This window comes from Microtetraspora sp. AC03309 (genome assembly GCF_020826795.1).
GTDB classification, from domain to species: Bacteria; Actinomycetota; Actinomycetes; order Streptosporangiales; family Streptosporangiaceae; genus Microtetraspora; species Microtetraspora glauca.
Genome location: NZ_JADDIL010000060.1, coordinates 1 through 57671 on the forward strand (window position 1 = coordinate 1; position 57671 = coordinate 57671).

General features: G+C 70.8%; 48 protein-coding genes, 1 other RNA gene and 1 pseudogene (1 of these 50 running past the window's edge). 36 read left to right on the top strand and 14 right to left on the bottom strand.

Annotation, left to right across the window (positions count from 1 at the left end; translation table 11 throughout):
- From IMZ11_RS29735 to IMZ11_RS29750, 4 genes are all read left to right on the top strand, one after another.
- Positions 1-813: ComF family protein (locus IMZ11_RS29735; RefSeq protein WP_228645748.1), on the top strand; the 813-nt coding region annotated here is incomplete at its 5' end.
- A 36-nt stretch (positions 814-849) separates the two neighbouring features.
- Entirely contained in the window at positions 850-1026 is a 177-nt protein-coding gene (locus IMZ11_RS29740; protein WP_228645749.1) for a hypothetical protein, read from the top strand.
- 370 nt (positions 1027-1396) lie between these two features.
- On the top strand, positions 1397-2047 hold the full coding sequence (gene hpf, locus IMZ11_RS29745) for a ribosome hibernation-promoting factor, HPF/YfiA family (protein WP_061253456.1): 651 nt from the start codon (positions 1397-1399) through the stop codon (positions 2045-2047).
- Positions 2048-2180: 133 nt separating this feature from the next.
- On the top strand, positions 2181-2870 hold the full coding sequence (locus IMZ11_RS29750) for a response regulator transcription factor (protein WP_061253457.1): 690 nt from the start codon (positions 2181-2183) through the stop codon (positions 2868-2870).
- A gap of 6 nt (positions 2871-2876) precedes the next feature.
- Here the strand turns inward: IMZ11_RS29750 and IMZ11_RS29755 are convergent, their stop codons facing one another.
- A complete protein-coding gene (locus IMZ11_RS29755) occupies positions 2877-4109 on the bottom strand; it encodes a winged helix-turn-helix domain-containing protein (RefSeq protein WP_228645750.1) in 1233 nt (410 codons plus the stop codon).
- Between the two features lie 56 nt (positions 4110-4165).
- Complete coding sequence (locus IMZ11_RS29760) at positions 4166-4441, bottom strand: HGxxPAAW family protein (RefSeq protein ID WP_061253459.1); 276 nt, start codon at positions 4439-4441, stop codon at positions 4166-4168.
- Between the two features lie 207 nt (positions 4442-4648).
- Between IMZ11_RS29760 and secA the strand changes: the two genes are divergently transcribed.
- Positions 4649-7447 (top strand): preprotein translocase subunit SecA, encoded by a 2799-nt coding sequence (gene secA / locus IMZ11_RS29765; RefSeq protein ID WP_228645751.1) that lies wholly within the window; start codon positions 4649-4651, stop codon positions 7445-7447.
- 111 nt (positions 7448-7558) lie between these two features.
- On the opposite strand, the gene IMZ11_RS29770 is transcribed toward secA, so the two are convergent.
- From IMZ11_RS29770 to IMZ11_RS29780, 3 genes are all read right to left on the bottom strand, one after another.
- Positions 7559-8032 carry an Rv3235 family protein gene (locus tag IMZ11_RS29770; RefSeq protein WP_228645752.1) on the bottom strand — a complete coding sequence of 158 codons (474 nt, stop codon included), beginning with the start codon at positions 8030-8032 and terminating at the stop codon, positions 7559-7561.
- A 200-nt stretch (positions 8033-8232) separates the two neighbouring features.
- Entirely contained in the window at positions 8233-9603 is a 1371-nt protein-coding gene (locus IMZ11_RS29775; protein WP_228645753.1) for a PTS transporter subunit EIIC, read from the bottom strand.
- Positions 9604-9638: 35 nt separating this feature from the next.
- Complete coding sequence (locus tag IMZ11_RS29780; protein ID WP_228645754.1) at positions 9639-10379, bottom strand: GntR family transcriptional regulator; 741 nt, start codon at positions 10377-10379, stop codon at positions 9639-9641.
- Positions 10380-10539: 160 nt separating this feature from the next.
- Here IMZ11_RS29780 and IMZ11_RS29785 point away from each other — a divergent pair, with 160 nt between their 5' ends.
- The 10 genes from IMZ11_RS29785 (at position 10540) to IMZ11_RS29830 (ending at position 18472) form a co-directional block, all read left to right on the top strand.
- Complete coding sequence (locus tag IMZ11_RS29785) at positions 10540-11574, top strand: SIS domain-containing protein (RefSeq protein ID WP_228645755.1); 1035 nt, start codon at positions 10540-10542, stop codon at positions 11572-11574.
- A gap of 34 nt (positions 11575-11608) precedes the next feature.
- Positions 11609-11845 (top strand): glucose PTS transporter subunit EIIB, encoded by a 237-nt coding sequence (locus IMZ11_RS29790; protein ID WP_061253465.1) that lies wholly within the window; start codon positions 11609-11611, stop codon positions 11843-11845.
- A 31-nt stretch (positions 11846-11876) separates the two neighbouring features.
- A complete protein-coding gene (locus IMZ11_RS29795; protein ID WP_228645756.1) occupies positions 11877-12323 on the top strand; it encodes a PTS glucose transporter subunit IIA in 447 nt (148 codons plus the stop codon).
- A 130-nt stretch (positions 12324-12453) separates the two neighbouring features.
- Positions 12454-12711, top strand: a complete 258-nt coding sequence (locus IMZ11_RS29800) for an HPr family phosphocarrier protein (protein WP_061253467.1) — start codon at positions 12454-12456, stop codon at positions 12709-12711.
- Positions 12712-12713: 2 nt separating this feature from the next.
- Positions 12714-14402: a phosphoenolpyruvate--protein phosphotransferase gene (ptsP, locus tag IMZ11_RS29805; protein ID WP_228645757.1), complete on the top strand. Its 1689-nt coding sequence runs from the start codon at positions 12714-12716 to the stop codon at positions 14400-14402.
- Positions 14403-14481: 79 nt separating this feature from the next.
- Entirely contained in the window at positions 14482-15807 is a 1326-nt protein-coding gene (locus tag IMZ11_RS29810) for a glycoside hydrolase family 3 protein (protein WP_228645758.1), read from the top strand.
- A gap of 39 nt (positions 15808-15846) precedes the next feature.
- Entirely contained in the window at positions 15847-16491 is a 645-nt protein-coding gene (locus IMZ11_RS29815; RefSeq protein WP_228645759.1) for an HAD family phosphatase, read from the top strand.
- Between the two features lie 21 nt (positions 16492-16512).
- Positions 16513-17031 (top strand): hypothetical protein, encoded by a 519-nt coding sequence (locus tag IMZ11_RS29820; RefSeq protein WP_228645760.1) that lies wholly within the window; start codon positions 16513-16515, stop codon positions 17029-17031.
- A gap of 24 nt (positions 17032-17055) precedes the next feature.
- Positions 17056-17688, top strand: coding sequence for an HAD family hydrolase (locus IMZ11_RS29825; RefSeq protein WP_228645761.1), 633 nt, complete (start codon positions 17056-17058; stop codon positions 17686-17688).
- Between the two features lie 82 nt (positions 17689-17770).
- Positions 17771-18472: an HAD family hydrolase gene (locus IMZ11_RS29830; protein ID WP_061253713.1), complete on the top strand. Its 702-nt coding sequence runs from the start codon at positions 17771-17773 to the stop codon at positions 18470-18472.
- On the opposite strand, the gene IMZ11_RS29835 is transcribed toward IMZ11_RS29830, so the two are convergent.
- Positions 18459-20036 carry a penicillin-binding transpeptidase domain-containing protein gene (locus IMZ11_RS29835; RefSeq protein ID WP_228645762.1) on the bottom strand — a complete coding sequence of 526 codons (1578 nt, stop codon included), beginning with the start codon at positions 20034-20036 and terminating at the stop codon, positions 18459-18461. The two genes, IMZ11_RS29830 and IMZ11_RS29835, sit on opposite strands and share 14 nt — an antisense overlap.
- Before the next feature lie 108 nt (positions 20037-20144).
- Here IMZ11_RS29835 and IMZ11_RS29840 point away from each other — a divergent pair, with 108 nt between their 5' ends.
- From IMZ11_RS29840 to IMZ11_RS29855, 4 genes are all read left to right on the top strand, one after another.
- Complete coding sequence (locus IMZ11_RS29840) at positions 20145-21092, top strand: LysR substrate-binding domain-containing protein (RefSeq protein WP_228645763.1); 948 nt, start codon at positions 20145-20147, stop codon at positions 21090-21092.
- Positions 21089-21982, top strand: coding sequence for a serine hydrolase (locus IMZ11_RS29845; RefSeq protein WP_228645764.1), 894 nt, complete (start codon positions 21089-21091; stop codon positions 21980-21982). Before IMZ11_RS29840 ends, IMZ11_RS29845 begins: the two co-directional genes overlap by 4 nt.
- Before the next feature lie 63 nt (positions 21983-22045).
- The gene (locus IMZ11_RS29850) at positions 22046-23971 is read left to right on the top strand and encodes an acetoacetate--CoA ligase (protein WP_228645765.1); all 1926 of its coding nucleotides are present in this window, start codon (positions 22046-22048) and stop codon (positions 23969-23971) included.
- A gap of 79 nt (positions 23972-24050) precedes the next feature.
- Positions 24051-25502, top strand: a complete 1452-nt coding sequence (locus IMZ11_RS29855) for an ATP-binding protein (protein WP_228645766.1) — start codon at positions 24051-24053, stop codon at positions 25500-25502.
- A gap of 3 nt (positions 25503-25505) precedes the next feature.
- Here the strand turns inward: IMZ11_RS29855 and IMZ11_RS29860 are convergent, their stop codons facing one another.
- Positions 25506-26168: a response regulator transcription factor gene (locus IMZ11_RS29860; protein WP_228645767.1), complete on the bottom strand. Its 663-nt coding sequence runs from the start codon at positions 26166-26168 to the stop codon at positions 25506-25508.
- Complete coding sequence (locus IMZ11_RS46390) at positions 26165-27382, bottom strand: sensor histidine kinase (RefSeq protein ID WP_228645768.1); 1218 nt, start codon at positions 27380-27382, stop codon at positions 26165-26167. Before IMZ11_RS46390 ends, IMZ11_RS29860 begins: the two co-directional genes overlap by 4 nt.
- Before the next feature lie 101 nt (positions 27383-27483).
- Here IMZ11_RS46390 and IMZ11_RS29870 point away from each other — a divergent pair, with 101 nt between their 5' ends.
- Positions 27484-28203 (top strand): ABC transporter ATP-binding protein, encoded by a 720-nt coding sequence (locus IMZ11_RS29870; RefSeq protein WP_228645769.1) that lies wholly within the window; start codon positions 27484-27486, stop codon positions 28201-28203.
- The gene (locus IMZ11_RS29875; RefSeq protein WP_228645770.1) at positions 28200-29003 is read left to right on the top strand and encodes an ABC transporter permease; all 804 of its coding nucleotides are present in this window, start codon (positions 28200-28202) and stop codon (positions 29001-29003) included. Before IMZ11_RS29870 ends, IMZ11_RS29875 begins: the two co-directional genes overlap by 4 nt.
- A 6-nt stretch (positions 29004-29009) precedes the next feature.
- Here IMZ11_RS29875 and IMZ11_RS29880 read toward each other — a convergent pair whose 3' ends face one another.
- On the bottom strand, positions 29010-30485 hold the full coding sequence (locus IMZ11_RS29880; protein WP_228645771.1) for an FAD-binding oxidoreductase: 1476 nt from the start codon (positions 30483-30485) through the stop codon (positions 29010-29012).
- 726 nt (positions 30486-31211) lie between these two features.
- On the opposite strand from IMZ11_RS29880, the gene IMZ11_RS29885 reads away from it, so the two are divergent.
- Positions 31212-36086, top strand: a complete 4875-nt coding sequence (locus IMZ11_RS29885) for an NAD-glutamate dehydrogenase (protein WP_228645788.1) — start codon at positions 31212-31214, stop codon at positions 36084-36086.
- Between the two features lie 18 nt (positions 36087-36104).
- Here the strand turns inward: IMZ11_RS29885 and IMZ11_RS29890 are convergent, their stop codons facing one another.
- Complete coding sequence (locus tag IMZ11_RS29890) at positions 36105-37166, bottom strand: hypothetical protein (protein WP_228645772.1); 1062 nt, start codon at positions 37164-37166, stop codon at positions 36105-36107.
- Between the two features lie 108 nt (positions 37167-37274).
- On the opposite strand from IMZ11_RS29890, the gene prfB reads away from it, so the two are divergent.
- A complete protein-coding gene (gene prfB / locus IMZ11_RS29895; protein WP_061253479.1) occupies positions 37275-38384 on the top strand; it encodes a peptide chain release factor 2 in 1110 nt (369 codons plus the stop codon).
- Between the two features lie 15 nt (positions 38385-38399).
- Here the strand turns inward: prfB and IMZ11_RS29900 are convergent, their stop codons facing one another.
- Positions 38400-38588, bottom strand: coding sequence for a hypothetical protein (locus IMZ11_RS29900; protein WP_061253480.1), 189 nt, complete (start codon positions 38586-38588; stop codon positions 38400-38402).
- A gap of 179 nt (positions 38589-38767) precedes the next feature.
- Here IMZ11_RS29900 and ftsE point away from each other — a divergent pair, with 179 nt between their 5' ends.
- From ftsE to ssrA, 5 genes are all read left to right on the top strand, one after another.
- Positions 38768-39457 (top strand): cell division ATP-binding protein FtsE, encoded by a 690-nt coding sequence (gene ftsE / locus IMZ11_RS29905; protein WP_061253481.1) that lies wholly within the window; start codon positions 38768-38770, stop codon positions 39455-39457.
- A 75-nt stretch (positions 39458-39532) separates the two neighbouring features.
- Entirely contained in the window at positions 39533-40432 is a 900-nt protein-coding gene (ftsX, locus tag IMZ11_RS29910; RefSeq protein ID WP_061253482.1) for a permease-like cell division protein FtsX, read from the top strand.
- A gap of 61 nt (positions 40433-40493) precedes the next feature.
- Positions 40494-40976, top strand: a complete 483-nt coding sequence (gene smpB / locus IMZ11_RS29915; protein WP_228645773.1) for an SsrA-binding protein SmpB — start codon at positions 40494-40496, stop codon at positions 40974-40976.
- Positions 40977-40979: 3 nt separating this feature from the next.
- Complete coding sequence (locus tag IMZ11_RS29920) at positions 40980-42863, top strand: penicillin-binding transpeptidase domain-containing protein (RefSeq protein ID WP_228645774.1); 1884 nt, start codon at positions 40980-40982, stop codon at positions 42861-42863.
- A 326-nt stretch (positions 42864-43189) separates the two neighbouring features.
- Positions 43190-43575: a transfer-messenger RNA gene (gene ssrA, locus IMZ11_RS29925) on the top strand.
- A gap of 171 nt (positions 43576-43746) precedes the next feature.
- Here ssrA and IMZ11_RS46785 read toward each other — a convergent pair.
- A pseudogene (locus IMZ11_RS46785) lies at positions 43747-43797 on the bottom strand (hypothetical protein); the annotation flags it as partial.
- Between IMZ11_RS46785 and IMZ11_RS29930 the strand changes: the two are divergent.
- A complete protein-coding gene (locus IMZ11_RS29930; RefSeq protein WP_228645775.1) occupies positions 43783-44016 on the top strand; it encodes an alpha/beta fold hydrolase in 234 nt (77 codons plus the stop codon). The pseudogene IMZ11_RS46785 and the gene IMZ11_RS29930 overlap by 15 nt on opposite strands.
- A 9-nt stretch (positions 44017-44025) precedes the next feature.
- Here IMZ11_RS29930 and IMZ11_RS29935 read toward each other — a convergent pair whose 3' ends face one another.
- Together IMZ11_RS29935 and IMZ11_RS29940 are read right to left on the bottom strand one after the other, a co-directional pair.
- Positions 44026-45051, bottom strand: coding sequence for an adenosine deaminase (locus IMZ11_RS29935; RefSeq protein WP_228645776.1), 1026 nt, complete (start codon positions 45049-45051; stop codon positions 44026-44028).
- A 72-nt stretch (positions 45052-45123) separates the two neighbouring features.
- Positions 45124-46206, bottom strand: a complete 1083-nt coding sequence (locus IMZ11_RS29940) for a S1C family serine protease (RefSeq protein ID WP_228645777.1) — start codon at positions 46204-46206, stop codon at positions 45124-45126.
- A 78-nt stretch (positions 46207-46284) separates the two neighbouring features.
- Between IMZ11_RS29940 and IMZ11_RS29945 the strand changes: the two genes are divergently transcribed.
- From IMZ11_RS29945 to IMZ11_RS29970, 7 genes are all read left to right on the top strand, one after another.
- Positions 46285-47178: a hypothetical protein gene (locus IMZ11_RS29945; RefSeq protein WP_228645778.1), complete on the top strand. Its 894-nt coding sequence runs from the start codon at positions 46285-46287 to the stop codon at positions 47176-47178.
- Positions 47179-47244: 66 nt separating this feature from the next.
- Positions 47245-49476: an acyl-CoA dehydrogenase gene (locus IMZ11_RS29950; protein WP_228645779.1), complete on the top strand. Its 2232-nt coding sequence runs from the start codon at positions 47245-47247 to the stop codon at positions 49474-49476.
- Between the two features lie 6 nt (positions 49477-49482).
- Positions 49483-51045: a hypothetical protein gene (locus tag IMZ11_RS29955; RefSeq protein ID WP_228645780.1), complete on the top strand. Its 1563-nt coding sequence runs from the start codon at positions 49483-49485 to the stop codon at positions 51043-51045.
- Between the two features lie 135 nt (positions 51046-51180).
- Positions 51181-51312, top strand: a complete 132-nt coding sequence (locus tag IMZ11_RS45590; RefSeq protein ID WP_255707309.1) for a hypothetical protein — start codon at positions 51181-51183, stop codon at positions 51310-51312.
- Positions 51313-51471: 159 nt separating this feature from the next.
- Positions 51472-52728, top strand: coding sequence for a glycosyltransferase family 4 protein (locus tag IMZ11_RS29960; RefSeq protein ID WP_228645781.1), 1257 nt, complete (start codon positions 51472-51474; stop codon positions 52726-52728).
- Complete coding sequence (locus IMZ11_RS29965) at positions 52725-56891, top strand: alpha-(1->3)-arabinofuranosyltransferase (RefSeq protein ID WP_228645782.1); 4167 nt, start codon at positions 52725-52727, stop codon at positions 56889-56891. Before IMZ11_RS29960 ends, IMZ11_RS29965 begins: the two co-directional genes overlap by 4 nt.
- A 5-nt stretch (positions 56892-56896) precedes the next feature.
- Positions 56897-57671: the 5' end (the start) of a hypothetical protein gene (locus tag IMZ11_RS29970; RefSeq protein WP_228645783.1), read on the top strand. The gene runs 1085 nt beyond the window's last position; the window shows 775 of its 1860 coding nt (coding positions 1-775); the start codon lies at positions 56897-56899; its stop codon lies off the right edge, out of view.

Below are 57671 nucleotides of genomic sequence, written 5' to 3' on the forward strand. Positions count from 1 at the left end.
TCGGTGAGCCGCTGGACTGTCGGTGGTCCCTGGCAGGGTGGGCGGATGCTCGCGGCCCTGCTCGATCTCGTCCTGCCGCCCCGATGCGCCGGGTGCGGCGAGCCGGACGCCCTGGTCTGCCCGCTGTGCATGGAGGAGATCCTCCGCGCTCCCGCCTCCCGGCCGCCCGATCCCTCACCTCCCGGCCTGCCCGAGTGCTGGTCGGCGACCCGCTACGACGGCGCCGCCCGCCGTCTGCTGCTCGCCTACAAGGAGCGCGGCCGTACGGCCCTGGCCCCGGTGCTGTCCGCCGTCCTGGCCGAGGTCGCGGAAGCGGCCCTCGCCGGATCCGCTGTGGGAACAGTGTCCGGTCCGGTCACGGTGGTGCCCGTGCCCAGCGCTCGCGCCGCGTACCGGAGACGCGGGCACGATCCGGTCGGCGTGATCGCGGCCGGGGCGGTGGCGCTGCTGCGGCGGCGAGGGGTGCCGATCACGATCGCTCCGCTGCTGCGGCAGGCCCGGCGGGTGGCCGACCAGGCGGGCCTGAGCTCGACGCAGCGGGCCGCCAACCTCCATGGCGCACTCGAGGTCATCCGCCCCCGGAGGGGCGGCAGACGGGCCTCTGGAGGCCGGGAGGCCGTCGTTCTGTTGGTCGACGACATCGTCACCACCGGAGTGACGTTGGCCGAGGCGGCCCGTGCCGTACGCGAGACCGGCGCGGACGTCCCGCTGGCCCTCACCGTCGCCGCCACGGGGCGTGGCACGAGGCGACGGCACGAGGCGACGGCACGGAGAGGCACCACCGGGAGGAGGCCGAACAGAGGACCGGATTGAGACGGCGACACGCCCGGAGAGACGGAGATCACGTTCATGACCGACGGTAAAGAAGAGATCGATCGTGGTGGCGTGTCCGATGCCACATCTTTGTTCCTCGATGGACAGGATGCCCTGTTCAGAGGGCACTGGTACCCCTGTGCGGCAGGGGGAACCGACCACGCCGACTCGGTCACGGAGGGCGCGGATCCGCGCGGGGATGACGGGATGTGATCATCCGGCGGGTCGCGCGGCTGACATTCGGCCCGGCAGGGACTAGCGTTCAGGACATGGCACCCGTTCGGGTCCGTGGTTGCACCGGATCGACCCCCAGGTGGGGGCCGGTTCGGCTAGCCGATGCCAGCCGCAGGCGAAACGGTCCACGTAAGGCGACTCTTGGTCGTCCGATCACGGTGCGGCTTAGAGGTAAGTCCTGCCTTCCCGGGGGTCCAGATGTCCCCCGCAAGAGGAGAAGGGCAGTAGTGGCAAAGAGCTGCGAGACCCTCAGCAGGCGGATGTGGGGACGAAGACCAGGTCGGCCGGACGGGTGCCTCGAGCGCTTCGCGCTCTCCATCACAGTCGAGATGCGAAGGGGGGCTATTGCGTGGACATCATCGTCAAGGGACGGCACACCGGTGTGAGTGACCGATTCCGCGAGCATGTGACCACCAAGCTGGCCAGAATCGAGCGACTGGACAACCGGCTCATCCGGGCGGACGTGGAGGTGTCCAAGGAGCGGAATCCGCGGATGAGCGACCAGCGGGAACGCGTCGAGCTGACGATCCGCTCCCGAGGTCCGGCGATCCGGGCCGAGGCCGCTGCGGACGATCGGTTCTCGGCGCTGGACATCGCGCTGGGCAAGCTGGAAGCGCGCCTGCGGCGGCTCGCCGACCGGCGCAAGATCCACCACGGAAAGAACTGCCCACCGTCGGTGGGCGTGCTCACCGCCGGACTGGGCGACGTGGCCCCTGAGGTCGTCGAAACGCCGCCCCGGACCGAGTCCCGGAGCGAGGTCCCGCAGCAGACCGCCTATGAGGAGCCGATCGTCCCGATCGAGATGGACGGCGAGGGGCCGGTCGTCGTGAGGGAGAAGTTCCACGAGGCCGACCCCATCACCATCGACCAGGCTCTGCTGGAGATGGAACTCGTCGGGCACGACTTCTATCTCTTCCGTGACAAGGAGAGCGGCCAGCCGAGCGTCGTCTACCGTCGGCGCGGCTACAACTACGGCGTGCTCAGGCTCGTCGAGCGATAAGAGTCCCCCCGTGGATTCCGCGTCCGGCGGAATCCACGGGCCAGGCCGTCCTCCGCCGACGAAGATCCTCTCCCACGCCGGAACCCGTGTAATGATGGCGATCCGGCTACCTTGACCCCCGCAAGGAGGAGAAGTGAGCGAGCGGAGCGAGCGCGGTGGCGAACCGATTCGCGTCCTCATCGTGGACGATCACGCGCTGATCCGCCGCAGCCTGGAGCTCGCCCTGGCGGCCGAGGCCGACATCGAGGTGGTCGGTGAGGCGAGCGACGGTCAGGAGGCGGTGGAGCTCGCCGACCGGTTGTTGCCCGACGTGGTGCTCATGGACGTACGGATGCCCAGGCAGGACGGCATCGGCGCGACGCGGAGCATCAAGGAGTCGGTGCCGAGCACGCGGATCATCATGCTGACGGTCAGCGACGAGGAGGAGGACCTCTTCGAGGCCATCAAGGCGGGTGCCACCGGTTACCTGCTCAAGGACGTCCAGATCGACGAGGTGCCCGACGCCGTGCGCGGCGTGCACGAGGGCCAGTCGCTCATCAACCCGGCGATGGCCGCCAAGCTGATCAGCGAGTTCCAGCACATGAGCCGCAAGGAGGCCGAGCGGCCGCCGCAGCTCCCGGTGCCCCGGCTGACGGAGCGCGAGATGGAGGTGCTCCGGCTCGTCGCCAAGGGCATGAACAACCGCGAGATCGCCAAGGACCTGTTCATCTCCGAGAACACCGTGAAGAACCACGTGCGCAACATCCTGGAGAAGCTGCAGTTGCACTCCCGGATGGAGGCCGTGGTGTACGCCGTCCGGGAGCGCCTGCTCGAGATCACCTGACGGCCGCTAGGCGGAACCGTCCGGTGGCTCCGCCGCCAGCGCGGCGCGCAGCGGGGCCTCGTGTTCCGGCGACGTGACGCGCTCCACGCGGACGCTCGTGCAGCCCACCCAGCTCGCGGCCTCCCACAGCGCGGTTCGCATCGCCTCGACGGCACCGGCCCGGCTGCCGCCCGGCTCGAACCCCACCTGGCGGGCGACCAGGGTCGAGCCCTCACGGGCCGGGTCCACGCGGCCGATGAGCCGCCCGCCTGCCAGCACCGGCATCGCGAAATAGCCGTGTACGCGCTTGTGCTTGGGGACGTACGCCTCCAGGCGGTGGTTCAGCCCGAAGACACGCTCGGCTCGCGCGCGCTCCCAGATGAGGGAGTCGAACGGGGACAGGAGCGTGGTGCGGTGCCGCCCGCGCGGCTCGCTCTCCAACGCCGCCGGGTCCGCCCACGCGTTGGCCGTCCCGTCGCCCGCGGGGCCTCGCCTGGCCCTCGGAGCGGGCCACCCGGACACGTGGACGGGCACCAGGCCCGCGGCTCCGCTGCGCAGGGCCTCGTCGAGGAGGTCGGCGTACTTGCCCTTCACGCGGGTGAAGTCGACGAGATCGGCCCGCGTGGCCACGCCGAGGGACCGGCCGGCGATGGAGGTGAGCGCGGTCACGCCGTCGGCGTCGGGGAGGTCTCCCGAGAGGAGGTCACCGGGGACGGCCCGCTCGGCCAGGTCGTAGACACGCCGCCAGCCGACCCGGCGGGTGCAGACGACCTCGCCGATGTCGAGGAGGTACTCGATGGAGATCTTGGAGTCGGACCAGTCCCACCAGGGACCGCCGTTCTTGGCGCCGCCGATGTCGGTGGTGGTGATCGGCCCGTCCCGGCGGACCTGATCGAGGATCTTGTCCACCGTGGGCGGGACCTCGTGCCAGCGGTAGCGCCGGTCACGGTAGGCCCGGCGGCGGAAGCCGTACAACGGCCAGTGTTCGAGGGGAAGGATGCAGGCGGCGTGGCACCAGTATTCGAAGGCCTGGGCCGGATCGTGCCAGTACGCCCGTTCGGCGGACGCCCGGCCGATGGGGCCGAGCCGGGCGTACGCGACCAGTTCATGAGAACGTGCGAGCACCGAGATGGTGTCGAGTTGTACCGCGCCCACGCGCCGGAGCATGCCGCGCACTCCGCCACTCCGGGAGCCGGCGCCGAGGAAACCCTGGGCCCGGAGGATGATCCTGCGGGCCTCGTCTGCAGTCAGGTCCGTCACAGGCGCCGATGGTAGACGCTGTGACTGACAAAACGCTTACGACGGTTGCAGGGGGATCAGTGGTGGGTGAGCTCGTGGTGCTCGAACGGGGACTGGTGCTCCCCTTCCGGCATCACCCGGGGAGCGTCGATGATCACGTCGGAGAAGATGTCGACGAGGAGGGCGACCACACCCCCGACCGCGCAGATGGCGGCGCCGATCCAGAAAATGAGCCAGTTGGGTCCGATGGTGAGGCCGACACCGCCGACGGTGAAACCGGCGAGAATGATGATGACGGCGAACCATGACTTGGGGCTTCCGCCATGACTGCCCTGATGTGCGCTTTCTGCCATACACCGTTTTCTACCCGATGGCCTTGTCGGTACGCGAGCCGGGGAACGACTGAGAGGCTTCGACCGTTGTAATGGCGCGCCGCTCCGTCCTCTCTCCGGTGGCTGTGTCCGGTGGTGGAACGGCCTACGATGGCAGCGGGGAAGTATGTCTTGTCCTCACACTCCGGTGGATCCGCCGGGGTAGACCTGCGAGGAGCTTTACTAAAAGTGGCAGCCATTCTCGACAAGATCCTTCGCGCCGGCGAAGGTAAGACTCTGCGTAAGCTGAAGCGGATCGCCGAGCAGGTCAACTCCATTGAAGAAGACTTCAAGAGCCTGTCCGACGCCGAGCTGCGCGCTCTGACCGACGAGTACAAGCAGCGCCACACCGACGGCGAGTCCCTGGAGGACCTGCTGCCCGAGGCGTTCGCCACCGTTCGCGAGGCCGCGCGCCGGGTCCTGGGCCAGCGCCACTTCGACGTGCAGCTCATGGGCGGTGCCAACCTCCACATGGGCAACATCTCCGAGATGCGCACCGGTGAGGGCAAGACGCTCACCTGTACCCTCCCCGCCTACCTGAACGCGATCTCCGGCAAGGGCGTTCACGTCGTCACGGTCAACGACTACCTCGCCAAGCGCGACGCCGAGACCATGGGCCGGGTGCACCGCTTCCTCGGCCTCGAGGTCGGCGTCATCCTCGCCAACATGCCGCCGGACGAGCGCCGCAGGCAGTACAGCGCCGACATCACGTACGGCACGAACAACGAGTTCGGCTTCGACTACCTGCGCGACAACATGGCCTGGTCCATGGAGGAGTGCGTACAGCGCGGTCACAACTTCGCGATCGTCGACGAGGTCGACTCGATCCTCATCGACGAGGCCCGGACCCCGCTGATCATCTCCGGTCCCGGTGAGCAGTCCGGCAAGTGGTACGCCGAGTTCGCCAAGATCGTCCCCAGGCTCCGGAGGGGCACCGAGGGCAAGGACGGCGAGGACAGCACCGGCGACTACGTCGTCGACGAGAAGAAGCGCACCGTCGGCATCCTGGAGGCCGGTGTCGAGCGCGTCGAGGACTGGCTCGGCATCGACAACCTCTACAAGCCCGAGCACACCCACCTCGTGCAGTTCCTCAACAACGCGCTCAAGGCCAAGGAACTGTTCAAGAAGGACAAGGACTACATCGTCGTCGACGGCGAGGTCCTGATCGTCGACGAGTTCACCGGGCGCGTGCTGCACGGCCGCCGCTACAACGAGGGCATGCACCAGGCCATCGAGGCCAAGGAGGGGGTGAAGGTCAAGGACGAGAACCAGACGCTCGCGACCATCACCCTGCAGAACTACTTCCGCCTCTATTCCAAGCTCGGCGGCATGACCGGTACCGCCGCGACCGAGGCCAACGAGTTCCACCAGACCTACAAGCTGGGCGTCGTCCCCATCCCGACCAACCGCCCGATGGTCCGCAAGGACCAGGCGGACGTGGTCTACAAGACCGAGGACGCCAAGTTCCAGGCCTGCGTCGAGGACATCAAGGAGCGCTACGACCGGGGCCAGCCGGTCCTGGTCGGCACGACCAGCGTCGAGAAGTCCGAGAAGCTGTCGCGGATGCTCAAGCGCCAGGGCGTACCGCACGAGGTGCTCAACGCCAAGAACCACGCGCGTGAGGCCGTGATCGTCGCGGAGGCGGGCCGGAAGGGCGCCGTCACGGTCGCCACCAACATGGCCGGCCGCGGCACCGACATCATGCTCGGAGGCAACCCCGAGTTCCGCGCCTCCCTCGAACTGGAGCAGCGCGGCCTGTCGCCGGCGGAGACCCCCGAGGAGTACGACAAGGCGTGGGGCGAGGCGCTGGAGAAGGCCAAGGAGGCCGTCAAGGCCGAGCACGAGGAGGTCATCGACCTCGGCGGCCTGTACGTCCTCGGCACCGAGCGGCACGAGTCCCGGCGCATCGACAACCAGCTCCGCGGTCGTTCCGGCCGCCAGGGCGACCCGGGCGAGTCCCGGTTCTACCTGTCGCTGGAGGACGACCTGATGCGGCTGTTCAACTCCGCCCGGGTCGAGATGATCATGACGCGGCTGAACATCCCCGACGACGTGCCGATCGAGTCCGGCATCGTCTCGAAGGCGATCGCGTCCGCTCAGCACCAGGTCGAGCAACAGAACTTCGAGATCCGCAAGAACGTCCTCAAGTACGACGAAGTCATGAACCGGCAGCGCAAGGTCATCTACGGCGAGCGCCACCGGGTGCTGGAGGGCGCCGACCTGCACGAGCAGGTTCGCGGCTTCGTCACCGGCGTCATCGACGACTACGTCAGGGCCGCCACCGCCGAGGGGTTCGCCGAGGAGTGGGACCTCGACAAGCTGTGGAAGGCGTTCGGGCAGCTCTACCCCGTCTCGCTGACCGTCGAGCAGCTCGTCCAGGAGGTCGGCGGTGACCGCGAGGACCTGACCGCCGACCTCATCGCCGAGAAGATCAAGGCCGACGCGATCGAGGCGTACCAGCGGCGCGAGGAGGAGCTCGGCGCCGAGGCGACGCGCGAGCTGGAGCGCCGGGTGATTCTTTCGGTGATCGACCGCAAGTGGCGTGAGCACCTCTACGAGATGGACTATCTCCAGGAGGGCATCGGCATGCGCGCCTACGCGCAGAAGGACCCCCTGGTGGAATACCAGCGGGAGGGCTTCGAGATGTTCTCCGCGATGCTGGACGGCATCAAGGAGGAGTCGGTCGGCTACCTGTTCAACCTGGAGGTCGAGGTTCAGGCGAACCCGATCGTCGAGGAGAACGAGGAGGAGAGCGCCGCCGCGGAGGCGGGGTCCATCATCGCCAGGGCGCTGCGCCAGCCGGCCCGGCCGAGCGAGATGGTCTACACGGCGCCGGGCGAGACCGGTGACGTCGAGGTCAGCAGGGTGCGCTCCACCCCCGAGCAGCGCGCCGCGTACGGCAACGTCGAGCGGAATGCCCCGTGCCCCTGTGGTTCGGGCAAGAAGTTCAAGCGGTGCCACGGCGACCCCAAGAGCGTCGAGGCCTGACCTGGTCTGAGGAGAGGCCCCTGCCGGAAGATCGGCGGGGGCTTCCCCTTTTCCCGGCGAGCTGTCCCGGCGAGCTGCCCCGTCGAGCCGGAGTCTTCCCGCAGTCCCGCGTCACGCGGTCTCGAAGTCGGTCACGAGCCACTGGACGCCGCGGCGTTCGAGGCGCAGGGCGAGGGCGTGGCTGCGCGGCCCGCAGTGGACGAGCAGGCACATCTCCAGCACCCCGTCGCCCGGCTGCTGGACGTGCGGAGCGCCGACCATCGGCGGCCGCGGAGCGTCGATCATCCTTCCGGCGCGGATCAGCTCGCCGTACGCGCGCTCGCTGAGCTTGTCCTGCACGGTCGCGGGTGGGCGGCGCCCGCAGAGGATCTCGGCCATGGCCTGGCCGAGCCCGCGCAGCCGCCGCTCGTCGGGCACCGCGCCGGGCGGTCCGATGACGAGCGGCCCGCCGCCCCGCGCCAGGGCGAGCGCGCCGTACGTGCGGGGGGTCCCGCTCGCCGGGCGCTCGTCGTCGCGGGCGGGGTCGGCGGCGGGAACGGGCAGGAGGCGTGGCAGGCGGAACGGCTCCGGCGTGGGTGTGGGCATCGGGACTCCCCGGTCGTCGGTGAACGTGACGACTACTAGAGATTCCGGCCCGGCCCGTTGATACGAGGACCGCCAACTTTCCGGTACGACGGGACGGCGTTGTGGGGCTATGCGTGCAAGGTCCACGGCGTACGACGCCCGGTTGGAGCGGCACACGCGGGGTTTCGGCGCATGCGGGACGAGGTTTCGGGCTGCCCCGATCAGGAGCGTGTGCGGACCGGTTCCGCGCTCTCCCCGGAGTCGACGTCGAGTTCGGGTTCGCGGCCGGGAGTCATGAAGTTCAGCTTCTTGATCAGGAAGCTGAAGATCACGTAATAGATCACGGCGTAGATGACGCCGATGCCCATGACCAGCCAGAACTGGTGGGTGTTGTCCTTGCCGATGTTGAGCAGCGCGTCGGTGGCCCCGGCGGAGAACCCGAAGCCGAGCCGCCCGCCGAGCCAGGCGACCAGCGCCATTGAGACGCCGGTGAGCAGGGCGTGCACCACGAACAGCAGCGGGGCGACGAAGATGAACGCGAACTCGATCGGCTCGGTGATGCCGGTGACGAAGGAAACGAGAGCGGCGGAGATCATGATGCCGCCGACGGCCGGACGCCGGTGGGCGGGCGCCGCGCGCCAGATCGCCACCGCCGCGGCGGGCAGGCCGAACATCATGACCGGGAAGAAGCCCGTCATGAACGAACCGAACCCGTCGGCGCCCTGCAGGTAGCAGGTCAGGTCGCCGGAGAACTGAGCCCCGGCCGCGTTGGTGCAGCCGGGCACCTGGAACCACACGATCGAGTTGATGATGTGGTGCAGGCCGAGCGGGATGAGCAGACGGTTGGCCACGCCGTACACGCCCGCGCCGACGACGCTGTTGTCGGCGAGCACCTTGCCGAAGCTGTTGATCCACTCGCCGACCGGCGGCCAGATGAGGCCGAAGACGACGCCGAGCACGACCCCGGCGAGCGCCGTCGCGATCGGGACGAAGCGGCGCCCGCCGAAGAACGCCAGCCAGGCCGGCAGCTTGATCCGGTAGTACCGCTGCCACAGCAGGGCCGCGACGACGCCGATGACGATGCCGCCGAGCACGCCGGTCGGGTTGTTCGCGGACCAGTTGATCGTGTCCCGGGCCACGCCGTCCGCGCCGACCACCGTCTGGGCCACCCGCTGGTGCACCGCGTCGATCGTCGGCGCCTGGAAGAACAGGCCCTTGGTGACCCGGTCGAAGACCAGGTAGCCGACCAGCGCCGCCACGGCGGTGGATCCGTCGGACCGGCGGGCGAAGCCGACCGCGACGCCGACGGCGAAGAGCAGCGGCAGGGCGTCGAAGAGCGAGTCGCCGGCGTTCAGGAGCACCGTGGCGACCTTGGCCATCCACTCGAAGCCCGGCACGTCAGCGAGGCCGCCGGGGATCGCCCCGTTGGACCCCAGCATGTCGGGCTGGCCGAACCGCTTCAGGATCGCGGCCGCCGGCAGGGCGACGATCGGGAGCATCAGGGAGCGGCCCAGACGTTGCAGCACGCCCATCACGGCCGATCCCGAGGACGGCTGAGCGGACGATCCCGCCTCGGCCGAGCGTGAACTCATCGATGTTCCTCCAGGGCTGGGGTTCGGGAGGATCGCTACGGGCGTCGGACGGGGATCTCGAGAAGGGTTCTGAGCTGGTAACGGTCGGCCCGGTAGGTGGAGACGCCGAGCTCCGCGCACATCCCGCCGGCGAAGGAACGCCGTTGGAGCAGGAGCACCGCGCCGCCGCGGGGCAGCTTGAGCAGGTCGGCGTCACCGGGGTCGGCGATGCCGCCGTCGATGGTGAGCTCGCCCGCGTCGAGCACGAGGCCGTACCGCGATTCGAGCAGCGCGTACAGCGAGCGCCCGGACAGGTCGTAGGAGTCGAGGTCCGGGGCGAGGGCCACGGGGATGTGGGCGCGCTCGATGGACAGCGGCTCGCCGTCGGCGGTGCGCAGCCGTTCGATGAAGTGCACGGCGTCGCCGGGCTGGATGCCGAGCTCCCGGGCGAGGTGGGCGCTGGCCCTGACGATCCGGCGGTCCAGGTCGCGGGAGCCGGGCGTGAGGCCGCGGGCCCGCATGTCGTCGCTGAACGACGTGAGCTGGAGGGCGAGCTCGATCTTCGGGCGGGCGACGAACGTGCCCTTGCCGGGGACCCGGTGCAGCCGCCCCTCGGACACCAGGTGGTCGACCGCCTGCCGTACCGTCATTCTGGAGAGGCCGAAACGCTGGCACAGCTCGCGTTCGGAGGGAATCGCCGCGCCGATCGGCAACTCGTTGTTCTCGATGAGATCGAGCAGGATCTCCCGGAGCTGGAAGTATTTGGGCACCGGGCTGTCCGGATCGATCTGAGCCACTGATCCCTCCCCTCTCGATCTGATCATCTGAACTAAGTTATGGTTCGTGCTGGTCTAGTCCGGACTAGACCACAGCTTGGAATTGTGTGTCAATGTACGGACCAGAGACGGATCGATAACGGCAAGGTCTCGCCAAGCCGGGATTTGAGGATGGCAGCAGATGACGACCAAGATGCGCAGCGAGATCGCCGAGCAGCCGGCCGCGCTTCGTGACACGCTTGACTCCCTGCTTCCCAGGGTGGACGAGGTGCGGCGGCTCGCGGGGGAGACCCGGCAGCTCCTCTTCGTCGCTCGGGGCACCTCCGACAACGCCGCGGTGTACGGCCGCTACCTGATCGAGGCGCACGCCGGCCGCCTGTGCGCTCTGGGGGCTCCGTCCATCGCCACCACCTACCGCCGCAGGCTCGACCTGGACGGAGTGCTGGCCGTGGGCCTGTCGCAGTCCGGGCGGACCGAGGAGATCGTCGAGACCCTCGACTGGGCGAAGAGCTGCGGCGCCAAGACCGTGGCGATCACCAACGGCGGCCCCGCCTCGCCGCTGGCCGAGATCGCCGATCTGGCCCTGTGCACGCTGGCCGGTGAGGAGAAGGCCGTCCCGGCCACCAAGACGTACACCACGCAGCTCGCCGCGCTGGCGGTGCTCGCGCTGGGGCTCGGCGCCGACGTGAACGCGGACGACCTGCAGCGGGTGCCGGACGCGGTGGAGAAGCTGATCGACGATCCCGGTGACCTGGCGGCCGTCGTCGAGGGCCTCGCCGACAAGCCGGGCGTGGTCGTCTCCGGCCGGGGACTCGCCTTCTCTACGGCGCTCGAACTCGCGCTCAAGCTGAAGGAGGCGTGCTACCTGCACGCCATGGGGCTCTCGTACGCCGACCTGCTGCACGGGCCGATCGCGGTGGTGGACGAGGACACCCCGGCCATCCTGGTCGCGGCGGGTGAGGGCCCGACGCTGCCCGGCACGGTCGCGCTGGCTGAGCGGGTGACCGGCGCGGGCGCCGCCGCGTACGGCGTCGGCGGCGGCACGGCGCTGGCGGCCGCGGCCACCGCCGCGCTGAACGGTCCCGACCTTCCCGAATGGGTGGCGCCCATGGGCCTCATCGTGCCCGGTCAGCTCCTCACCGAGGCGCTCGCGCGCAGGCTCGGCATCGACCCCGATGCCCCCCGAGGCCTGAACAAGGTGACTCAGACGGATTAGCCTGCGCACAGCACGCATATCGAGGAGGACCGACATGGCGGCAGATGTCCGGGCGATCATCGCTGGGCTCGGTGGTGTGGACAACGTCATCGACATCGAGCCGTGCATCACGCGGCTGCGCACGGAGGTGTACGACGCCTCCAAGGTCGACCAGGCGGCCCTCAGGGCGGCGGGCGTCCACGGCGTGATGCTGGCGGGCAACGTCGTGCAGGTCGTCGTGGGACCCGACGCCGACACGATCGCCAGCGACATCGAGGAGATCATCGGCTGACGCTCGGGCCGATCCGACAGGAAGGGGCGTCGTGACGACTGTTCTCGCCCCGGTGGCGGGGACGGCGGTCGGTCTGGCGGCCGTGCCGGACCCGGTCTTCTCCCAGGCCATGGTCGGGCCCGGATCGGCGATCGATCCCGAACGCGCTCCCGGTCAGGCCGTCGCCCCGATCAGCGGGACGATCGTCAAGCTGCACGCGCACGCCTACATCGTCGAGGGGGACGACGGCAGGGGCGTGCTCGTGCACCTCGGCATCGACACCGTGCAGCTCAAAGGGGAGGGTTTCCGTTTGCTCGCGGCCGAGGGGGACCGGGTCCGCGCCGGCCAGCCGGTGGTGTTCTGGGATCCCGCCGCGGTCGAGGCGGGCGGGCGGTCGCCGATCTGCCCCGTGGTGGCCCTGGACGCGGCGGACGGCGACGTCAACGGGCAGGTCCGTGGCGGCGTGGGAGCGGGCGACGACCTGTTCGAGTGGTCGTGAAGTCCGGCCCGCCGGGTAATTGAGTGCCGACGATCCGGTGCGGGGTGGTGCCGGACCGCCCGCGCCGAGCAGAATCCGCCTGAGAGAACCGAACAAGACATCCCGAGAACCCGAGAGAAGAGGAGGACCCGTGGCCGAGCGCAAGGTCACCGTCATGTCGGAAGTCGGGCTGCACGCCCGTCCCGCCGCGACGTTCGTGCAGACCGCGGCCCAGGCGCCCTTCGACGTCACCGTCGCCAAGTTCGGCGTCCCGCCGGTGAACGCGAAGAGCATCCTGTCGGTGCTGGCCCTGGACGTGCGCCAGGGCGAGACGATCGTCATCAGCGCCGAGGCCGAGGGCGCGGACGAGCTCCTGGACCGGCTCGCCGCCATCGCGTCGGCACCCTGAGCATGAGCGCGGACCGGCTGGCCGGAGTGGGCGTGAGCCCGGGCGCGGGGTACGGCCCGGCGCACCGGCTGGTTCGCGAGATCCCCGAGCCGCCCAGGGGGTCGCGCCACGGCGGGGACGCGGAAGCGGAGAGGCGGCGGGCGGAACGGGCCCTGGAACAGGTCGCGGCCGACCTTTCCGCACGCGGTGACCGGGCGGGCGGTGAGGCGCGGGACGTGCTGGCCGCCCAGGCCATGATGGCCCTCGATCCGGGGCTGGCCTCGGTCGTGGCCGAGTTGGTCGGCCAGGGCGTCTCCGCTCCCCGGGCGGTCTTCGAAGCCTTCGGGAAATATCGGGATCTGCTCGCCGGGGCGGGCGACTACCTCGCCGGGCGGGTCGCCGATCTGGACGACATCAGGGACCGGGCCGTCGCGACGCTGGAGGGCCTGCCGCTGCCGGGTCTCCCGCCGGATCCCCCGGAGCCCTACGTGTTGGTGGCGAGGGACCTCGCTCCCGCCGACACCGCCCTGCTCGACCCCGCCGCCGTGGCGGCGTTCGTCACCGAGGAGGGCGGGCCGACCAGCCACACCGCGATCCTGGCCCGCTCGCTGGGAGTGCCCGCCGTCGTGGGCTGCGCCGGGGCGACCGCGATCCCGCCCGGCACGCGGGTGCTGGTCGACGGCTCCACCGGTGCCGTACGGCTCTCGCCCGCCGAGGAGGAGGTCGCCCGCGCCATGCGGGCGGACGCGGACCAGGACGCCCTGCTCGCCACCGTCACGGGGCCCGGCGCCACCGCGGACGGCCACGCCGTACCCCTGCTGGCCAACGTCGGCGGGCCGGCCGACATCGCGCCCGCACTGGCGGCGGGGGCCGAGGGCGTGGGTCTCTTCCGCACCGAGTTCCTCTTCCTGGACCGGGAGGACCCCCCGACGTGGGAGGAGCAGCAGGACGCCTACCGCGCCGTCTTCGAGGCGTTCTCCGGCTCCCGGGTGGTCGTCCGCGTCCTCGACGCCGGGGCCGACAAGCCGCTCGACTTCCTGCCGCCTCCGGCCCCGGAGCCCAACCCCGCGCTCGGCGAGCGGGGGGTGCGTATGTTCCGCCACTATCCGGACGTGCTCGCCGCCCAGCTCGATGCGCTGGCCAGGGCGGCCGAGGGCACGTCGGCGCGGGTACAGGTGATGGCGCCGATGGTCGCCACGGTCGAGGAGGCCGCCTGGTTCACCGACGCCTGCCGGACGGCGGGGCTGCCGTCTTCAGGAGTCATGATCGAGATCCCGGCGGCGGCCCTGCGCGCGGCCGACATCGCCGCGGTGACCGGGTTCTTCTCGATCGGGACCAACGACCTCACCCAGTACGCCCTCGCCGCGGACCGTGAGGCCGGGGCGCTGGCCGGGCTGCAGGACCCGTGGCATCCGGCCGTGCTCGACCTCGTCGCGCTGGCCGCGTCGGCCGCCGCGGCCGCGGGCCGGGAATGCGGCCTCTGCGGAGAGGCGGCCGCCGACCCGGCCCTGGCATGCGTGTTCGCCGGGCTTGGCGTGACGTCGCTCTCCATGGCCGCCCTCGCCCTGCCCCGGGTGCGCGCGGCACTGGCCCGGCACACCCTGGACGCGTGCCGCAGGGCCGCCGCCGCCGCGCGGGCGGCGAACTCCGCGGCGGCCGCGCGGGCCGCCGCCCGCGCGGAACTTCCCGCGCTCGCCGAGCTGTCGCTCTGAGGTCCCTCACCCATGTGACCACGTGAGCTTGTGGATAACCGTGAGGCGGGTGGTGCGATACGCGGATACCGTGATGGGTGTGCTGCGACGACTGGGCCTCGGACTGCTGGTGATCGTTATGGCGGGGTGCTCCTCCGTGGAGGCGGAGCGGACCGCCGCCCCCACCTCCTCCGCTCCTCCTCCCTCTTCCACGCCCGCGGCGAGCGAGAGCCGTACGGCGCCGCCGTCGCCGTCGGCGTCGGCGTCGGCGGGGGCAGAGGGCAGGGGCGATGTGGCCGCCACGCTCGCCGGGATGAGCGTCGAGGAGAAGGTCGGCCAGCTCTTCATGCCGGTCGTGTACGGCTCCCGCGCCGACTCCGAGCACCGGGAGAACACCGCGCGGTTCGGTGTGGGCACCCCGGCCGAGGCGATCGAGAAGTACCACCCCGGCGGTGTGATCATCTTTCCCTGGGCGGGCAACGTCTCCGACGCGAAGCAGCTCGCCGCGCTGACGACCGGGCTGCGCAGGGCGTCGGGCAAGGTTCCGCTGATGATCGGTGTGGACCAGGAGCACGGCATCGTCTCGCCGCTGGGCTCGATCGTCACCAAGCTTCCCGGGGCGATGGCCATCGGCTCGACCGGCGATCCCGCCAACGCGCGCGAGGCCGCGCGGCTGACCGGCACGGAGCTTCGCGCCCTCGGCATCACCATGGACTTCGCGCCGGTCGCGGACGTCAACATCAACCCGCGCAACCCGGTGATCGGCCCGAGGGCCTTCGGCTCCGACCCGGCGAGGGTCGCCACGATGGTCGGCGCCGCGGTCGACGGTTTCCACGCGGCGGGCATCGCCTCCACCGCGAAGCACTTCCCCGGGCACGGCGACACCTCGACGGACAGCCACACCGGCCTTCCGGTGATCCAGCATTCGAAGGCGCAGTGGCGCAGGCTCGACGCGCCGCCGTTCCGCGAGGCCATCGAGCACGGCATCGACGCGATCATGACCGCGCACGTCGTCATGCCGAAGCTCGACCCCTCAGGCGATCCCGCCACGCTGTCCCGCACGATCCTGACGGGGCTGCTCCGCGACGAGCTGGGCTTCGAGGGGGTGATCAGCACCGACGCGCTCAACATGGCCGGGGTCCGCGAGAAGTACGGCGACGCCGAGGTGGCCGTGCGCGCCGTGCTGGCCGGGGCCGACGTGCTGCTCATGCCGCCCGACATGCCCAAGGCGTACGGCGCGGTCCTGTCGGCGGTGAAGTCGGGCCGGATCTCGGCCGCCCGGCTGGACGCGTCGGTCACCCGGATCCTCCGGCTGAAGGCGAAGAGGGGCATGTTCGGCACGGTGACGACGAATCCCGGCCTGGTGCGGTCGCCGGCCCATCTGAAGACCGCCCGGCGCATCGCCGGGGAAGCGGGCGTTTCCTGACGCCCTATTCTTTTGAGGCGGGTTCACACAGGAGGTGTCGTGCTCAAGGGAGTACTGATCGACTGGGGCGGGGTGCTCACCACGAGCCTCGCCGACTCGATCGCGGGCTGGATCACAGAGGATCGCATCGACGCCACGCACTACAAGGACGTGATGCGCGAGCTGATCCTGCACGCCTACGAGGGCGGTGACGGCGAGAGCGTCATCCACGCCCTCGAACGCGGTGAGATCTCGGCGCCCGACTTCGAGCGCGACCTCGCGGCCAGGCTGGTGACCCTCGACGGCGTCCCGCCGGTGGCCGAGGGGCTGCTCGCCCGGATGTTCGTCGGGTTCCAGCCCGTCGAGGAGATGAACGAGATGCTGCGCCTCGCGCGCACGGCCGGGATCCGGACCTGCCTGGTGTCCAACTCCTGGGCGAACGACTACCCCCGGCACACCTGGGACGGGCTCTTCGACGAGATCGTCATCTCCGGTGAGGTCGGGATGCGCAAGCCCGAGGAGCGGATCTTCCACCACGCGCTCGGCCTGGTCGGCCTGCCGCCCGAGGAGTGCGTGTTCATCGACGACATCGAGGCGAACATCACCGCCGCGCGGGCCATCGGGCTGGTCGGCATCCACCACCGTGACGCCCCCGCCACCATCGGCGAGCTCGAAGGCCTGTTCGGCCTGTCGCTGCGCTCCTGACGTGACCGACGAGAGGTTCGAATGCGCGTCTATCTCCCGTGCACGCTTCCCGGGCTGGCCCGCGTGGTCGCCGCGGGCGAGCTGGGCCCCGCGCCGCTGACCGGTTACGCGGTGACCCCCGCACTGGTCGAGTGGTACGCCTCCGGCGACACCGAAGAGCTGGAGTACGTCGCCATGACGGAGGCGGCCCGCGCCTCCCTGCGGATGCTCGCGGACGCCCTCGCCGCCGAGGAGGCCGAGGGGGCTGCGACCCCGGCCCGCCGGGTCGTGGTGGTGGCCGAGGTGCCGGACGCCGCCGTCAGCGTGGGCGCCGATGTGGACGAGCGGGCGCGGGTGCGGCTCACGGAGCCGGTCTCGCTGACCCGGCTGGCCTCGGTGCACGTGGACGACCCCGCCGCCGCGCCGGACATCGAGGCGGCCGTCGCCGCGTTGCCCGCCGCCGACCTCGGGGACGACGACGCCCGGTTCACCCTGGACGGCGCCGAGGCACACGAACTCATGTGGTTCGCCACGCAGGAGATTCCCGACCTGCTGGTCTAGCCCATCGGTATCATCCATGCTGATATGACACACATTGTTTGGGACTGGAACGGCACTCTGTTCCACGACATCGATGCCGTGGTGGGTGCGACGAACGAAGTCTTCCGGCCGTACGGCGTCGGCCCCTTCGACCCGGACGGCTTCCGCGCCGTCTACACGCGGCCCATCTGGGTCGCGTACGAGCGCATGCTCGGCAGGTCGCTCCACGACGGCGAGTGGGAGCGGCTCGACGAGGGCTTCCACGATCACTACCACCGCCTGATGCTGGCCTGTGAGCTCGCCGAGGGCGCCCTGTCCAGCCTCCAGTCCTGGGAGCAGGCGGGGCGGACGCAGTCGCTGCTGTCCATGTGGGGCCACGAGCGCCTGGTGCCCAAGGTGAACGAGCTCGGCATCGCCCGGCACTTCGCCCGCGTCGACGGCCTGCGCAGCGCCTCGGGCGGTCCGAAGGCCGAGCACATGGCCGTGCACATCCTCGCGCTCGGCCTGGACCCGGAGAACGTCGTGGTGATCGGTGACAGCGTCGACGACGCGCACGCCGCGCAGCACGTCGGCGCGCGGGCGATCCTCTACACGGGCGGCATGACGAGCCGTGTGGATCTGGAGCAGGTCGGCGTTCCCGTCGTCGACTCGCTGGTGAACGCCCTCGACCTGATCTGATCGGTACCGGGTGCCCGGAGATATCGCCATTCGGGGTAGAAAGTCCGATGGCGTACCCGGGAGCCGTACTCTTGGGCGTGTGATCAACCGCCTCGTTCTCTGGAACGTCGATCTCACCCTGGTCGACGTCACCATCGTCACCAGGGACGCCTACGCCGACGCGTTCCGCATGGTCACCGGGCGGCCGCTGGTGAAGCTGGCTCCGGCGATGGGCCGCCCCGACTCCGAGATCGTCTTCGAGACGCTGGCCGTCAACGGCATCGCGGTGGAGGACTACCACCTGCCGAAGTTCCTCGACGCGCTGGCGGTCTGCTTCGCCGACAAGCGCAAGCGGCTGACCTCCGACGGCCGGGCCATGCCCGGAGCCAAGGACGCGCTCAAGGCGGTGTCCCGGCTCGGCGGCGTCGTCCAGTCCGTACTCACCGGGACGATCAGGAGCAACGCGGTCCACAAGCTCAAGGCGTTCGGGCTGGACAAGACGATGGACTTCGAGGTCGGGGGCTACGGCGAGGAGGTCTATCCCAAGGCCACGCTGCTCCAGGTGGCGCAGGGCCGCGCCAAGGCGCGGTACGGCGGGGCGTTCACCTCCGCGAACACCGTGCTGATCGGCGACTCCACGCGCGACGTCCAGGCGGCCCGCATCGGCGGCGCGGCCATGATCGCGATCGCGTCGGGCCGGTCGACGGCCGCCGAGCTCCGCGAGGAGGGGGCGGACATCGTCCTTCCCGACCTGGCCAACGCGTCGGAGGTGGTGGCGGCCGTCGCGCGCCTCACCGGGCGGTGAGGCCGTTCAGGAAGCGGGCCGCGACGGGCGCCGCCACGGCGGCCCCCATGCCCGCGCCCTCCACGATGACGGCGAACGCCAGGTCACCCCGGTAGCCGATGAACCACGAGTGCGTCGGCGGCTCCTCGCCCGAGCCGTACTCGGCGGTTCCCGTCTTGCCCGCCGTACCGGCCGGGAAGGCGACGCCCCGTGCGGTGCCCTCGGTGACCACCGCGGGCATGAGCCGGCGCAGGGCCGTCACCACTCCCGGTTCCAGCTTCTTGGGCGTCGAGCCACCCGGAGGGACCAGGCCGGCGGGGACGAGCCGCGGCGGGCGCCAGGTGCCGTCCGCGATGGCCGCGGCGACGGCCGCCATGTTGAGCGGGCTGGCCAGCACCCTGCCCTGCCCGATCGCGGCCGAGGCGAGGTCGGTGTCGCCCTCCGGGGCGGGGAACTGGGCGCGCACGGCGGGCACCCCGGGCTGGATCGGCTGACCGAAGCCGAAGCTCGACGCGACCGCGCTCATCCGCGCCCCGCCGAGCCGGTTCACCGCGAGGTCGCCGAACGTGGTGTTGCACGAGTGGGCGAAGGCGTCCCGCAGTGGGAGCGCGCCGAACTCCTCGTGGTGCGAGTTGTGGAAGGTGAAGCCGCCGATCGTCTGCTCCGCCGGGCACTTCACGGTCTGCGTGGCGCTCATGCCGTCGGCCACGAGCGCCGACGCGGTCACCACCTTGAAGGTCGATCCGGGCGGGTACGTGCCGAGCAGGGCGCGGTTGAAGCCGCCCGGCTTGTTCACCACGGCGAGGACCTCTCCGGTCGAGGGGCGCAGCGCGACGAGGGACGCGGGCTTGGACACGCCCTCCAGCGCCTGGGCCCCCGCCTGGTGGACGCCCAGGTCGATCGTGGTGGTCAGCGCCTTGCCCGCCGACTTCTCCGTGGTGGCGATCGTGTCGGCCGCGCCGTCCGCGCCGACCAGTTCGACGCGGGTGGACGTGGTGCCCGTGAGGCGGGAGCGGTACTGCTCCTTGAGCGCCTCGACGAGCTGCTGGACCGAGCCGGGCGCGGTCTCGGTGTCGATCCTGGTGCCGTCTGCCGCGGTGACGGGGGCCAGCTCCGGCTTCGCCGTGGTGACCCTGAATCTGGCGCCGTCACCGAGCCGCGGATGGACGGCGGCCGACGTCCAGGCGACCCGCCAGGCGCGGTCGCGTTCCACGAGGCGCAGTTCGCCGTCGTAGGAGAAGTCCACCGCGGCGTCGAGCGCCGCGCGGAACCGGACCGTCCTGACCGCGTCCCCGCTCTCGCCCGCCTTCGGGGTGAAGCGGGCGGACGTCACTTTCAGATCGCCGCGGAACCGGTCGTAGACGCGTTGGAAGTCGGCGGGCGGGTCGGCGGTCAGCGCCCGCATCGCCGCGTAGTCGGACCTGGACCACGCGGAGAGGAAGTCCGCCGCGGTCTCCTCCGGAGATCCCTGGGTGCGCAGCGCCCAGACCGTGCCCCCCGCCGCCACGACCGGCACCAGTACGGCGGCCGCCACGAGCGGCCACCTGCGCCGCCGCTTCTTCGCGTGATACGAAATTTCCGGCATTTCTCCCCCTTGCGTGTCGTGCTTGCACAGGGGAGCAGATGGCGGGCATTCATGTCCAATACGGATATCAGGCTCAAAGTGATATCTATTTGCGTATCATTGCTGCTCATGGACCTCGTTCGGCACCTGCGGTACTTCGTGGTGATCGCCGAAGAGCTGCACTTCGGCAACGCGGCGGCTCGACTCGGCATGGCGCAGCCGCCACTCAGCCAGCGGGTGAAGCGGCTGGAAGACGAGCTGGGCGTGCGGCTGTTCGACCGGACCAGCCGCCAGGTCCGGCTCACCGACGCCGGGCGGGTGCTGCTGCCCGAGGCGCGTGAGCTCGTGGAGAGGGCCGAGCGGATCAGGGAGCTGATGGCCAGGACGGTGCGGGGGGACACGGCGAGCCTGCGCGCCGCCGTACCACCCGACCTGGGCGCCTCCGTGCTCGCCGCCCTGATCGCCCGGTTCCGCGCCGGGCACCCGGATGTACGGCTGACGCCCACCGAGATGGGCACCTCGGACCAGGTGGACGCCCTGCTGGGGGGCGAGCTCGACCTGGGCGTCCTACGGCATCCCGTGATGGCCGCAGGGCTCGGCTTCGGTCCCATCCTGGTTCAGCATCCGGGGGTCCTGCTACGTGAGGAGGACGAGCTGGCGACCCTCGCGACGGTGCACCTGGCCGACCTGGCGGGACGCGAGCTCGTGCTGCCGCCGCGCGCGCTGGAGCCCGGCCTGCACGACGAGACCCTCGCCGGCTGCCGGCGCCACGGCTTCGTCCCCGCTGAGGTCAGGCACGCCGTCCACGGCCAGTTCATGATCGGGCTGGTCCTCGCCGGCACCGCCGTCGCACTCGGACACCGGGCCGACGTGCCCGGGGTCGTCTGGCGCCCGCTGGCCGGCACCCCTCTGTCCTGGCGGATCTCCACCGCCTGGCGCGGGGAGCCGTCCGAGCACGTCGCCGGATTCGCCGAGTTGACCACCCGCGTTCTGCGGGAGGATGCGGGCATGCCCGACGAAGGCGCATCCCCGCGACAATGGGTTGCCCCCCGCCCCGCCACGGGGTTCCTCGCATGAGACAGCTCGAACAGATCTTCCGTACGGCGGGGGTCACCGGACGGCTGCACGCGGTGGACATCGACACCGGCCGCGAGGTCGGGCTGGGCGCCGACGAGCCCGTCGTGCTGGCCTCGGTGTTCAAGGTGCCGCTGCTGGTCGCGTTCCACCGCAAGGCCGAGCGCGGGCTGCTGGACCCGGGGGAGCGGATCACCGTCCCGGCGGAGGGGCGTCCCGGGGGCGGCACGGGCCTGTCGGCCATGCTGGACGAGGTGACGGCGTCCCTCAGGGACCTCGCCTATCTCATGATCAGCGTGAGCGACAACACCTCGGCGGACGCGCTGCTCGCACGGGTCGGGCTGGACGAGGTCAACGCCGTGCTCGCGGACCTCGGCCTGGCCAGAACGAGGGTGGAGCACTCGTGCGCCGAGCTGTTCACGGCCATGCGGGAGGACGCCGGCGCCGCGGACATGGCCGAGCTGTCCCAGATGACCACGGACCCCGGCGTGATCGCCCGGCTGCGCGTGCTGGATCCGGCGCGGACCAGCCGCAGCACCCCCCGGGACATGACCCGGCTGCTCGGCCTGATCTGGCGGGACGAGGCCGCCGGGCCCGAGTCGTGCTCGGCCGTACGACGGCTGATGGGGCTCCAGGTGTGGCCGCACCGGCTCGCCTCCGGCTTCCCGTACGACGACGTGGCGGTCAGCGGCAAGACGGGCACGCTGCCGACGATCCGGAACGAGGTGGGGGTGATCGAGTACCCCGACGGCGGCCGCTACGCCATCGCCGTCTTCACCCGGTCGATCGGCACCGCGCAGAACCAGCCGAGGGCGGACGCGGCCATCGGCTCGGCCGCCCGTGTCGCGGTCGATCACCTGCGCGCGCCGTTCGTGGGGACGGGCACCATATGACGGCCTCTCCGTATGTGGGTGGAGGTGGTGACACGCCGCGCCCGTCTCGTCAAGATGGGGTGCATGGTTGAGGAAGGTGCTCTGCTGTGGGAACCCACCGCGGAGGTTGTGCGCGACGCCAGGATCACCCGCTACACCGAGTGGCTGGGGAGACCGGGTGACTACCAGGACGTGTGGAACTGGTCGGTCGATTCGCCGGCCGAGTTCTGGACGTCGATCTGGGACTATTTCGACGTGCTGGGCGACCGTGGGGACGGGCCCGTCCTCCGCGGGACGATGCCGGACGTCACCTGGTTCGAGGGCACGACCCTCAACTACGCGGAGAACGCGCTGCGCGGCGATCCCGACCGCCTTGCCGTGATATTTCGTGATGAATCCGGAAACAGGCGGACGTACACGCTGGGTGAGCTGCGCGCCGAGGTGGGCCGGGTCCGCGCCGGTCTCGCCCGGCTCGGAGTGCGGCGCGGTGACCGCGTCGCCGGATATGTGCCGAACATCCCCGAAGCGCTGATCGCGTTCCTCGCCACGGCCTCGCTGGGCGCGATCTGGTCGTCCTGCTCGCCCGACTTCGGGGCGCCCAGCGTCATCGACCGGTTCACCCAGATCGAGCCGAAGGTGCTCGTCGCCGTCGACGGCTACCGCTACAACGGCAAGGTGTTCGGCCGCGCGGACGTCGTGCGCGACATCGCCGCGAAGCTGCCGAGCCTGGCCGCGACCGTGTGGATCGGCTCCACCACGGGCGCGGAGCGAGACGGTACCGCCGCCGCCGAGCTGGGCTGGGAGGAACTGCGGGCCGAGGCGGCGGAGCCGGAGTTCGATCGGGTCCCCTTCGGCCACCCGCTCTGGGTGCTCTACTCCTCGGGCACCACCGGGTTGCCCAAGCCGATCGTGCACGGCCACGGCGGCATCGTGCTCGAACACCTGAAGGCGCTCAGCTTCCACCAGGATCTGGGCGAGGGCGACGTGTTCTTCTGGTACACCACCACCGGCTGGATGATGTGGAACTTCCTCATCGGCGGCCTGCTCGTGGGGTCCACCGTCGTGCTGTACGACGGAAGCGCCGCCCACCCGGACACCGGAGCCCTGTGGGAGCTGGCCGCCCAGGAGGGGGTCACCTACTTCGGGACCGGCGCGCCGTACATCGTGGCGTCGATGAAGGCGGGAGTACGGCCGTCCGGGCTGGACCGGCTGCGCGGGATCGGCTCGACGGGGTCGCCCCTGCCGCCCGAGGGCTTCGCCTGGATCTACTCCGACGTGAAGCCCGACGTGCAGCTCGGCTCGTTCTCCGGCGGCACGGACGTGTGCACGGGCTTCGTCGGCGCGGTGCCGCTGCTGCCGATCAGGGCCGGTGTGATCCCGTGCCGCTGCCTGGGTGCCCGCGTGGAGTCCTTCGACCCGGCCGGGGAGCCCGTGATCGGCGAGGTGGGCGAGCTGGTGGTGACCGCGCCCATGCCCTCGATGCCGGTCATGTTCTGGAACGACCCGTCCGGCGACCGCTACCGGGAGTCGTACTTCGCCGACTACCCGGGCGTCTGGCGGCACGGGGACTGGATCAAGATTCTGCCCGACGGCGGATGCGTGATCTACGGCCGGTCCGACTCCACGCTCAACCGCGGCGGCGTCCGCATGGGAACGAGCGAGTTCTACCGGGTCGTCGAGAGGTTCGAGGAGATCGAGGACAGCCTCGTGATCGACACCGGCCAGCTCGGCCAGGACGGCCGCCTGCTGCTCTACGTCACCCTCGTGCCCGGTGCGGAGCTGTCCGACGAACTGGTCGCCCGGCTGCGTACGGCGCTGCGGACCGAGCTGTCCCCCCGCCACGTGCCAGACGAGTTCCACCGGGTCCCCGGCATCCCGAGGACCCTGTCGGGCAAGAAGCTCGAGGTCCCGGTGCGCAAGATCCTGCTCGGCACCCCCGTCGAGAAGGCCGCCAACCCCGACGCCATGGCCAACCCGGAGGTCCTCGGCCACTTCGTCCCCGAACTCTGACCAACGGACTCGAGTTTCCTTATAAGTGTACTTCTAAGAAGTAGACTTCTTAGAAGTACACTTATAAGGAGGGTGCGCTGTGGTGCCCAAGCCGGAGTACGTCTTCGACCGTGAGCGCGAGTGGGCCGCGCTGACACGGTTCGCGACCTCGCGAGGCGACGAGATGCGCCTCGCCGTCGTGAGCGGACGCCGCCGGCAGGGGAAGACCTTCCTCCTCCAGGCCCTCGCGGACGCGCTCGGCGGCTTCTATTTCGTCGCGGTCGAATCGACTTCCGTGGACGCCCTGCGCCAGTTCGGCACCGCGGTGGCGGGCTATCTCGGCGTGGAAGGGACGCTGGCGTTCGCCAACTGGGACGAGGCCATCAGCTATCTCCTGGACAGGTGCACGGACCGGCTGATCATCATCGACGAGTTCCCGTACCTGCTGAAGGCGGATCGTGCCATCCCCTCGCTCCTGCAAAGGGAGATCGACGCGCGCGGGGCGAACCGTCCGGCAGGCAGCCGCGTGCGCCTGATCCTCGCCGGGTCCGCCATGTCGGTGATGGGGCGACTGCTCGCGGGTGAGGCTCCTCTGCGGGGACGGGCCTCGCTTGAACTCGTGGTGCATCCCTTCGACTATCACGTGGCGCGACGTTTCTGGGGCATCTCCGACCTGCGGCTCGCGATCCAGGTGAACGCGATCACCGGCGGCACTCCCGCCTACCGGACCCGCTTCGTCGACGGCGAGTCACCCTCGGGGCCGGACGAGTTCGACGACTGGGTGCTCCGGAGGGTCCTGAGCACGGAGTCGCCGCTTTTCCGCGAAGCCCGCTACCTCCTCTCGAACGAGATGGAGGTACGGGATGAGGCGCTGTACCACGCTGTCTTGGGCGCGATCGCCGCCGGGAACAACACGCGCGGCGGCATCGCCGGTCACATGGAACGAAAGTCGACCGACATCGCGCATCCGCTCGCGGTGCTGGAGGACTGCCGGCTCATCAGGAAGGAGATCGATCCGATCCGGAAGGGGTCCGTCTATCGCGTCGCCGAGCCGCTCGTGACCTTCTACGAGTCGATCATGAGGCCCTCGTGGAGCCAGCTGGAACGAGGTCGCGCGGCCCAGGTGTGGAACGGCGCCCGATCCAGGTTCGCGTCGCAGGTGCTCGGGCCGCACTTCGAGCACATCTGCCGCCAGTTCGCACTGGGAGTGGAGTGGGCCGGCGAGTTCCCGTCCGAGGTGGCCGCCGGCGTCGCACCGGGCAGTGGCAGGGGGCGGAACATCGAGGTCGACGTGATCGCACTCGGGCCCCAGGACGGCGTCCACAGACGACGGCTGCTCTCGGTGGGCGAGGCCAAGTGGTCCGAGGTCATGACGCTCCGGCATCTGGGACGACTCCAGCAGGCCAGGGACCAGCTGCACGTCCGGGGGCTGGACACCCGGGACACCGTGCTCGCCCTCTACAGCGGCGCGGGGTTCGACCGCTCGCTCACCGACGCCGCGGCGGGGGACCGGGGCATTCTCCTCGCTGATCTCGCCATGGTGTACGGCTGAGCGTCAGGATCTGAGACCGGTCTCGTAGGCGACGATGACGAGCTGGGCGCGGTCGCGCGCGTTCAGCTTCGTCAGCAGCCGGCCGACATGGGTCTTGACCGTGGCCATGCTGAGGTGCAGATGCTCGGCGATCTCGGTGTTGGACAACCCGTGGGCGATCAGCCCGAGCACCTCGCGCTCACGCTCCGTCACCCCGTCGAGCACGCGGGAGAGCGGCCGCGCGGGCTCCGGCCTGCGGGCGAACTCGGCGATGAGCCGCCGGGTCACGCTGGGCGCGAGCAGTGCCTCGCCCGCGGCGACGACCTCGATCGCGGCCAGCAGGTCCTTCGGCGGCGTGTCCTTGAGCAGGAATCCGCTCGCCCCCGCGCGCAGCGCGCCGTACACGTAGGCGTCCAGGTCGAACGTCGTGAGGATGAGCACCCGCACGCCGGCCGTCTCCGGTGAGCCGCAGATCCTGCGGGTCGCCTCGATGCCGTCCATCTCCGGCATCCGGACGTCCATGAGGACCACGTCCGGGTGTTCGCCGCGCGCGAGGTCCACCGCCTCCGCGCCGGTGCCCGCCTCGCCGACCACCGTCAGGCCGGGCGCCGTCTCGACCAGGAGCCGGAAGCTGCCGCGCAGCAGGGCCTGGTCGTCCGCGATGAGCACACGCACCGGCTCGCTCACGACTCCTCCATCATCAGGTGACGCGGTTCGTACGGCAGGCGGGCGGACACGCCGAACCCGCCTTCGCGCCGCGGCCCGGCCGTGAACGCTCCGCCGTACATCATGACGCGCTCGCGCATCCCGGTCAGGCCGTGGCCCGCGGTGTGGGGGAGGACGCGGTGGCCGGGACCGTCGTCGGTCACCTCGATCAGCGCCTCGCGTCCGTCGGTCTCGATCCGCACCCGGCAGCGGGCCGGGGCCGCGTGCTTCACCACGTTGGTCAGGGACTCCTGGGCGATCCGGTAGATCGACAGCTCGACGCCCTCCGGCAGGTCGTCCGCGCCGCGTACGTCCAGATCGACGTGTACCCCGGCCAGCGCGGCGCGCTCGGCCAACGCGGGGAGCCCGGAGAGCCCCGGCGCGGGAGCGAGGTCGACGTCGGTCTCCGAGCGGAGGACGCCGAGCATGTGGCGCATCTCCGTGAGCGCGTCGCGGCTGGTCGCCTCGATCACGCGCAGCGCCTCCACTGTGTCGTCCGGCCGCGCCCCGGCGACGTGGTGGGCGATGCCCGCCTTGACCGCGATCAGGCTCAGGCTGTGCGCGACGATGTCGTGGAGTTCGCGCGCGACGCGCAGCCGTTCCTCGGCCACCGCGCGCCGCGCGAGCTGCTCGGCCCAGCGCGCCGCGTACGCCCGCCGCTCCCGTACGGCACGGCCGATCGTGTACGTCCCGCCCATGGCCACCAGGCCGACGGGGATCAGGCCGAGGCGGTTCATCCACAACGAGGGTGTCGCGGGCAGGGACACCCCGAGGGTGAGCAGCCCGATGAAGCCCGTCCCCGAGAGCACGCCGACGGCCGACGTCGCGACCCGGCCGACCGCTCGCCGGCCCGCCACGACGGTGTACAGCGCGTAGGAGGCGGCGACGAACGGGTCCCGCATGACCCCGAGGAACACCGCCGCCAGCGACAACGCCAGGACGGCGCAGAAGACCGGGACCGGCCACAGCCGCCGGACCGCGACAGGAAGCCCCACCCCCGCCACGATCAGCCCGTCGACCCACATGGGGACTCCGGGGACGTACGCCTGCCCGGGGGCGAGCGTCCGCGAGAGCAGCACGCACGTGTACGCCATGGCGGCCAGGCAGTCGAGCGCGATCAGCGTGCGCCGGGAGAACGACGGCCCGTTCCCGGGCCCCGCGCCCCCGAACCCCGCGCCCTGGGGGGAATCGTCCACGCGCCGACGGTACCCGCGCCGCGCCCGCGCCGCCTCCGTCCGTGGGTTGTCATCCCGTGGTCCGATGTGCCGGAGCGGCTCCGTACGGGACCGTGGCAGTCATGATCGAAGTGAGAGATCTGGTCAAACGCTACGGGGGCACCACCGCGGTCGACGGGCTGTCCTTCCAGGTGAGGCCGGGGCAGGTCACCGGCTTCCTCGGTCCCAACGGCGCGGGGAAGTCGACGACCATGCGCGTCCTCCTGGGCCTGGCCGCGCCGACCTCCGGCGAGGCGCTCATCGACGGTCGCCGCTACGCCACGATCCGGCGGCCGGCGCACCGCGTGGGCGCGCTGCTGGACGCGGGCGCGGTGCACGGCGGGCGCAGCGCGTACGACCACCTGCTCAGCCTGGCCCGCACGAACGGGATCCGGCCGCGCCGGGTGGTCGCCCTGCTGGAGGAGGTGGGCCTCGCCGGCGTCGCGCGGAAGCGTGTCGGGGGCTTCTCCCTCGGGATGAGGCAGCGGCTCGGGATCGCCGCCGCGCTGCTCGGAGATCCGGGTGTGCTCCTGTTCGACGAGCCGGTCAACGGCCTGGACCCCGAGGGTGTCCGGTGGATCCGCGAGCTGATGCGGTCGCTCGCGGCCGAGGGCCGCACCGTCCTGCTGTCCAGCCACCTGATGAGCGAGATGGCGCTGACCGCCGACCATCTCCTGATCATCGGTCGCGGACGGCTGATCGCGGACTCCTCGACGCGCGACCTGACCCGGGACGGGACGTCGCTGGAGGACGTCTATCTGCGGATCACCGCCGGCAGCGTGGAGTTCGGGGCGGGCCGATGACCGGGGCGCTCTCCGCCGAGTGGCTGAAGATCCGCTCGGTCCGCTCGACGTACTACATCCTCGCCGTGGCGGCGGTGGCCGTGGTCCTCGCGGCCCTGTTCATCTGGCAGGGGGTGGTCGTGTGGGACGAGCTGCCGCCCGAGCGGCGGGCGCGGTTCGGCGCCATCCCGATGGAGGAGTACACGCTTCCCGTGACTCAGCTCGCGCTGGGCGTGCTCGGCGTGCTGGCGGTCACCTCCGAGTACGCCACGGGCACGATCAGGTCCACCCTCGTGGCGGTGCCGTCCAGGCGTGCGGTGCTGGCCGCCAAGGCCGGGGTCGTCGCCGCGGTCGCGCTGGCCGCCGGGGAGGCGGTGGTGTTCGCGACGTTTCTCGTCACCCGGGCGATCGTGGGGGATCGCCCCTTCCCCGGCCACACCACGGGCCTGTGGCACCAGACGCCGCAACTGCTCCTGCTGGGTCTCTCGGTGATGGCGTTCGCTCTGATCGGGCTGGCCTTCGGGGTGATGACGCGGTCCACCGCCGGGGCGGTCATCTCGGTCGTCGTGCTGCTGTTCGTGGCCCCGGCCTTCATCACGTACCTGCCGGACCCGTGGGGAAGGCGGTTGTCCGCGGTGATGCTGTCGAACCTGCCCGACCAGGTCGCGGGCGCGCTGGGCTGGTCGTCGCCTGAGATCTACGTGGGTCCGTGGGCGCGGGTCGCCGTCCTGTCGCCGGGCTGGGCGGCGACGGTGCTCGCCGCGTACATCGTGGTGCCCCTCGCCGCGGCGGCCGTCATGTTCCGCCGCCGCGACGCGTGACGCCCCTCAGACGCCCTGGGGGAGACGGAACAGGCGGCCGGGGTCGTACGCGGCCTTGACCCGGGCCAGCCGGTCGGCGTTGGCCCCGTAGTACTGCCGCCGCCACGCCGGCAGCTCCGGGTCGATGTAGTTGACGTACGCGTGGTCGCCGAAGTGGGGCCGCATCGCCGTGTGGGCCGCCCGGGTCCACGCGGCCGCCCCCGCCCTGTGCGCGTAGTACTGCACGCTGAAAAGGGCCTCGCGGTGCGGGAACGCGGTGGCGTCGGGCGTGACCCGGCCGACCGCGCCGCCGAGGGCGTCGAGGAGGACGGAGTGCCGCCCGGACGCGGCCACCTGCCCGATCAGCGTGCTGATCCCCGCCGCGGACAGCGGCGTGTACGCCATGTGCGACTTGGCCGAGAAGGAGTCGCGTACGAGCCGCCCGTTCGCGGTCTGGCCGGGCAGGGCGCCGGGGCGGTGGCACTGCGACACGGACAGCGTGGAGCAGCCCGCCATGATCATCATGGCGTGGCCGTACGACGACGCGCTGATCCACCGGCTCGACGGGTCCGCGCCCACCCGGTGGACGAGATCGGCGAGAAGCCGCTCGCAGCCCGCCCTGTCGCCCACGTACAGCCCGCCGATCTGCACGTCGGGCGAGGGGTCGTGGTTCAGGTGCAGGTTGGACCACATCGCGTCCGGCGCGTACGGCGCCCACGCCTGCCACGCCCTGACGGCCGCCGCCGCCTTCTTCCAGGGCCAGTGCAGGAAGAACACGGTGACGTCGCGGGTGGTGTGGGTCCGGAACGTGAAGGAGGTCGCCACGCCGAAGTTGCCGCCGCCGCCACCGCGGGACGCCCAATACAGGTCGGGGTTCTCCGTGGCGGAGCAGGTGAGGACACGCCCGTCGGCCGTCACGATCCGCACCGATTCCAGCACGTCGCAGGTCAGGCCGTACTTCCGGGAGACCACGCCGATGCCGCCGCCCAGCGTCAGCCCGGCGACGCCGACCGTCGGGCATGATCCGGCGGGGATGCTGACCCCGTGCTTCCCGAGCTGGGAGTAGACGTCGACCAGCCGGGCGCCCGCGCCGACCGTCGCGTGGCCGCCCGAGTACCGGACCGAGCTCATCGGGGACACGTCGACGACCAGCCCCGGGCCGGTCGACCAGCCCGCGTAGCTGTGGCCGCCCGACCGCGAGGTCACCGCCACGCCGTACCGCCGGGCGAAGCCCAGGCATTCGGCGACGTCCGCCGCGGTCCGGCAGTAGGCGACGGCGGCGGGCCGCGTGGAGTCGAAGGCGGTGTTGAACACCAGGCGCGCGGCGTCGTAGGACGCGTCACCGGGGCGGACCAGCCGCCCGCCGAGCCCGCGGGCCAGTGCCGTCCAGTCCGCCGGCCGCGGACCCGCCCAGGCGGGCGTGCCGGACGCGAGGGCGGTACCCGACGCGATGGCCGTGCCGGCCAGCGCCGAGACACGGAGGAAGGCGCGCCGATCGATCATGATTCACTCCCCGAGGTTCGATCTCCCTCGGTGAGACGCCCCGCGATCGGCGGTGGTTTGGTCACAGTCTGGTCACCGAGCCGGAGTGGTCAAGTTGACGTGTGTGACGTTCTGAGGTGGTATCGGGATCGTGGGTGGCGTGGAGCTCCCGATCAATGGGGATCGGGAGACGAGACGGGCACCTGAGGAGAGATGGACATGTCGGGGACACGTCGGTCGCATCGCGGGATCTGGGGGCCTTCCCCCGGGCGGGCGACCCCGCCCGGCCGGGTGAACTCGCCAGCCCGGCGCGGCGGCCGCCGGAACCCGCGCTGTGGGATGCTGGACGCACCGTCCTCTCCCAGCGTGGCCGGTCCGCCTCGGATCACGAGGTCATGGACTCTCCGCTGACGGCGACCGGAGGCCGCGGATCGCACGATGACCCGCGGGCGTCGGCCGAGGGCCAGCCGAACCATGGTGAAGAAACCGCAACGTGGCGGACTTCACAGATGTCGGCGGCCAAATGGAGGTTCGGCCCGGAATCAGGTGCCGACCGCACATATTTCCCCTTTTGCGGAACGATGGCCCCGTCATGGGGCAGTACCACCAGGACCGCACGAGAACCCAGTACCTCACAAAGGAGTGAGTAGCGAGATGCCGCTCGAGACGGCGGGGAGCCGGCGCGAACCGGGAACGGCGCGCGAATCGGACACGGCGCTGACAGAGCCGGAACCGGACGGGGCACGGATGCGGCGCGGGCCGGACGAGGCACTGGACACGTTGCTCCGTGACGCGGCCGAGAAGTGCGCGGCCACATCGGAAGCCCCCTCGGGCGAGGACACGCTCGCCTTCCTCCGCGACTACTATCGCCACGTCCCGCCGGAGGACCTGGCCGACCGCGACCCCGTTGACGTGTACGGCCCGGCGATGGCACACCGGCACCTCGCGCGGCACCGGCCCCAGGGCCGGGCGCTGGTCAGCGCCTACACGCCGACCCTGGACGAGTGCGGCTGGGACCCCGGCCGCTCGGTGATCCAGATCGTCACCGACGACATGTCGTTCCTGGTCGACTCGGTGACGATGGAGCTGGACCGGCACCAGGTCGGCACCCACCTCGTCGTCCACCCCCAGATGCGCGTCCGCAGGGACATGACCGGCGCGATGCTCGGTCCCGGCCAGGAGGAGGCCGCCGGCCAGCCCCTCCAGGAGTCCTGGATGCACATCGAGATCGACCGGCAGGCCGATCCCGCCGTCCTCAGCGAGCTGGAGAGCGACCTGCGGCGGGTGCTGCAGGACGTCCGCTACGCCGGTGAGGACTTCCCCAAGATGCGGGCGCTGGCCGTGAACACGGCCGAGGACATCGCGGCCGGTCCGTCGCGGCTGGACCCCGCCGGCGTCGAGGACAGCGTCGAGCTGCTCCGCTGGCTCGCCGACGGCCACTTCACCTTCCTCGGCTCCCGGGAGTACCGCCTGGAGCAGTCCGACGACGGCGAGACCCTGCGCGCGATCCCTGGCACCGGTCTCGGCATCCTGCGGGCCGACAAGGCGGGTTCGGACAGCTTCGCCGCGATGCCGGCCGAGCTGCGCGCCAAGGCCCGCGAGAAGCAGGTCCTGATCGTCACCAAGGCCAACAGCCGGGCGACCGTGCACCGCCCGGTGTACCTCGACTACATCGGGGTGAAGCTCTTCTCCCCCGAGGGAGAGGTGATCGGCGAGCGCCGCTTCCTCGGCCTGTTCACCCACGTGGCGTACAACGAGTCGATCTCGCGGATCCCCGTGCTGCGGCGCAAGCTCGCCGAGGTGCTCGACCGGGCCGGGATGCCGGCCGACAGCCACGACGGCTCCGATCTGATGGAGATCCTGGAGACCTACCCCAGGGCCGAGCTGTTCCAGATCCCGGTGGACGAGCTGCTGCCGATCGCGCTCGGCGTGCTCCGGCTGCGCGAGCGCAAGCAGGTCAAGCTGTTCCTGCGCAGGGACGACTACGGCCGCTACATCTCCTGCCTGGTCTACCTTCCGCGTGACCGGTACACCACGAAGATCCGGTGGCGCATGCAGGACATCCTGCTCAAGGCGCTCGGCGGTACCTCGCTGGACTACAGCACCATGATCGGCGAGTCGGCGCTGGCCCGCCTCCACGTGGTGATCCGCGGTGAGCGCGGCAGGTCGCTGGCGGAGGTGCCGGTCGACGTCGAGGAGCTGGAGGCCCGGCTGGCGGCCGCCACCCGCTCCTGGGACGAGGACCTGGTCGACGCCATCACCGAGCTGTGCTCCCCGCAGGAGAGCACCGCCCTCACCGCCCGGTACGGCAACGCCTTCCCCGAGGGCTACAAGGCCGACTTCCCGGCGCGCACGGCCGTCACCGACCTGAAGCGGCTGGAGGAGCTCTCCGAGGACGAGACCGGCGACATCGGGATGAACCTCTACGAGCCGTACGGCGCGGCCGAGGGGGAGCGGCGCTTCAAGATCTACCGGATCGGCGCGCACATCTCGCTGTCCCACGCCCTGCCGCTGCTGCAGCGCATGGGCGTCGAGGTCGTCGACGAGCGCCCGTACGAGATCAGGCGTGACGGCGACGCGGTCAAGGACGCCTGGATCTACGACTTCGGCCTGCGCTACACCCCCTCGGGCGAGGTCGACAGGAACGACGTCAAGCGGCTGTTCCACGACGCGTTCGCGGCGCTGTGGCGTGGCGAGGTCGAGAACGACGGCTTCAACGCGCTCGTGCTGGCCGGCGGCCTCACCTGGGAGCAGGCCGAGATCCTCCGCGCGTACGCCAAGTACCTGCGCCAGGCCGGGACCACGTTCAGCCAGGAGTACATCGAGAAGGTCCTGCTCGGCAACGTCAGGCTGGCCCGGCTGCTCGTCCGCTACTTCGAGGCGCGGCTCGCGCCCGGACGCTCGGAGGAGGTCAGGTCGGAGCTGTGCGACGCGCTCAAGGAGGAGGTCCTCGCCTCCCTGGACGAGGTCGCCTCGCTCGACGAGGACCGCATCCTGCGGGCCTACCTGGAGATGATCGCGGCCACGCTGCGGACCAACTTCTTCCAGAAGACGGAGTCCGGCGGGCGCAAGCCGTACATCTCGCTGAAGTTCGACCCGCAGGCGATCAGCGTGCTGCCGCTGCCCCGGCCGAAGTACGAGATCTTCGTCTACTCGCCGCGGGTCGAGGGCGTCCACCTCAGGTTCGGGAAGGTCGCCCGCGGCGGCCTGCGCTGGTCGGACCGCATGGAGGACTTCCGCACCGAGATCCTCGGCCTGGTCAAGGCGCAGATGGTGAAGAACACCGTCATCGTCCCCACCGGGTCCAAGGGCGGGTTCGTCGTGAAACGTCCGCCCGTGGGCGGACGGGACGAGATGATGGCCGAGGGCATCGCCTGCTACCGGCAGTTCATCTCGGGCCTGCTCGACATCACCGACAACCTGGTGGCCGGCGAGGTCGTCCCGCCCCGTGGCGTCGTACGGCACGACGGCGACGACACCTACCTCGTGGTGGCCGCCGACAAGGGCACCGCGTCGTTCTCCGACATCGCCAACGCGGTGGCCAAGGAGTACGGCTTCTGGCTCGGGGACGCCTTCGCCTCCGGTGGGTCGGTCGGCTACGACCACAAGGCCATGGGCATCACCGCCAGGGGCGCCTGGGAGTCGGTGAAGTACCACTTCAGGGGTCTGGGCGTGGACGTCCAGACCACCGACTTCACCGTCGTCGGCGTCGGCGACATGTCCGGAGACGTCTTCGGCAACGGCATGCTCCTGTCGGAGCACACCCGGCTGGTCGCGGCCTTCGACCACCGGCACATCTTCGTGGACCCGTCACCCGACGCGGCGACCGGTCACGCCGAGCGCCGCAGGCTGTTCGCGCTTCCGCGCAGCTCCTGGGCCGACTACGACGCCTCGCTGATCTCGGCGGGAGGCGGCGTCTGGCCGCGCACCGCCAAGTCGATCCCGGTCTCGCCGCAGGCGCGGGCCGCGCTGGGCATCCCTGACGGCGTGACCGCGCTCGCGCCGAACGAGCTGATCAGCGCGATCCTCAAGGCGCCCGTCGACCTGCTGTGGAACGGCGGCATCGGGACGTACGTCAAGGCCGCGTCGGAGAGCCACGCGGACGTCGGCGACAAGGCCAACGACGGGCTGCGCGTCAACGGCGCCGACCTGCGCTGCAAGGTCGTGGGCGAGGGCGGCAACCTCGGCTTCACCCAGCTCGGCCGGATCGAGTTCGCCCTGAACGGCGGCCTGGTCAACACCGACTTCATCGACAACTCGGCCGGTGTGGACACCTCGGACCACGAGGTGAACATCAAGATCCTGCTCGACCGGGTCGTCCGCGACGGCGACATGACCGACAAGGACCGCGACCAGCTCTTCCTCGACATGACCGGCGAGGTCGGCGAGCTGGTGCTGCGCGACAACTACGCGCAGAACGTGGTGCTCGGCGCCGCCCGCGCGCAGGCGCCGGACATGCTGCACATCCACGCGCGCTACCTGCGGAAGCTGGAGCGGGCCGGACTGGTCAACCGGCAGCTGGAGAACCTCCCCTCCGACAAGGTCCTGGCCGAGCGGCGTCAGGCGGGCCTCGGCCTCACCCAGCCGGAGTTCTCGGTCCTGCTCGCCTACACCAAGCTCGTGGTGGACGGTGAGCTGCTCGCCTCGGACCTGCCCGACGATCCGTACCTCGCGCCGTGGCTCGTGTCGTACTTCCCGTCGGCGCTCCAGGACCGGTTCCAGGGCTCCATGGACGCGCACCCGCTCCGGCGGGAGATCATCACGACCCGGGTCGTGAACGACGTGGTCAACTTCGGCGGGACGAGCTTCGTGTTCCGTTTCGGCGAGGAGACCGGCGCGTCGACGCCCGACATCGTCCGGGCCTACCTGGTCGCCCGCGAGGTCTTCGATCTGCCGAGCTTCACCCGCCAGGTCGAGGCGCTGGACAACGAGGTGGACACCGCGACCCAGATCGCGATGCTGCTGGAGGGCCGCAAGCTCTCCGAGCGCGGCACCCGGTGGTTGCTCGGCAACCGCAGGCCGCCGCTCGACCTCTCCTCCACCGCGGAGTTCTTCGCCGAAGGCGCGGGCGCCCTGCTCCCGCACCTGCCCAAGCTCCTCACCGGCCTCGACCTCGCCGCGTACGAGGAGCGCAGGGACGGCTTCGTCGCGCGCGGAGTGCCGGAGGAACTGGCCGAGCGGGTCGCGGTGATGGTGCCCGCGTACTCCACGTTCGACCTGGTCGAGATCGCCGCGCTGGCCGGGCTCCCGCTGCACGAGGTCGCCGAGGTCTACTTCGACCTCGCCGACCGCCTGCAGCTCGCCAGGCTGCGGGAGCGGGTCATCGCGCTGCCCCGGGACAACCGGTGGAACTCGATGGCGCGCTCCGCGCTCCGCGACGACCTGTACGCCGCGCACGCCACCCTGACCAGGGAGGTGTTGCTCCACAGCGAGTCCGGGCTGTCTCCCGAGGAGCGGCTGGCCCGCTGGTCGGAGGCGAACGCGGCGGCCGTGGGCCGGGCCAGGCAGACGCTGTCGGAGATCTGGGAGAGCGACCACTTCGACCTGGCCACCCTCTCGGTGGCGCTGCGCGCCGTACGGACGCTGGTCACGTCCAGCAACCTTCCCCACACGGAAGAGTAGGCGCGGGAGTGGACGGGATCAGCGGGTCGTGGCCTTGGTCACCAGGCCGTCGTAGCCGATGACGTGCGCGGGCGCGGTGGAGCTCTTGGGCGGCACCGCGCTCGCGTACTGCTGCGTCTCCACGATCCGCCGGTCCCTGCGCACCAGGGGGTTGCCCAGGTCCCACCGGGCGTCCTTCGGGATGGCGAGCGGGCGGCCGTACCCGCAGCTGAGCACGGGTGACCACGTGCTGGTCCGCAGCAGCGTGTAGAGGATCAGTCCGCCGCCGCCCTTCGTGCGCAGCGCGAAGACGGGATAGTCCACGGCGGCGGCGAACAGCGAGTCGTAGTTCATGCAGTCCGCCTGGCGCGCCTTCTCCCGCCGCTTCCTGATCTCGGTCGCGTACCCGGTCGTCTGCGGTCCGGGCGCGATCAGGCCGGACGCGAAGCCGTCCTTGCCCTCCTCGGCGATCGTGGCGTGCAGGGGGCCCATCAGGTTGGGGCTGATCGCGACGGTCTGGTCACGGGAGTCGAGGGAGGTCGCGTAGCCGTCCGCGTCGACGGACACCTCGGGGGCCTTCTCGCCCGTGTAGAGCAGCGACTCGAAGCTGTTCTGCCACGCCGACGCGGAGTTCTGCCGGACGAACGTCAGCACGGCGACCCTGACCTCGCCGGAGGAGTCGCGGCGCTCGACGGTCGCGGCGAACCATTGGCGGGACGCCTTGGGCCCCAGGCGGGGCACCAGCAGCGTCCGCTCGCCCCACGTGTAGCGCGGCGGCTTCCTGCCGGACGAGTGGAACTGGGCGATCGTGATCGGGCGCTGCCCGTCCCTGGAGAGCTGGAGTACCCACCGCTGGGCCCGGCCCGCGCGGACGACGTCGTCCGTCGCGAGGTAGGTGTCCAGCGCGTCACGTGCCTCCGCGAGCGTCACGGCGGGTTTCGCGGGGAGCCGGCTCGGCGAGGGCGACACGCCCGAGGTCGCCGCGACCGGACTGCGCGAGGGCGTCGGCGCCGCGCCGGAGCAGGCGGCCGTGCCGGCGACCAGCGCGAGCGCGAGCGCGGAACGGCAGGTGAACGCGAGCACGCGTGTGGCTCCGTCCACCCGAGGCCTCCTCTCGCGCACCGGCCCGGTTCACCGGCCACATCACCGGCACATCGTAGCCAAGGCGCGGTACGGGCACGGTCCGGTGTTCGCGTACCCTTTACAGACGTGGCAGTCATCGATCCAGCCGAAGAGATCAACGAGCTTACCGGCACCCTGAAGGGCATTCAGGACGTGCTCGACCTCGACGCCCTGCTCAAGCAGATCGCCGAGCTGGAGGAGCAGGCTGCCGCGCCTGACCTGTGGAACGACGTGGAGCAGGCGCAGCGGGTCACCAGCAAGCTCTCCCACCTGCAGGGCGAGGTCAACCGGGTCCAGGGCCTGGCCCGCCGGCTCGACGACCTTCCCGTCCTGTTCGAGCTCGCGGCCGAGGAGGGCGACGAGGACGCGCTCGCCGAGGCCGAGAAGGAACTCGCCTCGCTCAAGTCGGACGTCGGCGCCCTGGAGGTGCGGACGCTCCTGTCCGGCGAGTACGACTCCCGTGAGGCGCTCATCACGATCAACTCGCAGGCCGGCGGCGTGGACGCCGCGGACTGGGCGCAGATGCTCCTCCGCATGTACCTCCGCTGGGCCGAGCGCAAGGGCTACTCCACCGAGGTCTACGACACGTCGTACGCCGAGGAGGCCGGCATCAAGTCGGCCACGTTCACGGTCAAGGCGCCCTACGCGTACGGCACGCTGCGCGGGGAGCACGGGACGCACCGCCTGGTCCGGATCAGCCCCTTCGACAACCAGGGCCGCCGCCAGACCTCGTTCGCGGGTGTGGACATCGTGCCGGTCGTCGAGCAGACCGACCACATCGACATCAACGAGGACGACCTGCGGGTCGACGTCTACCGGTCCTCGGGCCCCGGCGGTCAGGGCGTGAACACCACGGACTCCGCGGTGCGGATCACCCACATCCCCACCGGCATCGTGGTCTCCTGCCAGAACGAGCGCTCCCAGCTGCAGAACCGGGCCTCCGCCATGGCGGTCCTGTCGGCCAAGCTGCTGGAGCGCAAGCGTCAGGAGGAGGCCGCCGCGATGAACGAGCTCCGCGGTGAGTCGACGACCTCATGGGGCACCCAGATCCGCAACTACGTGCTGCACCCGTACCAGATCGTGAAGGACCTGCGCACGGGCGTCGAGGCGGGCAACCCGAGCGCCGTTCTGGATGGCGACCTCGACGAGTTCATCGAGGGCGAGATCCGCTGGATGCGCCGCCAGGAGTCGCAGTAGCGATGCCGCGGCGGCTCAGTAGCCGCCGACGTGCTTGAGGGCGAGCAGGGCCAGGGCGAGGATCACCGTCAGGGCGATGACCAGGGGCGACAACCCCAGGAAGCCGTGATGGTGGACCTTGGCCCTGCCTTCCCTGCACACCGGGCAGCGTCCCTCGACGACGGGGCCGGCGCACGCGGCGCAGATCAGATGTTCGCAGCTCATGGGACCTCTACCTTTCCGCTAGCCAGACCCTAATCGTTTTGTTTCCGTTATGGACGTTCCATGCCAGTGTTACCCCTAGACTGGCCTTCGGCCAACCGGAACGTCGATCCTTCGTAAAGAGACCGGCGCCCCCCGAGCTGGATGTCCCAACCCCTAGACTGGCATGCCGTGATGCGCCCGTGATCCATTTCGATAATGTCACCAAGGTCTACGCGAACCAGAACCGGCCCGCCCTCGACCACGTGAGCGTGGATGTCGACAAGGGCGAGTTCGTGTTCCTCGTCGGTCCCTCGGGATCGGGCAAGTCGACCTTCCTCAGGCTGGTCCTCAAGGAGGAGCGGCCCAACTCCGGTGCGATCCATGTCGCCGGCAAGGACCTCGCGAAGCTCTCGAACTTCAAGGTGCCGCACCTGCGGCGCCGGATCGGATGTGTTTTCCAGGATTTCCGGCTCCTTCCCAAGAAGAACGTCTACGAGAACGTGGCGTTCGCCCTTGAGGTCATCGGCAAGCCACGGCGGTTCATCCGCAAGGTGGTTCCCGAGGTCATCGAGCTGGTCGGTCTGGAGGGCAAGGCCCACCGCATGCCGGAGGAGCTGTCGGGCGGCGAGCAGCAGCGTGTCGCCATGGCTCGCGCGTTCGTCAACCGCCCTATGATCCTCCTTGCCGACGAGCCGACCGGAAACATCGACCCCGCGACGAGCATCGGCATCATGAAGGTGCTCGACCGCATCAACAGGACCGGTACCACCGTGCTGATGGCCACGCACGACGCGGCCATCGTCGACTCCATGCGCAAGCGTGTGGTCGAGCTGGAGGATGGCAAGATCGTCCGCGACCAGTCGCGCGGCGTGTACGGACAGGCGTACTAGCCAACGAGTGGCGATCCAGGTCGGCAGCCAGGCGCCGCCTGGGCGCCGCGTAGTCAGTTTGGAGTAACGGGGAGTATGCGGGCCAATTTCATCTTCTCCGAGGTCTGGATCGGCCTCCGCCGCAACCTCACGATGACCATCGCGGTCATCGTGACCGTCGCGGTCGGTATGGGACTCCTGGGCATCGGATTGATGATCAACTCCCAGGTCTCGTCCCTGACCGGCTACTGGACGGACAAGGTCGAGCTGTCGGTCTTCCTGTGCGAGAAGAACAGTCCCTTCCCCGCGTGCAAGAACAAGGGCGCGATCACGGAGGAGCAGAAGGCGGCCCTGAAGCAGACGATCGAGAGCCTTCCCGACGTCGAGCGGGTCGACTTCGAGGACCAGGCCAAGGCGTACGAGAACTTCAAGGACGGCGGGAACAACTCGATCCTGCTGTCCGTGATCAAGCCTGAGGACCTGCCCGAGTCCTTCCGGGTCAAGCTCAAGGACCCGGACAAGTCGACGGCGGTGCAGGACAGCCTGAAGGGCCAGGCCGGCGTCTCCAACATCGTGAACCAGCGGCAGATCCTGGAGTCGGCCTTCGGCTTCATGGAGAAGCTGCGCAACATGGCCCTCGGAGTGGCCATCCTGATGGTGTTGGCGGCGACGCTGCTGATCGGCAACACGGTCCGGTTGTCGGCGTACAACCGGCGCAGGGAGACCGGCATCATGCGGCTGGTCGGCGCCTCGAACGTCTACATCCAGCTGCCGTTCGTGATGGAGGGCGTCATCGCCGGCCTGATCGGCGGCGTGTTCGCCGCGGTCCTCCTGATCTTCACGAAGGTCTTCATCTTCGAGCAGATCCAGACCTACACGGCCGCGCCGCTCACCTGGAACACGGTCGCCTTCGTGATCACCGTCACGATGATCATCGGTGTGGTCATCTGTCTGCTCGCCTCCTTCGTGACCCTCCGCCGTTACCTGAGGGTGTGACGGGGGTATGGTCGCGCTCTCCAGCGCCGCTCGACGCTCCGGCCGCCGGTAGGCTCCCTGTATGCCACGTGAGATCGGGCGCAAGCTCATCGCTCAGAACAAGCGTGCCCGGCACGACTTCTTCATCGAGGACACGTACGAGGCCGGGCTCGTCCTCACCGGCACGGAGGTCAAGTCTCTCCGCGCGGGAAAGGCCAATCTCACCGACGGCTACGCCACCGTCGACGGCGGTGAGGCATGGCTGATCAACGTGTACATCCCTGAGTACAGCCAGGGAACGTGGACCAACCACGCCGCGCGGCGCACCCGCAAGCTGCTGCTGCACCGCAAGGAGATCGGCAAGATCCAGCAGGTCCTCAAGGAGCGTGGTCTGACGCTGGTCCCCCTCGCCCTGTACTTCAAGGACGGCAAGGCCAAGATCGAGATCGGTGTCGCGCGCGGCAAGAAGGACTACGACAAGCGGCAGACCCTGATGGAGAAGCAGGCCAACCGCGAGATGGCGCGTGCGATGTCCAACTCGGTCCGGCGTCGGGGGGGCCGCTAGGCCGTGTCCGCCGCGAGAGCCGTACGGGCAGCTCTGGCTCTGGGGCTGACCGTACCCATGCTGACGGCTTGTTTCGAAGAGCCTTCCCCGCTCGACGCCGTGCGGGACTTCCTCGTGGGCTGGCAGAGCGGGGACTACGCCGCCGCGGCCCGCCGGGCCGACGGGGACCCCGCGACTGTACGGCAGGCCCTGGAGGACGTCGGCGTCCAGTTGGACGCGGCCTCGTTCCGCTTCTCGCTCAAGGGCGTGAAGCGCGACGGCGAGAACGCCAAGGCCGAGTACCACGCGGAGGTCGACCTCGGGGAGAACAACCCCCTGTGGGAGTACGACAGCACGCTGCCGCTGCGCATGGTCGGCGGCAGCTGGAAGATCCACTGGTCGCCGAGCGTGATCCATCCCGAGCTGCACGCCGGGGAGCGGTTCGCCGTCGACGTCGAGCCCCAGGCCAGGCAGCCGATCCTCGACCGGGCCGGTGAGTCCCTCCAGGACGAGACGATCCGGTACGTCGCGGGCGTCTACCCCAACAAGATCGAGGACAAGTCGGCGCTGTGCGCGGAGCTGTCCAGGGTCACCGGGTTCGCCGAGGACCGCCTGCTCAGCCGCATCCTGTCGTCGCCGCCGCAGGCGTTCGTGCCCCTCGCGACCTTCGGCGGAAAGACGTTCGCCCAGGTCAAGGACAAGCTGAGGGTCATCAAGGGCATCACGATCACGACCGACAGCATCCCCGTCGCGCCCAAGTCGCCGAAAGACATCGTCGGTCGCGTCGCGGCGATCACGCCCGAGGCGGAGCAGCAGCTCGGCGGCCCGCAGCGGGCCGGCGACACGGTCGGCCGGGACGGGCTGCAGAAGGCCTACCAGGACCAGCTCACCGGCTCCACCGAGACCCGGGTCGTCATCCTCGACACGGCGGGCAAGCAGGTCAAGGAGCTCAAGGCGTGGCCGGGCCGGGCGAACACGTCGGTCCGCACCACCATCGACTCCAGCCTGCAGGCCGCGGCGGACACCGCCGTCGCGACCTCGCAGCGGGTCGCCCTCGTCGCGCTCCAGGCGTCCACCGGTGAGATCCGGGCGATCTCGACCCAGGGGATGCACCAGCAGAAGGACGCCCTCGCCGGGAAGTACCCCGCCGGCACCACCTTCTCGATCATCGCGACCGACGCGCTGCTGAAGAACGGCTTCGATCCCAAGCAGAAGGTGCCCTGCAGCGCCGACCGGTCCGTGGGCGGCGCCAGGTTCGAGCAGGCCGGATACTCCGGAGGCGTCACTCCCACGTTCTCGTCCGATTTCGCGCGTGGCTGCGTGACCGCGCTCGCGTCCCTGGCCCGGCGGGTCAGCGGGGACGCCGTCACCGCCAGCGCGTCGAAGTTCGGCATCGGCAGCGCGTGGGAGCTCCCGCTGGGCACGTTCAGCGGCTCGGTCCCGACCCCGGCGAGTGACGCGGCCACCGCGAAGATCATCGCCGGCCAGAGTGTCCGGGTGAACCCCCTGACGATGGCGCTGGTCGCCGGCGCGGTGAAGTCCGGCACGTGGCGGCCCCCGGTGCTGGTCACCTCGCCCTCGTCACCCGACCCGACCGCCGAGGTGGCTCCGGCCGCGCCTCCCGCGCCCATCCCGCTCGACCCCACCGCCGTCGAGCAGATCCGTACGCTCATGCGCGCCGGGGTGACCTCGGGCACGGCCCGCGCCGCCGCCGCCCCCGGTGAGCCCGTGTACGGCGTGGCGGCCGGAATCGGCTACGTGGTGAAGAAGCAGCGGCAGGATCTGTCGTGGTTCGTGGGCTGGCAGGGAGACGTGGCGGTGGCCGTACTGGCGGAGAGCACGGACGCAGCCGCCGCCTCGGCGGTGGCCGGGCGATTCTTCCGCGGCGCGGCCCAGAAAAATCTCTGACGGAAAAAATCTGGGGGCGAGCAACCATTCGGCCCCTCGCACGCGTCTCTCTAAGTGACTGGGCCCGCTTGGGGGGTTGCGGGCTCGGTCAGCGTGATGAGACCAGGGCTCCATCTCGGGGGGAGCCCTGCCGTCCGGACCGGCTCGACCCTGCCGGTCGGCCCCCGGGGGCGTGCGTAGTGGCGCGCCTCCGGGGGCTTCGTCGTTCTCCGGGGAGATGCCGGGCAGATGCCGGGGAGATCGGGAATTTCGGTTCGCGTGCCCGGCGTTGTCGGATGTAAGGTTGCGATGCCGAGCCCTACGGGGCCCGGGTTGACAACTCAACAGGGGGTGACCGGTTTCGACTTCGACATTGCAAGTCAGGGGAAGCGGGTCGAGGACTGCGGACATAACCTCGTTAACACTGTGACCGCAAACCAATAAGTGCCAATAACACGCGCACTGAGGTCAGCCAGGGCTCCCTGGCTCTCGCCGCCTAAGCAGCGAGTGACCTCTGTCAGCCCGGGACCGCCTCCGGCCCGGATCTGACATCGCTAGGAGGCTCAACCGACCGACCCGGTCACGGGGACGTTCGGGAAACCAAACAGTGACTGAGCCCGTCGGCGACTCGCCTGTGAGATCGCCGGGGCTGAGAAAATCGCAACAGGCTGCACCCGGAGAAGCCCTGTCTTGGTGTTGAAGGACGCGGGTTCGATTCCCGCCACCTCCACATGGGAGACCCGTGGTCGACGGCTTTCAGCCGTCTTCCGCGGGTCTTTGTTTTGCCCAGGGGGACGACCCCCTGGAACCCCCGGGACGAGACCCGTGGTCGACGGCTTTCAGCCCTCTTCCGCGGGTCTTTGTTTTGCACCAGCACCCGCTGGTCCTCCGAGGGGGTGAGCAGGGTCTCACAGTCCAGTTCGAGTGAGCCGATCTCCGGGTGCAGGACGCGCATCCGGCTGCCGCGCCGTACCGCGACCTCGTGCCGGTCCCACAGGTCGGCGACGTGGACCCGGCTGTAGTGCTCACCGTGCCGGTGGAGAACTCCAGGGAGCTGCACGCGGCGATCGCGGGGAGCGAGTACGCCGAGATCGACAGCGGGCACGTCGTGCTGATGGAACGTCCGGAGGAGTGGGTGCGGCTGGTGGCCGAGTTCGTCCTCCGCCCGAGGTGACCCTATGGTTCACCGGCGAGCGGCGTACGCGTCGATCTCGCCGAGCAGGGCCGACTTGCCCTCGTAGGTGAGGAACGACGCGCGTACGGCGCTGCGGGCCAGGTCGGCCACGCCGTCCCGGTCGAGGCCGAGGAGATCGGCCGCGACCGCGTACTCGCCGTTCAGCGTGGTGCCGAACATGGGCGGGTCGTCGGAGTTGATCGTGATGGGCACTCCCGCCTTGACCAGCGCGGCGAGGGGGTGCTCGGTCAGGCTCTCCACGGCGCGGGTCCGCACGTTGGACGTGGGGCACACCTCCAGGGTGATCCCCTCGGTGGCGAGGTGTTCGAGCAGGGCGGGGTCCTCCACACTGTGGACGCCGTGCCCGATCCGCTCGGCCTTCAGGTCGCGGAGGGCCTCCCAGACCGTCGGGGCGCCGGTCGTCTCGCCCGCGTGCGGGACCGAGCGGAGCCCGGCGGCGCGCGCCGCGGCGAAGTGCGGGGCGAACTGCGAACGGGGCACGCCGATCTCCGGCCCGCCGAGGCCGAAGCTGACCAGGCCGTCCGGCCGCTGTTCGAGTGCCACCTTCAGCGTCTGGTCGGCGCCGGGGACGCCGTCCTCTCCCGGGATGTCGAAGCACCAGCGCAGGATCGTGCCGAAGTCGCGCTCGACCGCGAGGCGGGCGTCCTCGATCACCTCGCAGAACTCGGCGGGAGCGAACCCCCTCTGGATGTGCAGGTGAGGTGTGACGGTGAGCTCGGCGTACCGTACGCGCTGGGCGGCCAGGTCGCGGCCGACACCGTGGAAGAGTGACCAGACGTCCTCCGGGTCCCTGATCAGGTCGACCACGGCGAGGTACACCTCGATGAAGTGCGCGAAGTCGCGGAAGTCGAAGTAGTCGGCGAGCAGGACGGGGTCGGCGGGGACGGGCGTCGAGCCCTCGTGGCGGGCGGCGAGCTCGGCCACGATCTGGGGCGACGCGGAGCCGACGTGGTGCACGTGCAGCTCGGCCTTGGGCAGTCCGGCGATGAATTCGGTGAGGTCAGCAGCGGTCACCGGATGACCGTAACAACGGCCACCCGGGCGACACCAAGCTGAAAGCTCCTTTCTCACACAAGATTGTCATGATCAGCCGGATAGCTCGCCGAGCGTGACGGGGACGGTGCTCTCGCGCCCGCTCGGGTAGAGCAGCTTGACCTTGACGGTGTCGCCGGGCTGGTGCCGGGCGAGCACCTCGGTCAGGGTCGTCGCGTCCGGTGTCGGGGTGCCGTCGATGCTGACGATCACGTCGCCCGTCCTGATCCCCGCCTTGTCGGCGGAGCCGCCGCGGGTGAGCCTGCCGACGAGGACGCCGACGGGCGAGCCCAGCGCGTCGACGGCGGTCCCCACCTGGACGCCGAGTGCGGCCCGGTGGCTGTTGACGACCTTGCCGTGCTTGACGATCTGGCTCGCGATGTCGGTGGCCGTGTCGCTCGGGATCGCGAACCCGATGCCGGGGGCCGCGCCCAGTTCGGGGGAGACGGCCGCCAGGGTCGGGATGCCGATGACGTGGCCGGTCAGGTCCACCAGCGCGCCGCCGCTGTTGCCCGGGTTGATCGGGGCCGAGGTCTGGATGGCGTTCGGGATCGTCGAGCTGGGCGTCCCCTGACCGCCCGAGCCGGAGACGGTACGGCCGAGCGCGGAGACGATGCCCTGGGTGACGCTGCCCGAGTAGCCCAGCGGGTTGCCCATGGCCAGCACGATCTGGCCCACCTTGAGATCGGAGGAGCGGCCGAAGGACGCGGGTGTCAGGCCCTGCGTGTTGTCCACCTTGATGACCGCGAGATCCCCGGCGGGGAAGACGTTCAGGAGCCGGGCGGTCCGCTTCTTGCCGCCGGTCGCGAGGGTGACGGAGAGCTCCTCCTCACCCCCCACGACGTGCGCGTTCGTCAGTATGTGACCGTCCTTGTCGTAGATGATCCCGGAACCGAGGCCCTGGCTCGTGGTGATCTGCACGATCGACGGCAGGACCTTCTTGATGACCTGCTCGTACGTGGCCTCCAGTTGGGCCGGACCGCCCCCGGGCGACGGGGTCGCCGTCGCGGTTACCGACGGTGTCCGGGTTGTGGCCGAGCCTTTCGCGGCCATGTCGGTGATCGGGCCTCCGCAGGCCGCACAGGCGAGCAGCGTCATCGCTGCCGCCGTGCGCGTGACGGTGCGTGAACGTGCCATGGGCGAGCGACTACCCCCGTGGAGGGAGGTATTCCGGACTGAGCGTGACAATCAGCGTTTGTCGCGTAATCTGCGGTCATGGCGGAGGCTGGCGACGTCCCGCGGGAGGCGTTCACGACCCCGATGCCCCGATTACGCCCGGAAGACGCGGTCCAGGCCGGGCAGTCGCCGGAGCGGCACGAGCCGCCGGCGGCCTGGGGGTTCCGTGACCGGGGCGGCGGGATGCCGCTCCGTCTCGTCTACGCCGTCCTCGCCGGTGTGGGCACGGTCGTCGCCATCGCCCTGGTCTTCGTGGTGTTCTCCGGTGACCGCCCGGAGGCCGCGCCGGGGCCCGTCCATCAGGGGCGGCCTGCGGGCACTCCCGGCGCCAGCCCCAGCGCCGTCGTATCCCCGACCCCGGTCGTGCGGCTGCCCAGGGTCCCCGCGGCGCGTTCGATGGTGGTCCACCCGGGCGAGGGCACCCCGACGGCGGCGTTCGTCGTCGACGAGAGGTCCGGCATCGGCTACGCCGGATTCGGGCGGCCCTGGCGGAAGGCCGATCCGGCCCCGTTCGCGTACGCGCAGAGGGCGGGACGGGCGCTGATCGCCTCCAGCCCGATGCCGGGCGCGGTCCCGGAGGCGCTGACCACGTACGCCGCGTACCGGAAGGTCGCGACGAGGGCGGCCAAATGGACGCTGCGCCTCCAGCCGGACGGCGGCACCCTCACCTGGACGGCGTCGCAGCCGTTGCGGCGGGGCATGGGGTGGCTGCTCGGCTATCGGCTCACGTACCTGGTCGACGGGCGCAGGCACTCGTCGGAGGCGATCGTGGCCGTCGTGGGCACGAGCGGCACGAGCGGCACAAGCGGCATGAGCGGCACGGGCGGCAGGAGCGGGAAGAAGCCCGCGTTGTTGTTCGCCACGGTTCCGGACACCCGAGCGGAGTTGTACCACGACCTGAACATGCTCTTCTGGACCCTTCGTCCGATGTAGCCGGAGAACAACATTCCAGAATATGATTCTGGGGAATTCCGGTGCGACACGTTCGTGGAGGGTCAGATGGCGATCGGTCTGAGCGAGGAACACGAGGCGCTGCGCGAGTCGGTCACCAGGTGGGCCGAACGCAACATCCCCGCTGACGTGGTGCGGAGCGCGGTGGCGGCCCTCGGTGCCGGCGCGGAGGAACGTCCCGCCTTCTGGTCCGGTCTCGCCGAGCAGGGACTGCTCGGTCTGCACATCCCCGAGGAGTACGGCGGCGCCGGATACGGCCTGCTCGAAGCCGCGGTGGCGATCGAGGCGCTGTCCGCGCGGGTGGCCCCCGGCCCCATCGCGCCGACCGTCCTCGCCGGCGCCGCCATTCTGAAGGCCGACGGCAAGGCCCACGCCGACCTGCTCCCCGGCCTCGCCGACGGCAGCCTGACGGGGGCGGTCGCCCTGACCGGCTCGATCACGGGTGTCCGCGAGGACGGTGTGCTGACCGTCAGCGGCGTCGCCGAACCCGTGCTCGGGGGCACACTCGCCGACGTGCTGGTGCTGCCGGTCTCGACCGATCGCGGTGAGGAATGGGTGGCCCTGGACGCATCCCAGGCGACGGTGACGCCCATCGCGTCGCTCGACCTCACCCGTGGCGTCGCCAAGGTCGAGGTGACGGCGGTGGCCGTACCCGCGGAACGGGTCCTCGACGGGCTGGAGGGCCCGGACGTCCTCAGCCTGGCCGCGATCGTCCTCGGCGCGGACGCGTCGGGCGTCGCGTCCTGGTGCGTCTCGGCCGCGGCCGACTACGCCAAGGTCCGGATCCAGTTCGGCCGCCCGATCGGCCAGTTCCAGGGAATCAAGCACAAGATCTCCCGGATGCTCGTCGCGCTGGAGCAGGCCAGGGCCACGGTGTGGGACGCGACCCGCGCCACCGGCGACGAGCTGGCCTACGCAGCCGCCATCGCGGGCGTGATGGCCCCCGACGCGGCGGTGCAGTGCGCCAAGGACGCCATCCAGACGTTCGGCGGCATCGGCTACACCTTCGAGCACGACGCGCACCTGTACTACCGGCGGGCGCTGACCATCCGGGCGCTGCTCGGATCCTCCGCCGACTGGGCCGAGACGGTCGCCTCGCTGGCGCTCGGCGGTGTCGCCCGCGAGCTGGAGATCGACCTGCCCCAGGAGGCGGAGCCGCTGCGCGCCGCCATCCGTGCGGAGATCGCCCGGATCGCCGAGCTGCCCACCGAGCCGGACGGTCCCGGCGGCCGGGGCAGCGAGCAGAAGCGGGCCCTCGCCTCCGCCGGGTTCGTCCTGCCCCACCTGGCCCGGCCGTGGGGGCGTGACGCCACGCCTCTGGAGCAGGTCCTGATCCATCAGGAGCTGCGCGGGGCGAAGGTCAAGCTGCCCCAGATGATCATCGGCGCCTGGGTCGTGCCGTCCATCGTCACGTACGGCACCGCCGAGCAGCAGGAGCGCTTCCTGCCGCCCACCCTGAGCGGCGAGATGATCTGGTGCCAGCTCTTCTCCGAGCCGGGCGCGGGCTCCGACCTGGCCTCGCTGCAGATGAAGGCGGAGAAGGTCGAGGGCGGCTGGAAGCTCAACGGCCAGAAGATCTGGACCTCCGTCGCGCACGTCGCCGAGTGGGGCATCTGCATCGCCCGGTCGGACACCTCGCGGCCCAAGCACGACGGCATCACGTACTTCATCGTGGACATGAAGTCGCCCGGCGTGACCGTGCGGCCGCTGACCGAGATGACGGGGGAGAACCTGTTCAACGAGGTCTTCCTCGACGACGTGTTCGTGCCGGACGACCTCGTCGTCGGCGAGGTCAACGAGGGCTGGAAGGTCGCCCGCAACACGCTGTCCAACGAGCGGGTGTCGTTGTCGTCGGGTTCCGGCGGAACCGGCTCCTCGGTCCCCGACCTGGTCGGGCTGTGCGGCAGGCTCGGCCGGGAGCTGACCCCCGTCGAGCGGCAGGAGCTGGCCAAGGTCGTCTGCGAGAGCCACTCGATCAACGCGCTGTCGCTGCGGGTCACGCTCAAGCAGCTCGCCGGGGCCGAGCCGGGCGCGGACGCGTCGGTGCGCAAGCTGCTGTCCACCTCGCACGCGCAGAACGTCGCGCAGGCGGCGGTCGGCCTCCTCGGCGCGGCGGCGGTCACCGCGGCCGACTGGAAGCTCGGCGATCCTGGCTACTGGAACCGGGCGATCCTCGCGACCCGCGCGATGACGATCTACGGCGGTACCACCGAGGTGCAGCTCAACATCATCGCCGAGCGCATGCTGGGCCTGCCGCGCGACCCGGAACCCGGCAAGTAGCGCCTGTTGTCCCTTCACCGGGCGCTCGCGCGCCACGGCCCGGCCGGCCTCGGGCTGCTGCTCGGCCTGCTCGCGCTCGGTCCGGCGCTGGGGCCGGGGTTCGTCCTGCGGTACGACATGGTGTTCGTGCCGGACCCGCCGCTGGTCTTCGGATCAGGCGGGTCCGGCGGCTTTCCCCGCGCGGTCCCGAGCGACCAGGTCGTCGCGCTGCTGTCGGCCGTCCTCCCGGCGCAGGTGGCGCAGAAGCTGATCCTGCTCGGCGTCTTCGTGCTGGCCGCGTCCGGGGCGGCCGCGCTGGTTCCTCCGGGCCCGGAGGACGGCCGCACGGCGGGGCGGTTCGCGGCCGCCGCCTTCTACGCGTGGAACGCCTATCTCGCGCAGCGGCTGCTGCTGGGCCAGTGGGCGCTCCTCCTGGGCTTCGCCGGGCTTCCCTGGGCGGTGCGCGCGGCGGCCGGCGGCGGCTCCACCGGGCGGTACGCCGTACGGCTGGCGGTGGCGCTCGTTCCCGCCGCGATCGGCGGTTTCCAGGCGACGCTGGTCACCGCGATCACGGTGCTGCCGGTGGCGGCGCTGACCCGGCGGGCGCGTGCCGTACCGGTGCGCCTCCTGGTCATCGGCCTGGTCATCGGGCTGCTCAGCCTGCCGTGGCTGGTGCCCGCCCTGGGGGCCCGTGCCGTGACGGACCCCGCGGGGGTCGACGCCTTCGCCGCGCGGGCCGACGGGCCGTTCGGGACGCTCGGCAGCCTGCTCACCCTCGGCGGTGTCTGGAACGCCGAGGCCGAGGTGCCGGGACAGGGATCGTGGGCCGTCGCCGCCGTGCGGCTCACGCTCAGCGCCGTCGCGCTGGCCGGGTTCGCCGGGCTCGTCAGAGCCGGTGAGCGACGCTCTCGGGGGCTCGCGGTGGCGGCGGTCGCGGGGTTGGGCGTGGCCTGTCTGGGGGCGTTCGCGCCCGGAGTGCTGAAGGGGCTGATCGGATGGTGGGCGGGATTCGGCCCGTTCCGTGACGGCCAGCTGTTCATCGCGCCCCTCGTGCTGTGCCAGGCGCTGGGGTTCGCCGTCGTCGTCCACCGGCTGGGACGGCTGGGGGCGGCCGCAGTCGCCGTTCCCGTGCTGGTGTTGCCGACGTTCGCCCTGGGGGCCTTCGGCCGGCTGGCGGCGGTGGACTATCCCGGCGAGTGGCGGCGGGTCCAGGCCATCGTCAACGGGGACCCGGCGCCGGGTGCGCTGGTGTCGCTGCCGTGGGGAGCGCACCGGGCGTTCGCGTGGAACGGCGGGCGGGTGATCCTCGATCCGGCCACCAAGCTGTTCTCCCGCCCGGTCGTGTGGGACGACACGCTCGTGGTCGAGCGGCGGGCCGGAGGAGCGATCCGGGTCGCGCCGGAGGCCCCGGCGGCCCGGCGGATCGGCGACCTGATCCGGGGCGGGCAGGGCTCTCTCACCGCCGAGTTCGCCGCGCAGGGGGTGAGATTCGTTCTTATCGATCAGTCGAACGAGAACGGGTTCCTGTCTCGGCTCCCCGGCGCCAGTCCTATTTTCCGTGGCGAAGAGCTGCTCCTGTTGCGGTTGTGAGCTGGGAATACATCCCGACCGGGTGAGTACCGGAGGGTAACTTGCATTGTCACGGTTTGACTAACGCTCTGGCTTATGACGTGTATCACGTTCTACTCTCGGCACACTGCGTACGGGTCTGGGAGGAGAAGCACGATGGTGAAGGTGCTAGCCGCTCTGGCGGTCGGGGCAGTGCTTGCCGGCGTCGCCTCGGTCGCGGTCGTCAATGTGGCCGCACCCACTCCGGAGCCCCCGAACAAGCCGCTCTACAACTACGGCACCCGCTGACCGCTCGGGTTTAGATCACCGGTAATCCGGGTTTATGGCCATGAGTTTAGTTTCGCCATGCCTTTTTCCGGATTCTATTGAATATTCACGAAATTTCCCGTCTTTTCGACTTTCTCCGCATAGTGCGGCGGTGCCGTACGAGGAACGGGAGGAGTGATCGTGGCCGTACCGGATGTGGGAACGAGCGGCGCCCCGTTCGCCCCCGAGCGGCGCGACGGGCTCCACCCCCAGCTCCGCGGCACGGCCGGAACCGGCGATCCCCAGCTCTCCCTGCGCGGTGTGCGCGTCGCCGTGCTCAACTTCCGCGAACCCCTCCAGTCCGTCGCCGGCGGTGCCGAAGAGTACGCCTGGCAGGTCAGCCGGTTCCTCGTGGGCGAGGGCGCGCGGGTCCACTTCGTCACCAGCCGCGAACCCGGGCAGCGGGCGGCGGAACGGCGGGACGGCATCGAGCTGCGGCGCATGGGGAACCGCTACCTCGTCTACCTGCTGGTGCCGCTGTGGTTGCTGCTCAGGCGGCGCCGGTTCGACCTGGTCGTCGACTCGATGAACGGCGTCCCGTTCTTCGCGCCCCTGGTCGTCGGGCGGCACACGGCCGTGGTCTCGCTGGTCCACCACGTCCACGACCGCCAGTTCTACGCGTTCTTCCCGAGATGGCTGGCCAGGATCGGCTGCTTCGTCGAGGGGCCCGTCGCCCGCCTGGTCTACCGGAACCGGACCACGATCACCGTCTCCGAGTCGTCGCGCGACGAACTGCGCGCCCGGCTGCGCTGGCTCGCGCCGATCGTGATCATCCCCAACGGCGGCCCGGTCGTCCGCCCGATCGCGGACGTCCCCGTGGAGGGCGAACCGGCCGTCGTGTACGTGGGCCGCCTCGTCGGGCACAAGCGGATCGACCGGGTCGTCGACCTCGCCGCCGACCTGCGCGAGACATGGCCGGGCCTCGCCGTACACGTGGTCGGGCGCGGCCCCGAACTCGACCGGCTCAGGTGGCGGGCGGAGGCGAGGGGCGTGACCGACCGGGTGCGCCTCCACGGCTATCTCGGTGAGCCCGAGAAGAACGCCGTCCTGAGCGCGGCGGTGCTCAACGTGACCGCCTCCGAGTTCGAAGGCTGGGGACTGACGGTCATCGAGGCGGCGGCCCTCGGTGTGCCCACCGTGGCGTACGACGTCGCCGGGCTGCGCGACTCCGTCAACCACGGCGTCACGGGATGGCTCGTGGGCGAGCACGACCGCCTCGCCGAAACGGTCGAGCGTGCCCTCAAGGAGCTCTCCGACCCGCGGCGGCGTGCCGAGGTCCAGGACGCGTGTCGAAACTGGGCAAGGGAGTTCACCTGGGGCAAAACCGGCGCTAGCATGGCGGATCTGATCGCCGCCGAGCTCGCCAAGAGCATCCCCCTCCCCGGAGCAGCTGAGTGACCCTTGTCGGCTGGGCGGTTCCCGGGAACCGCCCCAGGATCGACCCGGAAGCGGCGGCGTACAGCGATCGCTTCCGGCACCGGCTACGGCTGCTCGCGGGATGTCTGCTGCTCGGCGCGGTGGCCTTCAACACCGCCACCGAGAAGATCATCGCCGAGACCAAGCTCGACATGGCGGTCAACCCGATCGCGTTCCTCGGCCGCGCGCTGCACCTGTGGGACGACGCCTACTTCGGCCACCTGCAGAACCAGGCGTACGGCTACCTGTTCCCGATGGGGCCGTTCTACGCGCTGTTCCTCGCGCTGGACATGCCCGCGTGGAACGTCCAGCGGCTGTGGATGTCGTTCGTGCTGTGCGCGGCCTTCCTCGGGGTGGTCCAGCTCGCCCGCGCGCTGCGGATCGGCACGCCGGGCACGCGCGTCCTCGCCGGGTTCGCGTACGCGCTGGCACCCCACGCGCAGGCGCTGATCGGCATCAACTCCTCCGAGTTCCTGCCCAGCGCCGTGCTGCCGTGGGTCATGCTGCCGCTGGTCAAGGGGGCCGGCGGCACGCTGGGACCGCGCCGGGCGGCGGCGCTGTCCGGGGTCGCGTTCCTGTTCTGCGGAGGCGTCAACGCCGCCGCCGAGCTGGCCGTCCTGATCGTCCCCTTCGTCTATCTGCTGACCCGGTCGCCCGGACCGCGACGGAGGCGGCTGATCGCCTGGTGGCTCGGCGCGATCGCGGCCGTCTCCTGCTGGTGGCTGGCGCCGCTGCTGGTGATGGGCCAGTACGTCTTCTCGTTCCTGCCCTACATCGAGAACGCGGCCGCGACGACCCAGGTCACCTCGCTCACCAACACGCTGCGCGGCACGTCGAGCTGGCTGGCCTTCCTGTCCGTGGACGGCGAGCCGTGGATGGGGGCGGCGTACGAGCAGGCGCTGCGGCCCTGGCTCATCGTCGTCACCGTGGTGCTCGCGGGCCTCGGCCTGGCCGGGCTGCTCCTGCGGAACCTGCCGGAACGGGCCTTCCTGCTGATCGCGCTGCTCACCGGGGTCGCGATCGTGGTGGCCGGTCACGCCAGCTCCATCGCCGGTCCGCTGAACGGGCCGATCCTCGAACTGCTCGACGGCGCGCTCGCGCCCTTCCGCAACCTGCACAAGTTCGACGCGCTGATCCGGCTGCCCATGGTGCTCGGCCTGGCCGGGCTCCTCACCCTGGTCAAGGTGCGATGGCGGCTGCCGCTCGCCGGCGCGAGCGCCGCCCTCGTCGCGGCCACCTGCCTGCCCGTGCTCGCCCAGGGGCTCGCCCCCTCCGGGTCGTTCGCGGAGATCCCCGACTACTGGAAGCAGGCGACCACCTGGCTGGACGACAACGCCGGTGACGGGATGGTCCTCGCCCTGCCCGGTTCCAAACGCGGCGAGTACCTGTGGGGCCGTCCCCTCGACGAGCCCATGCAACCGCTGCTCACCGCCCGCTGGGCGACCCACACCATCGTGCCGTGGGGATCCGCGGGGGTCACCCGGTTGCTCGGGGCGATCGACGACCGCTTCTCCAGTGGCCGTGGATCGGCCGGGCTCACCGCCACGCTGCGCCGGATCGGGGTCTCCCACCTCGTCGTACGGAACGACCTCGACCGGCGCACGATCGGCACGGCCTGGCCCGCGCGCGTCCACCAGGCGATCGAGGACTCGCCCGGCCTCACGCAGGTCGCGCGGTTCGGCCCCGGCATCGGGATGGGCCAGAACGACACCGCCTCAGGCTGGCTGGACCAGCCGTACCAAGCGGTGGAGATCTACCAGGTGGACGATCCCGCGCCGCGGGCCGGAACCGTCCCGACCGAGGGCACCCTGCGCGTGGGCGGTGCGCCGGATGCGGTGCTCGCCCTCGCCGAGCAGGACCTCCTCTCCGGCGACCGCCCGGTGATCCTCGGAGACGACCCCGGCGCGTTGAAGATCCCGCCGTTCGACACGATCGTCACCGACACCCTGCGGAAGAGGGAGGTCGCGCTCAGCGACCTCAGACAGGCGGACGGCGCCACCCTCACCCGGGACGACCCCTCGCCGGGAACGGACCTCACCGACCCGGCGTGGGAGACCTTCCAGTCGACGGCCCGGCTGTTCGAGATCGTCGACGTGCGCGCCTCCTCGTCCGAGGCGGACGTGAGCGCCATGCCCGGCTCCCGCGACCCCGGGCACCAGCCGTACGCGGCCCTCGACGGGGACCGGCGCACGAGCTGGCGCTCGACCGGATGGAAGGGCGCCGTCGGGGAGTGGCTGGAGGTCCGCCTCACCCGCCCGACCCGCCTGCCGTACGTGACGATCGCTCTGGAGCAGGCCGCCATCGGGCCGCCGCCGTCGGAGATCACGGTGGAGACCGACGCCGGATCGGTGCGCCAGGCCGTACGCGCGACGGAGGAGGACCAGCGGCTCACCGTCCCTCCGGGCGAGACGACCCGCGTCCGCGTCCGGGTGACGAAGCTGGCCTACCCGCCGAAGACGACCCTGGGCAGCCGCGTCGGCGTCACCGAACTCGGCATCCCCGGGGTGAAGGCGGGGCGGACCATCGTCGTCCCCGAGGTGCCCGGAGACCGCGCGGGAGAGGCGACCGTGTCGTTCAGCAGGAACGGGAACGTTCCGGCGTGCATGCGCGGCTCCTACGTCTGGACCTGCTCCGGACGGCTGGAGGTGCTGGGCGAGGACGGCTACGGGTTCGACCGGTCCTATGTCTCGCAGGGGTCGGGCGACCGGGTCGTCACGGGCCAGGCCGTGCTCACCGACCGCACGGTGATCGAGAAGCTGACCTCGCTGCCGGGCGACGCGCTCACCGTCACCTCGTCGTCCACGTTCACCGGCCACCCGGCGGGGCTCGCCAGGTCGGCGTTCGACGGTGACTCCACGACGGTCTGGTACGCCTACCCGTTCGACCGCAGGCCGTCGCTCAGCGTCGGGCTCGCCCGCGCGACCACGCTGTCCCGGATCAAGGTCGTCTTCCCCGACTCCTATCTCGGGGCGCCACCCGTACGGGTGACCCTGCGCGCGGAGGGCGGCACCCGCGAGGGCTGGGTGGGGCGGGACGGGTGGATCACCTTCCCGGCGTTGAAGGCGCGTGCCCTCACCATCGAGTTCACCGCGCCGAGCTCACGCTCCCTGGAAGTCGTCGACATCACGATCCCCGGCGTGCGGAAGCTCGGCGGCCTGGTCGGGTTCCCCCTCCGGCTGCCCTGTGGCTACGGCCCCACGCTGCGGGTGAACGACGTGCCGGTGAGCAGCGAGATCGTCGGTGGCACGCTGGCCGACGTGCTGGCCGGCAGGGCGCTCACGTACAAGTCGTGCGAGCGCGTGAACGTCCTGGCGGGGGAGACCCGGCTGACCGCGTCCAACGACGATCCGTACCGGATCCAGACGGCGGTGGTGCGCGCCCCCGGAGCCGCGACGGGGTCCTCCACCGCCCCCGCCGTCGCCGCGCGGGCGGTCGAGGAGGAGGAGTGGACCGGGTGGGAGCGCCGGGTCCGGGTGGACGCGGGCCAGGAGAGCTACCTGGTCGTCAACGAGAACTTCAACCACGGCTGGCACGCCTACGCCGGTGACCGGGAGCTGGCCGCGGTCCGGCTCGACGGCTGGCGGCAGGCGTGGATCCTGCCCGAGGGCACCACGGGGACCGTCACCATGCGGTACCGGCCGGACGCCGTCTACCGCGCCGGCCTGGTGTCGGGCGCCGTCCTGGTCCTCCTCGTGATCGCGCTCGCCCTCGTGCCGGCCCGCCGCCGGAACGGCCCCGCCCTGCCCGCGTGCGCGCCCCGGGTCGTGGCGGCGCGCTGGCTCTGGCCGGTCGCCGCCGCGTACGGCTTCTGGGTGGGCGGCGTGGCCGGCCTCGCCGTACTGGCCGTCCTGTTCGCCGCGGCCGTCTGGTTCCGCAGGATCTCGGCCGCGGCGCACGCCAGGCGCGGCGTGCTCTTCGGCGCGCTCCGGGTGCTCGCCTCGCCGCGTCTGGGGGCGGCGTGCTTCGCCGTCGCCGGGCTGAGCCTCGCCGCCGGGACCTTCCTGCTCGGTGTGGAGAACGCCGCCTGGGGCCGGCCGCTGACCGACCTGGTGCCGCAACTGCTCTGCCTGCCGTTGCTCGCCTGCCTGTTCGCGAACATCCCGGTCGTTCCCGCTCGTGAACCCAGCCTTTCGGGAGTACCGTGACAAACGTGATCACGCCCGTCGAGGGAACCGCGAAGATCCGGATCACGCTCTCGCCGGAACTCGTGTCCTTCCTCGGCGGCGCGCGTGACCGCCTCCGCCGCCATGGCCTCCTCATCACCGCGGTCCTGCTCGTCCTGGCGCAGACCGCCTGGAAGGCGTCGATCGTCCAGCACGCCTTCTTCAAGGAGGACGACTTCGAGTTCATGGCGCGCGCCCTGGAGAGCGGCCTCTCGTGGGAGTACCTGACCCGGGTCCACTACGGGCAGTTCATGCCCGGCGGGTTCCTGCTCGCCTGGGTGACCGGCCGCGTCGCGCCGTACGACTGGGGGCTGGCCGCCGGGATCGTGCTCGCCCTGCACGCCTGCGCGGGCCTCGCGGTGTTCCGGATGCTCCGCGTGGTGTTCGGGCGCCGGCCGATCATCCTCGTGCCGCTGCTCGTCTTCCTCGTCGCGCCGGTGACCGTGCCCGCGCTCGCCTGGTGGGCCGCCGGTCTCAACACGGTGCCGCTGCAGATCGCGCTGCCGATGGCGGTCGCCTCGCACGTCCTGTACCTGCGTTCCGGGCGGGCGGTCCACGCCGTCGCGGCCGCCTGGTGGACGCTGTTCGGCCTGGCCTTCTTCCTCAAGGCGTTCGCGATCCCGTTCACGCTGTTCGCGCTGACCGCCGTCTACTTCGGTGGCACGCGGGCCGCGCTGCGGCGGCACGCCCGGGTCTGGATCCTGTACGGCGGAACGCTCCTGGTCTACCTGGTCCTGTACCTGTACCGGACGGTGACGAGCG

Coding starts and splice junctions, on each gene's coding strand:
- IMZ11_RS29900 (WP_061253480.1), bottom strand. CDS start 38,588: ATGAGCTGCGAACATCTGATCTGCGCCGCGTGCGCCGGCCCCGTCGTC.
- IMZ11_RS29820 (WP_228645760.1), top strand. CDS start 16,513: ATGCGCGTCTATCTCCCGTGCACGCTTCCCGGGCTGGCCCGCGTGGTC.
- IMZ11_RS29950 (WP_228645779.1), top strand. CDS start 47,245: ATGGCGATCGGTCTGAGCGAGGAACACGAGGCGCTGCGCGAGTCGGTC.
- IMZ11_RS29850 (WP_228645765.1), top strand. CDS start 22,046: ATGGTTGAGGAAGGTGCTCTGCTGTGGGAACCCACCGCGGAGGTTGTG.
- IMZ11_RS29785 (WP_228645755.1), top strand. CDS start 10,540: ATGACGACCAAGATGCGCAGCGAGATCGCCGAGCAGCCGGCCGCGCTT.
- IMZ11_RS29885 (WP_228645788.1), top strand. CDS start 31,212: ATGCGGCGCGGGCCGGACGAGGCACTGGACACGTTGCTCCGTGACGCG.
- IMZ11_RS29870 (WP_228645769.1), top strand. CDS start 27,484: ATGATCGAAGTGAGAGATCTGGTCAAACGCTACGGGGGCACCACCGCG.
- smpB (WP_228645773.1), top strand. CDS start 40,494: ATGCCACGTGAGATCGGGCGCAAGCTCATCGCTCAGAACAAGCGTGCC.
- IMZ11_RS45590 (WP_255707309.1), top strand. CDS start 51,181: ATGGTGAAGGTGCTAGCCGCTCTGGCGGTCGGGGCAGTGCTTGCCGGC.
- IMZ11_RS29835 (WP_228645762.1), bottom strand. CDS start 20,036: ATGCCGGAAATTTCGTATCACGCGAAGAAGCGGCGGCGCAGGTGGCCG.
- IMZ11_RS29760 (WP_061253459.1), bottom strand. CDS start 4,441: ATGGCAGAAAGCGCACATCAGGGCAGTCATGGCGGAAGCCCCAAGTCA.
- IMZ11_RS29740 (WP_228645749.1), top strand. CDS start 850: ATGACCGACGGTAAAGAAGAGATCGATCGTGGTGGCGTGTCCGATGCC.
- IMZ11_RS29790 (WP_061253465.1), top strand. CDS start 11,609: ATGGCGGCAGATGTCCGGGCGATCATCGCTGGGCTCGGTGGTGTGGAC.
- ftsX (WP_061253482.1), top strand. CDS start 39,533: ATGCGGGCCAATTTCATCTTCTCCGAGGTCTGGATCGGCCTCCGCCGC.
- IMZ11_RS29770 (WP_228645752.1), bottom strand. CDS start 8,032: ATGCCCACACCCACGCCGGAGCCGTTCCGCCTGCCACGCCTCCTGCCC.
- IMZ11_RS29775 (WP_228645753.1), bottom strand. CDS start 9,603: ATGAGTTCACGCTCGGCCGAGGCGGGATCGTCCGCTCAGCCGTCCTCG.
- IMZ11_RS29945 (WP_228645778.1), top strand. CDS start 46,285: ATGGCGGAGGCTGGCGACGTCCCGCGGGAGGCGTTCACGACCCCGATG.
- IMZ11_RS29840 (WP_228645763.1), top strand. CDS start 20,145: ATGGACCTCGTTCGGCACCTGCGGTACTTCGTGGTGATCGCCGAAGAG.
- IMZ11_RS29845 (WP_228645764.1), top strand. CDS start 21,089: ATGAGACAGCTCGAACAGATCTTCCGTACGGCGGGGGTCACCGGACGG.
- ptsP (WP_228645757.1), top strand. CDS start 12,714: ATGAGCGCGGACCGGCTGGCCGGAGTGGGCGTGAGCCCGGGCGCGGGG.
- IMZ11_RS29825 (WP_228645761.1), top strand. CDS start 17,056: ATGACACACATTGTTTGGGACTGGAACGGCACTCTGTTCCACGACATC.
- IMZ11_RS29880 (WP_228645771.1), bottom strand. CDS start 30,485: ATGATCGATCGGCGCGCCTTCCTCCGTGTCTCGGCGCTGGCCGGCACG.
- IMZ11_RS29875 (WP_228645770.1), top strand. CDS start 28,200: ATGACCGGGGCGCTCTCCGCCGAGTGGCTGAAGATCCGCTCGGTCCGC.
- IMZ11_RS29940 (WP_228645777.1), bottom strand. CDS start 46,206: ATGGCACGTTCACGCACCGTCACGCGCACGGCGGCAGCGATGACGCTG.